Here is a 57,671-nt window from a genome sequence, read left to right on the forward strand (position 1 = left end):
TTACTAAGCGCAAGACTTGCAATACCACAGGCATCATTTGATCCATTATCGATATCGGCTGCTGTGATAGTGGCTGCACCTGAAGCATCCAGTTGAACCGTAATATCCTGTGCAATAGCTGCCGGAGCTACATTGTCTTCTACAGTTACAGTTGCCGTAGCTGTTGAAACATTATTATTGTTGTCTGTAACGGTAAGTGTGACTGTATTGGCTCCTATGTTGGTACAGTTGAAGCTGGTTACATCCAGTTCAAGATTGGCAATCCCGCAGGCCTCATTAGATCCGTTGTCGATATCGGCAGGTGTAATAGTAGCCGCACCTGAAGCATCGAGTTGAACAGTGATATCCTGTGCAATAGCTGCCGGAGCTACATTATCTTCTACAGTTACAGTTGCCGTAGCTGTTGAAACATTATTATTGTTGTCTGTAACGGTAAGTGTGACTGTATTGGCTCCTATGTTGGTACAGTCGAAGCTGGTTATATCCAGTTCACGATTGGCAATCCCGCAGGCGTCATTAGATCCGTTGTCGATATCGGCTGCTGTGATAGTGGCCGCACCTGATGCATCCAGTTGAACCGTAATATCCTGTGCAATAGCTGCCGGAACCACATTATCTTCTACAGTTACTACCAGGTCGTAAGAACTTGTTTCCCCATTTGTATCAGTTACTGTAAGTGTTACTGGATTATCCCCCAAATCTTCACAGGTGAAACTGTCTTTTGATAAATTGAAAGACTCCAGACCACAATCTGCGGTACTTCCATCATCAACATCTGCGGTTGAAATAGTAGCATTTCCTTCAGTGTCCAATTGAACACTAATATCTTTACCTGCTGCCACTGGAGGTACACATTCCTGATAAGTAATCCTCAGTAAGGAAGCATTTGTATCAAAGGTTTTAATCTGGGCACTTTCATTAAAATATTGTGAATACAGTCCTATTTGGAAATAATCCTCAGACAATAAATTCTGGACGTGTGAGGAGGCATCAAGTACTACATATGGATATTGTCCTGCATCAGAATAAACGGCATTACCAAGATATCCACCATTGACCATAGAATAAAAGGATTGTGAATTATTAGAATAAGGTCCCGGGCTACTTGATAGGTTGATATTGGTTGTTATTCCACCCATATATCCTCCGGAAACATTGGCGCTAAACTCCACACTGTTTATAATACCCGTATCCGGGATAGTATTTGTATTATAATTTATCCACCCACGGTAATAATCCCGGTAACTTCTAGTAACTGTTTTTGAATAATAAGAATACCAGCCATAACGGCAGTCATTTGAGGTAACTTGGGAGTAATACGCATAATTTAGAGCAACTCTCGCTGCTGTATTGTTATATGCATAATAATTGTCATCAACATTAGTAGAGCTGGATCCACAATAAGAATTTCTACTTACCCGGGTGTATCTATATTTATTGATCATGTAACCAGAAGAAGCACCATTTAGAACTATGGTTGGATCAACTATTACAGGAAAATTTCTCTCCTGCAGCCATTCCTGTGAAATTCTCGTATTTATCTGGTACTTATTACTGCTAAGTTGGATGAGATCAAAACCTGAAGTCCGCTCATCAGTAGTAACTGCACGGTTATTTGCTTCATATATATCCGGAAATGGCACTTCAAGATAGATTTCCTTGTTTGCTTTCAATATGACCAGGCCTTTTAGTTCTTCATCAAAATCTATTGACCAGTTTTCCGGCAGTACCACTTCTTCAGAAAAAAGCAGGTATTCTGCATCTTCCGGAATGAGAGGTTTTTCTTCTAATATGATGTTGTGCTTCAATTTATCAGCCTGAACCACATATTCATTATGCACATCAGGAAGAACATTTTTATAAACAATTTTATTTTGACTTACCTGGAGGTCGGGACTTTTAAATTTTTCGGATTTTATTAATTCACCACCTACACCAGACCAGTTCATGCGGAGGTTTTCTCCCAATAATAGCTTTCCTTCTTCCGTTACAATTTTTACCCCTTTCTGGGAAATATCAGCCGGAAACCAGGACTTTAGATTATTTGTCTGGTTGGTATAAGCATAGGAGTTACCCTCTGCAGGTACTATTTTGGTGTTTATATCTTCCCATTCATTGTCACCATTAATATAATGTACAGACTTAGGGGACAAAACGGCATCAATTGTTTTTCCATCTTTGCGTAAGTAATGCTTTGTGGTGCGGTCGCGTTTAGAAAGAATTTCACTTGCGGGATCAACTGAAAAAGGGTTAATTACTGAAAGTTCAGAACTTAAGTTTGGAGGTTCGTTTAGAGCAAGTTCAAACCCTGCCTCTTTAATTTCTGGTGTTTCACCAAGTTCTTTGGGAGAAATACTGAGGCTGTTCTCTTTTACTTCTATTGCTGAATTTTTCTCCTGACTTTGATAAAGGGGAGGTGTTTTGGAATTATCTTTTTTTGTGCAACTAATGAATAATAAGATTGTGCTGAGAAAGATAAAATGAGTAATGCTTTTCATGCCATTCGGTGTTGGTTAGGTAATAAGTTTTTTGGGAGACTTAATAGAAGCTAAAAATATCTTTAATAAGAGTGAGGGAAAATACCTCATTTGCAGTATTTTGGCTCTTTTGAATTGCTGTTAATCCTCTTTTTTAGCCAATTATCGAAAACCTCTGCTCACCTGGTGATAAAGTCACCAATTTCTTTTTCTAATCTTAAAGAATTGATAATTTGAAAATAATTGTATAGTTTTTTAATTATGAAGCATAAGAAAATAGCTGAATTTTGGAGGAAAAATTATTCTCCCCGTGTAGAAAAATATGAGGAGTTCCCACTTTCGAATTACTTCAGAAAAATGGCCGCAATCTTTGCCCCAGGGGAGTCTTATTTCTACATTTTGAATATGAATGACTTACAGCTGGATTACCTTTCGCCAGAAGTTACCAACTTTTACAAAGGTGAAACTGAAGATATTTGTATGGAGAGGCTACTCAAAAATGCAGACCCGGATGATATACCTGTTCTTGAGAGAAAAGAAGCAGTGATTAAAGATTTTATTGTAAATTTTGTAGATCAGGAGAAAATCCTGAATTATAAAGTCTCCTATTCCTATAATTTAATTGATGATTATGGGAGATATCGAACTATGTTGATGCAGGCTACCTTCATATCACTTTCTGAAGGTGGTATTCCCAGACATGTCTTAAGTGTTCATTCTGATATTTCCCATATAAGTCCCAAAGCAACCGAAAATGTCTCCTTTATAGATCTTACCGGCTCTAATTCTTACTTTAATGTTGATACCCGGCATGGAGAATTTAAGACTCTTTACGCATTAGGCCCTGAAGATGTTCCGCCATATTCTAAAAGAGAAAAGGAAATTATAAAATTGTTATCTCAGGGAATGGAGTCGGGGGAGATTGCTGAAAAATTACATATTTCCACCAACACAGTTGCAACTCACCGAAGAAATATTTTACGTAAAGGAAAATTCAAAAATACAGCCCATCTGGTAGGAGAGTATTTTAAGTGTGGTTTTTCTTAATTTTTTTCTCTCATTACCATGATTTAAGGATAAAACCTCTCCGAGTTCCTATACTTTCTTTTCGCCGGTAATTCTACCTCAACTACAGTCGGAGGATAGCAGGTACTTATAATCAACCTTACGGAGCGGGATATTCCTCAAAATAAAATTCTGAATCTTAGTTTTCCGGCAGTACATTATTTAACGTTTTCTTTAAGACTATAATATAATCCAACCTTAGTTTAATGAATTAAACTGGCGGAAGCGGAATACCTCCACCGTACCGCCTTTTATTTACGACTAATATTTACTGTAATGACTGTTGAGGAATTCAGAGATTTGCCAGACCACACCCAGGAGCGAATATTATTCAACGAGGCGAGACTTGTCAATTTCAGGATTGAAAATGGCAGCATTATTTCTCTTTATTCAATGTACTCTTTCTTTATGGAATTGCAGCTGGACATGAGGAAGGACCATTGTAAAAAGATCTTCATGGGTAAGAACAAATCAAGAAGTTTTTAGGCCAGCCTAAAAACCCTCTCTTTGGTATACGTAAAAGATATTTTAGGTGTGAGGTTGCAAAAAGGTATTCCTTTAGCACTCCGCTTCCATTTCCTCCCTCTTATTACAAGTATGCCAACTGGTTTTGATACCGGAGCCACAGCTTGGGTCCTTCCTCGTCCTGTTTGGGGAACCTGTCGTACAAATTAGGATGTTCAAAAATGTGTTCTAAATGAATAGATCGGACTAAAATTCCGACGTCATACGATTGCCGGGATTTTTTGTTAATTATAGTTTGGAGAGGATGTTTATAAGAAAAAAACTTTGGGTTTCTAAAAATCAATCTGTGCACCCGATTTTAACTGCACTAACCGCTTATCTTCAACCGAAGAATAGTCATTTCCCACCAGAGCTGCAACGGCTTAAAATTTAGCTGCTAACAGTAATTCCAAATTGCATGGCTTCAATTCTGCCAATGTAGAAAAAAGGGTAGAGGATCTTTCGGAAGCTTTTGGGATGCCTATTTAACACAATTATTTCTGCTATTGGTTTCAAGTGGGAATCCTTGACTTTAGCCGCCTTTAAACATGGTATAATCCTGGCAATAGAAGAATAAAAAGTAAAATATTAGATTTGAGAAAAATTTTAAGTCGGTTCTGGTATAAATATTGCGTCCACAAAATAAATTTAAATAAGTCATGGGAAGACCTGCCACTAAACCAACAGATCTTAGAGATGGTTATTATATTGAAGTCAAAAATAAAAATCAAAAAACTGGTATAAAGATCCGAAGAGATACCAGAAGCCAGTTGCAACTGGCCATTGATGAATATAAGGGAATTAAGGAAGTGGTCATACTTGGAAAACAAGAAAATGGCAAAATGAAAGATGTTCCGGAACTTAAGAAAGCACAATAGAACTTTCTATAGCAAATCATGAAATTTTTTTAAGGATAGTATCTCTACCAGCTCCTTTATTTCTCCTCCTGAACCTCGAAATATCTCATCATACCTCTGATGATTCCAGCGTTGACATTTAGACTCTGCAAATGTCGAATGAGGTGTTTTTCTATGCACTTTTTCCACTGGTTTTGTCATCTTAAAATAAAAAACCCGGTAAACACCAAATCCTGTGCGAGTGAACATCTAAGGATATAAACGACGTTAAGGAGTTGCATTTATATTTATATATTTTTCGGTGGACCTTCGTCCACCGCCCGCGTGCGCTAAAGCTTTAGCGGAGGCGCAAGCTATCCGAAGATTAAAGACATTGTTGTCCGGAAAAAGAATCTAGACCGCTCCGCTTCTAGAATCTAGAACCAAGACTTTTTTATAAGATACTGAAATTCAATGTTGTGAAAATTTCTTTTCATTGGTAGAATATTTTGAAAATTCAAAGAACTAAAAACCACCCTCTCAGACTGATAGATAAGAATCTCTTATCAGCATTAGCGGGCTTTTTCAGAGGTTTCTTCTTTTTTCATCGGACAACAATGGATTAAAGATAGAAATTTCTATTTGTAAAACGTATTCAAATAAAAAGCCCTCCTTCGTCCCGAGTGCTCGGGACTTTGGAGGGCGTAGGTGGAGTCGGAGGGGTTGGCTGCGCCTTCCCTTAATGAATCCAGTCCTGCAATTACAACTGCCCATCCCTGCGGTCTGGGTGCTTTAAAACACAAAATCCTGCTCGAGTGAACTCGGCAGGATTTATAAGTTTTAAATCACAACGCAGTTGTGAATGATCGTGGAGTCGGAGGGAACGACCAAAAATTAATTATTGCAGCATTTACAGTACCTCTCAAAGATCGTATTTTTTTGGTCACCGATTTGGTCTCGCTTTAACAAAAAATTTAATATTTTATTCTTTTCTCTAAACCGAAATAAAATCCTTAAACTTTTTTTGATACCAATTAAGTACAAGAAAAAAATTAATGAGGATAAACTTGACCAAAATACGAATTGATGGTTATCGAGTCCCCTCTGCCCTAATTTAACCACCGGACGAACCTCCATGTCTGGAGTATTAAAAACCCTGTAATTTGTTTATTTACAGGTGTTTTTTTAGGTTTAGTTCTGGAGAGAAATGCATGACAATTTCTTCTATAACTGCCGCTTAAAAACGCAATCTTGTATAAAAAAGTAAATACCTCGGTACCGAAGTAAAGACTGAGTATGTACTTGAATAGTTATTGATATTCTCAAAAATAAAATTCTGATTATTCAAAATATTCTGAATTTGCCCACCGAACATCCAATTTTTATTTGAAGGTTGATACTCAATTTGAATTTTGTTGGTGTTGAAGAACTCCGAATCCACGAAATCCCCTGTTTGAGTAAAGGAGGCTTGCAATTTTTTAAAGTTGAACAGGGTGGTTATTTCAAAATGAAACCTAGAATTCCTTACTTCCTCGATACCAATTTGACTTCTATAAGATGACAATTGGGCTAAAAAATTTAAATTAAAGGAATTATTGAAATATGTCGTACCGGTGGCATCGTAGGTATTTACTGTGCTCGTGGTGACAATATCCGAGTTATTGATTTCTGTTGGATTTTTTGTTGATTGAAGTCCATAACCGAGTTTGAAGGAAGTTTTAAGAGGATCTACATAGGTTGTAATCCCCGTCTGAAATAGAAAAAGTTCACGCCCTGGCACAATTTTTCTTTGCGTAAAAATAAAATCTTCAGTAACGACATCTGCAAATGAAAATTCATTCCTAAATCTTATATAGGAAAATCTATTAGAAAACAATATTCGCTTTTTTACATTGGAGAACGTGTGAGAAAGAAAGAATTGGTGATTCCTTAACAATTCTACCTTCTTTGCTCCTAAGTTGAGGCTTCGATAGCTTTTTAAAAAGTAATTATCATTAAAGTATATTAATCTGGGAATTTCTGTAGCGTATGAATAACTTAAGCGGTAAGTACCTGTTTTTGTCTTTGCCCAACGTAAACTAGCTTCCGGGTTTGGTAGAATAAATGTTTCGGAAAATCTGTCTTGCTCATACTTCATGACTTTCGTATTAACATCGGCAATAAAAAATAAATTCTTAAGAAGCTCCTGTTTAAACTTTAATTGGAAATAAGACATGATATATTCAGCCATGTTATTTCCCGATAAGATATCCAGGCGGTCATATCCTTCAGGTAAAACGGCTCTTCCTTTACTTTGGATGTTTTCTGCTAAGTGTTCAACTCCTCCTATCAACGAATATGCGGTTTTATTCTTTTTAAAAACAAATGATGCGTTTAATCCCTGATAATCCAAGGAAGAGTTGTTTCCCGTCACTACCTCTGTGTTCTCAACATCTACAGTTTTCAACGGTATGGATATTGGCCTTACATGAAAATCCTCTTGTAAGTTTTTGCTCCCTAAATAAATATCAAAGAGAAAGGCTCCACTTCTGATCTTTTGAGAATACTGAATCTTAGCTTCCAATTTTTTCTCTGAACTCTCTACCAGCTGATTAATGCTTAATTTATTATATACCAGCCTATTTAAGTTTTGTCCACGGTCCTTCGCAACTGAAGCCTCAAAGTTAATTTTGGAATTATGTGAAGGAGTAAAATTAATTTCTAGATCATTTGTCAAATTTCGGTCATTTATGGTAAAACTATTTTTTTCCGTGAAAGTCAGGTTTTCTGGTTCCACAAATAGAGTATGTATAGTGGAATAATCTTTTTTTAATATATCTGAATAGAAATAAAGAGCATTTTTAACCATCAATGAGTTGGAAAATTTTCTGTTGATCAATAAACTGTTCCCAAAAGAAGTGTTTAAGTTGTAGAACTCTTCTTCTAATGGTACTGTAGCTCCCTCTAGGTAAACAACTGGCGAAATGTCAATATGATAATCCCGATCAAAATCATTAAACTCACTTACATTGATCGTTTCTCCCGATAATTGTCCTTTAGCATTTTTACCCGTGTTGTTTCCAAAACCTAAATTGAGAAACTTCACTTTAGGACTTATTAAGCCTGCATTTATATCGGCTCGGAAACGGTTTTCTATTCCGGCTCCCAACTCTGCTCTTCCGAAAAGAATGGATTTCTTTGAGTCTTTCAGCTTTAGATTCAATGCAACCTTTTCAGAGTCTAGAAATTGTTTTAAAACTTCATTTTCGTCATAATTGCTTAAAATCTCAATTTTGTCGATGACAGAAACATCAAGATTTTGGGAGATCACTTTATAACGATTATCAGCTAAATCATCACCTTCGATCAATATTTTTTGTATGGGTTTGCCCATAGCTTTTATATTGCCATTTTGATCTACCTCTATTCCAGGCAACTTTTTCAACATATCCTCCACCGTTTTTTCACTTCCGTCTTGAAATGCAGAGACCCTAAAGGAAATAGTATCCCTGTTGATTTCAATCTTTTCCTCTGCTTCTAAGACGACAGTGGAAAGTTGTTCTATATTTTGCTCCAGAGAAAAATCTTGTTTATAAACCGAATGTGAGTCCTCAAGTGGTATGACAATTGTTTTCCGTTTATAACCCAGGCTGTTCACTTCTATGGAAATATTTCTTTTGTTTTCTGTTTTTACAATAACTTCATACTTTCCGTCCTGATCGCTGTAGGCGTAACCAAGAATTTTTTCACCGTCTGAAGCTACCACCGATGCTCCGGCTATTGGCTCCTGTTCTACCTCTGTAGAAATATTTCCGGAAATTGTTACAGATTGTCCTCGTAGAGAAAAAACAACAAAACTAAACAACCACAAAAAAAGAAATTCACGTTTTCCCAAAGAGTTACATATCTTTTGGAATAATGAAAGCTTCGATATACGTATCAGACAAATCCTGCTTAAGTCCGGAAGAATTTCCCTTTATTCCTGCGCCTTCTGATACCATTCTTCCTCCAATAATAGCTTCTTTATAAGCTTCAATGGTAGCATTTCTGTAGGTTCTAAAATCCAACCATTTTTTATCTTGGGGCTTGTCTATAGGCGTCATTAAATGCCCAAAGTTACTTGGGTAATTCAATGATTTAAAATACCAGTAAATCTCTTTTTGGGTATCATATGCTTCAAGTATTAACCCTGGTAAACCTTGTAACTTCCACGGGCCAAATGGCAGAGGAACCTCTGTAGTGAACCAAGCGGTATAGTCCCTACCTCTAAATGAACCTGTAGCTTTTTTTGCCATATAATTTCCTATTAATTTTGTATTCTCATGGATCGTCCAGTCAATACTTGGAATATCTTCCTTTACATAGGTAAACCCGATATCTCTGGAGAGTAGTTGGTCTTTCTCCAGATCATGGTAATAACGAAAACCTTCCTTATTTGTCACAAAGTTTCCATAAGTTTTTGCGCCATTTCCATGATCATACATTTCCATTCTATTTTGAGCTCCCCCTTCTAAGGAATCTTGACGAGTAACATAAAGCGAATTTTTAGAGTTAAATAATAAAATGGCATTGTAATCTGCACCTACCGGGCCTCCCATTCCCATACTTTGTAATTCGCCATACCTTACAATACCAGTATGAGATTGAGCATAACCTGATAGCGTTGTAAGTAATGTGGTCAGTATAATTAAAATCTTCATATATAATTTAAAATCAATTTTTTTTAAAAAAAAGAAGAGATAGAGTTTCTACCTCTTCTTTTCCTTTGTTAGAAAATTTAGTCGCATGAATCTTGATACTGTTGTACAAGATCGGCGGCATAATCACAATTTACTGTCCCTTCATAATCTGTACGACCATCACCGTCGCAATCATACCTAACTGTACAATTTGAATCTAAGAAATGCTCTTCAGCAGAGAATTCTCCTAAAGATTCTGGTGATCCGAAGGAAGTTAAACCGGAAAATAGCATAAAAGTAATTTGTTCATAATAAAATGATTTAAATTAATAATCTCAAATATATAATCTCAAATTTTTTGATCTCGACTAAAACACCGTACAATTTGTACGGGTATTCGTTTGATTATCTAGATAATTTGATTTTGACTATGCCACCGGAAAATTCAGACCCAAACCTTGCTGAGGGAGTTGTCATTACTTCCACCTTATCAATGTTCTTCAGGCTTAGGGCCTGAAGAATGGAATAGAGGATTCTAAACCATTTTTATAGACTTTAGTGCTCAGGCTGTTATTAATCAACAGCCCATTTTACTCGTCTTAACTAGAGTGGGCACATCATTTAAAGCTTCCGTCGGTTCAGCATTTTTTAGATAATTTGAAGAACGAACTTTGTAAGTTGTTTTATTAACTTCGGTTATCATACTCTTGTCACCTAAGACCATTACCTCTTCCAATTGTTTTTCATCTTCTTCGTCAAGAGAAATGGTTATTGATTCAGTTTGTGCTTTTTTCTCACTCTTCTTGGTTTTTGCTTTGAGGCCGAAAAAGGTGACCTTGAGATAAACCAGAGAGTCTTTCATTTCCTTTTGAACTGGAAGTAACCGTTGGAATTGGTCACAGCAGAGGATAATCTTTTTTCAGTGTCATTGAGTAATTCCACAACAGCCGCTTCTAAAATTTTCCTTTTACTTAAAACCGTTATGTTTAGATCGGAATTGTTCGATGGCTTCTACTGAGAAAACCCCCAATTGACATATCAAAAACAAAACGGCAAAGAGAATGGATTGCAGGGGAAGATTACGGCACGAGCCCCCTGGTGATAGAGCTAAGAGAAAAGAATGGAAATAGGTTTTTAAACTTGGAGGTCCAAAAGATCTAAAAAATTGGGTTTTGAATTACTGAATTTGATCCGGAATGACAAATTAAAATCCGCTAAAGAAGTAAGTTCTTTCGGGAGGAGGGTGTGCTTCAACAACCGTAATTTGGCTTTGTCCGGTTGATGAATGGATCCATGCCTGTTCGAGGTCAGCCGTTTATGAAATACGGAATGAGCATTAGCACATGCATTATAAATTGTGAAAAGTCTGTAAGGCTGAAAATTACAAAACTCCTGAAGGAATATGGAGAATTTTCTTGTTTAGGCAATTCGGAGACCTATGATCAATCTTTTGATTTTATCCTAAAAACCACTCCGGATGTCATCCTTATAGATCTTAATGAACGAATAAATTTTTGTCATTCTCCCGTGCAACTTATCCGGGAACTATATCAATATCTTGATTACTCTCCCTTTTTAATTGCCATTTCTGACTCCAGGGATAAAGCATATGAAGCAATTAAGTTAGGTTGTTCTGATTACCTGCTCACTCCTATGACAGATTTGGACCTCAGAAAAAGTTTATTTAGGATTAAAAAAAGGGTTAGAAATTCTAGTGAAGGCAAAATTTGCCTAAGGTCATATTCAGATTATCAGTTTCTGGACCTGAACGAAATTCTTTTTCTTAAGGCGGATGGTAACACCACTGATTTTATAATGTTAGAGAAAAAGAAGATTACTGCCTTTAAGCCAATTAAAAATTTTGAATCTATTCTACCGAGGAATTTCTTGAGAGTACATAAAAGTTACATCATAAATACTGATTTACTTCTGCGCATAAATTTTGCAAAATTAAGATTGACTTTACCTGAAGAACATGTTATTCCTTTTTCAAGAGCTCATAAAAGTCAACTGACTTTGTTAAAGGAAACCTTTTTTAGTCTTGAGGCGGTTTAGATAAAACCGCACCGTTAATCCTCAAAATAATACCGTTTGAGCCTGATTGAGGCCAGTTCAGGAGTTAGCCCCTATTGCCGGGTAAGAAGACCTCATTAACACCATACATTTGAACTGTTAACAGAGCTTTAAGAGCTGACAAGAATTCCTCTTTCAGCTACTCGAATTCGAATTTTTTCATTGTGAACAAAAATGGTCAGGTCTACCTGATTATGAAATTTTTATTAATCGAAATCAAATGTAAAAAATGAAAAAAATCAAATTCCTATTGTTCAGTCTTCCTTTATTAACTTTTCTTGCTTCTTGTGAACCTGAAGAAATACCAACTGAAATTTCCATCCAAGAAGTTACACCTAGTGAAATTTATGCTGATTCGGGTGAAGAAGGAGCTCCTATTGATGACAAAAAGGATTAATGATTAGATCCTTTTGAAAAGGCCCTATACGGGCCTTTTTCTTTTATATTTGTTTTTAAATCTTTTTAAAATTAAAAGTTATATTCTCCTTTTTTCCGCTTTTCTTTTGCTCCACCTCTCAAGCTGTACTGAGAGAAAGTCTTCCTATAATACGGATATAAAACAGGAGTTGGCGAAATCTGAAAAGTTAAAGGAGAAAATTTTTTCTGATCCTTCCAAGAGTGATTCTGTACTGAACGAAATCTTGTCGCTTAGTCAAGACTCTATTAAATCCAAAGTTTTATATGATATTTCCTATAATTTTTATTCTAAAAGGGATTCTCTGAATTTTCGGTTGTGGAATAAAATAACCCTCCACCATTCCCTAAACTCCGGAGACACTGCGCGTGTTGCAGAAAGTTATTGGGACCTTGCAAATTTTTTTTATAAAGAAAAGATCCTGGACAGTTCGTACTATTACTATAATGTGGCCTTTGATTTATATGAGCAAGTAAATGATGACTACCACGCTGCGAGAATGTTGATTAATCTGGCCACTATTCAAAAGGATATAAAGGATTACCAGACCAGTGAGATTACTGCGATTCGGGCGTTGTCCAAATTACGCCCGTTGAAAAAGAAATATCAGCTGTACTTGACCTATAATATATTAGGAATAACAAACAATCATCTTGAGCAATATAATGAAGCCTTAAACTTTCACGAAAAAGCTTTACAAGTAGCTGAGGATTTGGGTGATGGAACGTTAAAAGCGCTGACTTTGAATAATATCGGAGTTGTCTATAAAAACCTGGAGCAATATCCTGAAGCAATTAGAAGCTATAAAGCAGCTCAAGGAGTAGACAGTCTACAAAAAAAATATCCGGAACTTCATGCAATGTTAATAGATAATCTGGCATATGCTCGATTTATGAGCAAGGACTATGTAAATGTTGAAAAGGACCTTCTTAGGTCTCTTGCCTTAAGAAAAGAAATTGATCATTTCTCCGGTATTGCCACGAGTTATCTTCATTTGGGAGATTACTACTTAAATTTTTCGGATACTTCAAGGGCATATCAGAACTATGTTGAGAGCAGGGAAATTGCTATTGACAAGAAATTGAATGAGGAATTTCTTGAGTCAACTTTAGCTTTAGCCAAAATAGGGGGAGGAAGATCGCAGGAGTTTTATAATGATTACATTGAGAAATCAACCGAATTTTTGCAGGAAGAAAGAGCGGTAAAGAACCGATTTGCTAAGATTCGCTTTCAGACTGATGAGCTGATTGCGGAAACCAAGCGCCTTACACAACAAAGGGTTTGGATTACAGTGGTTTCTGTACTGGTAATTATGTTCTTGTTGCTACTCTATTATTTGAGGGTACAACAGACTAAAAATAGGGCATTAGTTTATGAGCGGGAACAAAGGATCGCCAATGAAGAAATATATAAGTTAATGCTAAAGCAGCAGTCGAAGTTAGAAGAAGGCAGGCAACAGGAAAGGGAAAGAATTTCTTCAGACTTGCATGACGGTGTGCTGGGCAGGCTATATGGTACGCGTTTAAGTTTAGAATTTCTCAATATAGAAATGTCCCAGGAAGAATTGAATAAATTCAGCGCTCTTACAACTGAACTTCAAAAAATCGAGAAAGAGGTCCGGGAAATTTCACACGATTTAGTTTCAGAAAATTTTTTCAAGGATTCAAGTTTTGTTAATTTAATGGAAAACCTCCTGGAGGAAAGAAATAAGCTTGGGATTACAACTTTTAATTTTCAAAATTCTCCGGGCATCAGATGGGAAGACTTGAATGAAGAGGTGAAGTTAGACTTATACCGGATTGTCCAGGAAGGGACACAGAACATCGTAAAGCATTCCGGCGCAAAAGAAGCCTGGATTGCCCTTTGGGAGGAAGACTCTAAAATAATGTTGATCATTAGAGACAATGGGAGTGGGTTTTCTAAGGGTGAGGAGAAAAATGGTATAGGTTTAAAAAATACTAGGTCAAGAATTAAAAAATGGAATGGAGAACTTTTTATAACTGCTTCACCAGGACAAGGAACAGAGATAAGAATCGAGTTACTGATTGAAAATGGAGTATAAAATGAAAGCTTTTAATGTAGTTATTGTCGACGATCACCCTTTAATAACTGATTCTTATAAGACAGCTATAGAAAAGATATTTTCTTCCGGAGATATTATAACTAACGTCACCATTCATAACAATCTGGATTCTGCTTTAGACGATTTCAAAAACTCCACTGTCTTTTCTGAAGCAGATCTAATTTTTTTGGATATCCAATTACCCCCCTCTAAAGATGACAAAGTATTTTCAGGTGAAGATTTAGGCGTTAAGATCAGGAAGAATGAGCTTTCTGCCAAAATAGTAATTTCTACCTCTTTAAATGATAATTTCAGAATCCATGGATTATTAAAGAGTATTAATCCTGAAGGTTTCCTGATAAAGAACGATATCAATAAAACTGAGTTGTTAATTGCCATTGACAAGGTTATACATACACCTCCTTACTACAGCCATACGGTTCTTCAGTTAATGCGTGATCAAGTAAGTTCGGATATTGTTTTGGATGCAAATGACAGGAAGATATTATTCGAGCTTTCCATAGGCACAAAACTTAAGGATTGCAAAAGGTAATCCCATTGTCCTTAAGCGGAATCGAAAAGAAGCGGCGCAATCTTAAAATTCTTTTCGGCGTTGAAGAAGAAGGGGATCGTTCCCTTGTACTTAAGGCCAGAGAAAAGGGTTTTCTGTAAGAAGCTTAAGGACTTTTTTCACCTGGAATTTCCAGATTTTGAGGCTAGAGATGAGTCTCTTAATTTAAATATATTCCTGAATATCATATTTCTAAGTGCAAGTCATGCGCAGCAGTCTTCAACGTGTATTTTGTATTGCATTTCGACTGCTTAATCTGTGATCTTCCATACCTGGATATAATTTCATGAAAAACACTTACTATAAGTAAGGGTTTTTCGTTTCCTCAGCAACTATTCTGACATACTTTTGGGCTCAAATATCATATGCTAAAATCCATAAGAAGATGAATAAAAAATGGAAGTTTAAAATAGAAGAAGAAACCCACGACTGGGATAAACAATTAATAACAGGAGCAGAAGTTAGACAAGTTGGGCCGGGAATTCCTGATAACATGGATCTTTTTTTGAAGCGGCAGGGACGGCCCGGCCAGCTTGTAAAGAATGATGATAAAATAGACTTGGACGAAAAGGGAATAGAAAAGTTTTATTCTCAGGAATCAAGTTCGGAAGCTGGAATTTATGGCTCTATTATTTGAGGATGATTACGAACTACTGAAGAGTTCGGGTTTGGTCATAGAAGAGGATGAAGCTAAAAGGTTTTTAGTAATCAAGAATTATCCTGTTCAGCCGGATTTGTATCTCGTCGGGGGGCAGCCAATCACTGAGCTTGAGGTTCTATTAATTATCCCTCCGAATTACAATACGAGTGGGGGAGATATGTTTTGGACTTATCCCCGTATTTCAAGAGCTAATGGAATGATCATTCCTAATTATGGAGGTGATCCGCGAATTCACGCCGGAAAATCTTTTGACAGATGGTCGAGACATTTCAAACCCGGATCCTGGAGGCCGAAAATTGACAATGTCCAGAAGATTCTCAGTAGAGTAGAATGGGCTCTGAGGAACCCTCAGGTAACCGGATAGATATGGATCGAATAGCTTTATTAGGATCTCATCAAAACCAGCTTACTTCATGGCTATCATCCCATCCGGAGGGTCACGAACGCGGAGCAATCATTTTTTTTAGGAGGTTAGGACGGAAGGTAGTCGGACTTCCGCATTCCGAGAGGTTCGTTTCTTTTGATATAGAACTTATGGATGACGATTGGATCCTGGATAGTTCGGAAGTTCACTTGCGCATTAACATGCGCAAACTACCTGAAATGTACTTCAGATGTGAAACAGAAAATTTAGTATTAGGTTTTGTTCATAGTCACCCGAGTGGTGTATTGCATTTTTCCCGAAAGGACGACATTAATGAAGAAAATCTTATCCATGGACTGGCCGGGTGTAATGGAATTCATTCGATTCTTGTTTCAATCATTTACTGCGATGGTACCTGGAGAGGGAGAATAAGGACAGGGAAAGAACCGAATGAGGCTAAGCCGGTGCGACATATTTCAGTTCTCAGCGATAAGCTCGAACTGCACCACATAACGGAATCAAAAGATTCTCCAGAATCTTTATTGCGCCAGGAAGCAGCCTTTGGAAAGCCTTTCAACGCTAAAATGGGCTCACTTCGGGCTGCTGTTGTGGGTCTCGGAGGTACGGGTTCCCCGGTAGCTACTATGCTGGCGAGGTGTGGTATAGGAGAGTTGGTCCTAATAGACGGTGATGATTTTGAAGAAACGAATATGAATCGCGTACGGGGCTATAAATCTTCGGATGTGGGACATAAGAAAGCTGAGTCATTGAAGAAATTCATTGATGATCTTGGATTGGGAATAAAGGTGATTGCTTTTCCGGAATTTGTAGGGGATTCTGGGGAAGCGATCGATTCCCTTTCCAGTGCTGACGTAGTTTTCGGGTGCACAGATGATGTTGCAGGAAGGGATTTGCTGAACCATTGTATATATTATTATGGTCTTATCTTGATAGATTCCGGCCTTACCGGGTTTATACAGGAGGGAGAAGATGGAACCCCTCACTTGCGAGATCACAGGGGGAGAGTGAGCTGTATTTTGCCTGAAATAGGCGCATGTCTAAGGTGTCAAGGGATTGTAACCGATATGAAGCTAAAATATGAACAGGCAATAAAAGACCGGCCGGAATTGGCAGACCTTTATCCGGAAACTTTAAAAAGGGAGCATTACCTGATTGGAGGTGGGAATTCTGCTCCGGGAGTCGGTCCATTTACTTCCATGACTGCTGATAATGCCTTGGCTACTTTTATGAATTTAATAAAACCTTACCGAAGGCTTCCGAGCGATCTAAGACAGGACAACATTTGGGTAGATTTTGTTCATATGAGTATTCATAGTAATGAGCCTGCGGAAAATCCTGATTGTATTTACTGCAGGAAAAAGTTCCTAACCTTAAAAGAGGAAAACTACCGATTGGATATGGCAAAACTCGGTAAAATCTCAAATGTTTAAAGGTTTATTTAAAAAATTAAGGTGTGTATTTGGAAGAAACTCTTCACGGAGAAATGATGCAAAACCGCCTCATTTTGGCAGCGTAGTAGTAAGCACAAAAGCACCCGCGAACGATGAAATTGAAGAACGAGTATTAATTCAGGTAAAATACCAAGGTAAACCCTACTGGTGTCTCTTTAAATGTCCTTGTGGTTGCAGAAGAGTTATTAGTCTTTCCTTGCAGGAAAATCACGAACCTCACTGGGAATTAAAAGTTACGGAATCCGGGATACCGAGTTTATCTCCATCTGTTTGGCAAACCGTTGGATGTTTGAGTCACTTCTGGATTGAAGAAGGATTTGTTAGATGGTGTACTAATACCGGACAGAAGCCTTGGATTGCAGAACCTGAATATTACTCAAAGCCTCGAAAAAATTTGTAACAGGCAAAAGAAAATACTTCTTTTAAATTTTAGAAATAATAGTTTTCCATGGGAGTTAAAAGATTTTAGTAGCGCACTGAATGGAAGTTATTCAGGAGTTTTAATGGAGGTCATTTTTTTTGGGGTGAAGAGTCAAATACCTATTTGGGAGGTTCAGTTTCTCTTATATTATACCAAAACCTTTTCTCCTAGTGCGATTTAAAAAAATCTTAGTAGGCTCTCAACCTCACTCAACCTATAAGGTGCGACTAATCAAAAATTTTTTGGATAGTTAGGGAAATTATCAAATAATTTGAATATATGATACTTCTTCCAACTAATACGACACAGTAAATAATTTCGGATTTATTTATCCGTTAATTTCCGAAGAGTTATTTTAATTAATAATTCCTGAATCGTTTATCCTTAGCACACTCAATGAATTTTATTAGCCATATACAGTTCTTTCTTCGTCCTAATAATAACCTAACTTTTACCTTATGAAATTTTTTTACAGCTTATTGTTTGTAGCATTACCTGCAATTTCCTATTGTCAAACTTATACAGATTTAGGCGACTCTGGTTCAACTAGCTTGAGTTACCAAAGCCCCATTCAAAAGTACATTTCAGATTTCGACGAGAAGGAAAAATTTAATGATAATATGTTGGATATTTTCTTTGCAAGGAAGGTGGGAAAAGCCTTTACAGGAACAAACGATTTATTTCTTCAAAAATTCTTTGCTAATTTCAATACAACTGAAGAATCTGTCAGTGTGGGATTTAATTTTGATGACAGATGGGGAAATCCGTTACGCCAATTAGATTGGGTGTATACAGGAGGATTTAAACTTCAGGGAAGTAAGACTTCTTCCATTTTTTATAAAAGTAGTAATGAGGGTGATAGTTTTAAAGGTAATAACATAGGTGCCTTTTTTAAAGTAAGTTTTATTGGCAATGGCACCTTAAACTACAAGAGTAGCGAGAAAAAACAACGAAGTTTGGCTATAGACAAATACAGAGAATTAATTTATCCAAAATATGAAAAAAAGGTTCAAACTTATAATAATTTCGAATATGCGAATATTAAGGAATATAATCAATCTCTCTCAAAATTTGATCAAGAAATAACATCGATTAAGGATCAATTGAAGAAAAAACATAGAGAAATTTATCAGGAAATTGCAGAGGATGAGATAAAATATATCCAAGAAAACAATATGTACAGATTCATATACGATTGGTGGGCTTCTGGAGATCTTTATCTTCCCTTTGGAGATAAGGAATATTTAGTGACTCCTATAGTAAACAATGAACCAACTTCTAGAAAATTGTATAATTTCGAAATGAATTTTTCATTAAATGGATTTATAGGATGGTCAGCAGGTGTTTCTTTATTTGGCAAATTAAATTACCGAGCCGGAGGGACTAACAATATATTATTAGATGAACTGACCAAAAAAACATTTCAAACGGGAATCATTGATGAAAATAATAATGTAATAATAAGCCGTCCAATACAGGCATATGAAGCAGATTATAATTATTTTATACGACAATCCATAAAACCGGAATTAATATTCTTTGTTGAATTGGGAGATTTTGGTTCCCTTGGTTTTAGTCCTGCAATAGAATATAATTTTGGTTCTCCTTATAAAGCAACAAATTGGAAATTAGGTATCCCTTTTAGTTTAAAGGATAAGGAGGGAAAGCCAAGTGTGAATTTTGAGGTCCAATGGCAAGAAAGAAGTGGTTTTTCTGCAACACATCATTATGTAGGTATAACAACCAGCTTCCTCTTTGGAAGTCTACTATGAAGAGTATAATATGAAATTTAATTTCCTCTAGGCCTAATTTAAAAATTCAATATTATTATTCGACTGCACAACAATTGAGCAGCCTATAGGGGGAATTCCTATTAGCTGAACCGTCTCTAATATTAAAATTCTCTATATAAAACCAAGGGGGAGAATAGCAAGAGGATGACACGCTGCGCGATGTCATACGTTCTTCCCCCCTTTGTTGATAAGGCTTTGCATATTTTACTTTTAAAGATTATTACTAATTTTGCGGCAAATGCTTTGGGAACCCTTGTCAATAGGGGATCATTTGCGGCAACCATTACTAATTTTCCTTAGACCTGCCTCACAAAATAGTATTAGTTCGGTAGATTTGGGCTTGCAGCACTTCGCTGTGCTTCGTTCGCTTTACCTTTGATTTTAATCTGTGTCATTCACGATGAAAACTTTTGGCACCCATTTTAAAAGCTGTAGGGCTACTTTTTTTACTGTCCGGTCTGTCCTCCCGAAGGATAAGTCTACTTCAAAAAAATATTCTACTCCTCTTTCTGTTTTTCAGAAATAGATTTCATTTTTTCTTTTTTTGCCAGCTTGATCTTTAGCGCCTGCATGTCATCACTTATTTTTCTGTCCACAATTTTCGCATAATGTTGGGTTGTCCTCAGATCTTTATGCCCGAGCATCTTACTCACGGATTCAATTGGAACTCCATTAGTTAGTGTTATGGTAGTGGCAAAGGTATGGCGGGTTAGGTGAGTGGTGAGCAGTTTATTAATACCGCACATCATGGCAATTTCCTTTAAGAAGGCATTCGATTTCTGATTGCTGAGAACTGGGAGGATGCAATCTCTCTTTCGTACCTCCGGGTGGTCCTGATATCGTTCAATGATTTCTTCGGCAACAGGTAATAGAGGAATGCTACTCAAAGATTTTGTTTTCGTTCTTTTAATGCGAATCCATTTACCACCGTCTATACCTTTGGTAATATCGGCGCTGCTCAGTTTTTTAACATCAGAATATGCCAGTCCGGTGTAACAACTAAAAACAAACATGTCTCGCACCAGTTTTAACCGATCCATGTGAAGATCCTTATTGATCAGTTTCTGTACTTCTTCTTCATTAAGAAATTCCCTTTCCACCGTTTCAAACTGAACTTTATAATTGTAGAATGGATCCCGGTCCATCCATTGATTGGCTAAAGCAATTCGAATAATCTTTTTGAAGTTGTTGACGTACTTCAAAGCAGAGTTATGATTGCATTCTCTTTTGGTTTTCAAGAAATACTCAAACTTCGAAATGAACTGATAGCTGATATCATTCAAAGGATAATCGTTGGCCTTATATTCTTCCTCAATGAATTGCTCAACATGATTAAAACACGTCCAGTATCTTTTAGCAGTGCTCTTAGAAATATTCTTTCCTGAAAGCCGGTCCATTTGCTCATTATGCTCCTTAAATACCTTCAGGGTCATTTTTGGTTTCGGCTTATTTTCCCCTTTAAATTCTTCAAGAATACTTTTTAGAGTTATCTCCAAATCTTTTTCGACGAGGCCCTGGTGTATTTTCCTGATTTTATTCCTGAGGACATTAATATAATCATTGAGTTCAGTAGCTTCCGTGCTTTTCCCTAAAGCTCTTTCAGATTTCGAACTCCATTTCCCGAAGTCAATTTTTCGGCTAATACTAATGTCAGATCGCTTGTTATTCACTGTAATCCGCATATAAACATCACCGTCTGAGGTCTTCTTACTTCTACTTTTTCTAACGAAGAATGTGAGCTGATACTGAGTGTGCATTTTTTTGGTCTTTAAATTCGGTTTTAAAGTACTAAAAAAGCATATACGATTTAAAACTTTAATAGTTTGTAAGGAATTGGTATACAGGGATTTTATCCGTTTCTAGTGTGCAATTTTTGAAGAAAAAATTGGTCACCGAATTGCACACTGTTAATGTGCAATTATTCGATATTAAACGAATTTAAGAAAAATGAAAAACCCCGTAAATCCTAGGATTTCGGGGTTTTTGATTGAGTTTGGTACTCATAAAGTGGAGTCGGAGGGGTTCGAACCCTCGTCCAAACAAGCAATTCAGAAGCTTTCTACACGTTTAGTTTTCGCTTGTTTTTCGATGCAAAGCCGGCCGAAAACCACCAACTTTACACTTATCCTCAATTAGATTTCGAAACTGCATCAAGGCCCTGCAGTCTCTATATTTACTTTATCGGTGCCTCTAATGTGAATGCCGTAAATCAAGGCCTTCACGAGACATCTTGGCTCCCTACCTTGTAGGGACTAGAGTAATCCTACTATAATTCAGATTATGCTGCCAAGGCGTAGTTATTCTCGCCGTTTAAAAAGTGTGAAAAATGAGATTTACGAGCTATTTCCCAGCGCTCGACGTGCTTACAACTCAATTAGACTCGCTGTCAAAACCAAGTCGACCCCAATATGTAAAGAACTTCTGCAATATTATTGCATTTTTCATGCCAATCATTGATGGCACAAAGCTAAGAATTTATATCAATTAACAATTAACAATTACCAATGAACAATAAACAATAAACAATTAACCAATAACTGAAAACCTTGGCGCGGATTCACAATACGTGACCATCCCTTTTTGCAATATGGAATATTCAATATTCCTTGAAAAAGTTTTGATTACTGGCTCTTGTAGCAAAGCGGTCTTAAGTCTGTTTTTAAAATTCTTATCTTTGAAATTATCCAAACAATTTCAAAAGCCATTCCAAAAATGATAAAATTTGCCCTCATCAAAGAGCGAAAGACGCCGCCCGATCGACGTGTAGTATTTTCTCCTGAAAAGCTTAAAGAAGCTGTAGAAAAATTTCCGGAGGCCCGGTTCCAGGTGGAAAGTTCAGGCATCAGGATCTTTACAGATGAGGAGTACAGGCAGGCAGGTTTTGAGGTTTCCGAAGATATTTCAGGTTGTGATGTGATGCTTGGCGTAAAAGAAGTTCCGCTGCCTTATTTAATTCCGGATAAAAAGTACTTCTTTTTCTCTCATACTATTAAAAAGCAGCCTTACAATAGAGATTTACTGCGGGAGATCCTCAAGAACAATATCGAACTATACGACCATGAGGTGATCATTAATGAAACTGGCGGCCGACTCATTGGCTTCGGAAGGTATGCCGGCCTGGTGGGCGCGTATAACGGCTTCCGGGGAATAGGTCTCAAAAATGGCATTTTTGAGCTCCCTAAAGCTGAAAGCCTGCCCGATCTCAATGCCATGTTGGCAGAACTTGACAAAGTTTCAATTCCGCCGCTCAAGATCGTGCTCACCGGAAGCGGAAAAGTTGCCTATGGCGCCAGAGAGATCCTGGATCACCTGCAAGTAGAAAATGTAGGGGTAGAAGAGTTCCTTGAGAATGATTTCGAAAGGCCGGTCTACTGTCACGTCGATGTGCTTGACTATAATAAACGCAAGGACGGCAGCAAGGGTTCCAATTCTGAGTTTTACAAGCATCCGGAGCTCTATGAGTCCGATTTCAGACGCTTTACCCGTGCAGCCGATTTCTTTATTGCGGGTCATTTTTACGGGGAGGGTGCCCCAGTGTTTTTTACTGCTGAAGATGCAAAGTCGCCTGATTTCAGGATCAAATATATAGCAGATATTTCCTGCGATATCGCCGGACCTGTTGCCAGTACTATACGTCCATCCACCATAGCCGAACCTTTTTACGGTTATGAGCCGCAGGAAAAGCGGGAGGTTGATTTTAGAGAAAAAGAGTCAATACTGGTGATGGCCGTAGATAATCTCCCCTGCGAATTGCCTAAAGATGCAAGTGAGGGCTTTGGAGAAATGTTTTTGGAAAATGTATTGCCGGCTTTTTTTAATGGAGACAGGAATGGAATTCTGGAGCGGGCACGTATGACCAAAAATGGAAAACTTACGGCTCGTTTTGAATATTTAAGTGATTATGTAAAAGGAGAAGAAATAGGAATATGAAAACATTACTTATGAATTTTATGATCCTGCTGTTTACTGCGGTTCCGGTAGAAGCACAGCTATCGGTAATGAGCTATAATATCAAATATGCCAATGAGAATGATGGCGAAAACAGCTGGTCACAGAGAAAAGATCATCTTGCCGGTCAGCTTAAATTCTACGAGCCCGATATATTTGGTGTTCAGGAGGCTTTGCATAGTCAGCTGGAATTCTTAAAAGATGAGCTCACAGGCTATGAATACTTCGGAAAAGCTCGTGATGACGGGGCTCAAAAAGGGGAGTTTAGCGCAATATTTTTTAAGACTGAAAAATTTAAACTTCTCGAGCAGGGAACCTTCTGGCTTTCCTCTACACCCGATAAACCCGGAAAGGGTTGGGATGCAGATTATCCGCGGGTATGTACCTATGGCAGATTTGCAGAAAAGGAAACCGATAAGGAATTTTGGGTTTTCAATACCCATTTTGATCATGTTGGCAAAGAAGCCAGGAAAGAAAGCACACAGCTCATCCATCAAAAAATTGTAGAATTGAACAGGGAAGGAGATCCGGTGATATTAATGGGTGATCTAAACCTGGAGCCCGATACCCCTGAAATTGAATTTCTCGCAGCTCATTACCGAGACTCTAAAGAGGAAGCTGGCCTGGTATTCGGACCCGAAGGAACCTTTAATGCCTACGACTTTCATTCTCCCGTGTCCCGCCGCATCGACTATATATTTACTACTAATATTAAGGTGTTGAAGTATGCAGTTCTCAGCGATTCAAAAGACCTGAAATATCCTTCAGATCATCTGCCGGTGCTTGTGCAGCTGGAGTTGCCATAAAGCTTCAAATGATAACATGAAAAAAGCCACGCAATTGCGTGGCTTTATATATTAAACCGATCCTGATCTTAGGTAGGATTAATTGGTTCATTCGGTCCGGCTCCCGCAGGTCCATTCCTGTCTGAGTCTCTTGACGAATCTCCCTTGTTAGGATTTCGACCTTCATTGCCCCCGGGTTTTGGAGGATTAGGCCTACCGGGATTATTTCCTGTAGTACCTCCCGGTGTGTTGGGAGTACTTGCATTTCCGGCTCCGGTTCCTTTAGGTGGGAAATTCTTCCCGGTGTTGCGAACATCGGGATTGTCCCGGTTTGGATCCCGGGCTTCAGAAGCTTCTTTTCGGAATTTCTGAATGATATCCCTAAAGTGCTCCCCGGCTGCTTCCCTGCCACCAAGTCCGTAGCTCAGGGCTACAGCTACTGCTATGGCACCAAGAATTAACCCGAAGGCAAGTTCCACAATTTCATTTGCGATTCCCATGGTGCGTAAAGCAATGGCAATGAATAGCGCAAGCGAAGCCCATCTAATTACTCCGGCAATAAAATGGTTCTTGCTGGAGCGGGTCATGGTATTGTATATTAATAAGGAGATGTAATTACCTACAGCAAGGATCACGAGACCAAATAAGATCTGACCTGTTATTTCGAGGATCTGATGCAAAATTTCGGTTAATCTTGAGAGTCCGAGGATCTCTACCGCGGTTATAATTCCGAAGAAGACAAGGAAGAAATAGATAAGATTAGCTACCAGTTTGGACAGGGATTGTCCGGCTCCTATCATATTGTCGATCTGGATCTTTTCGGCAGTGCGGTCAAGCCCCATACTTTTGAACAGGTCTTCCAGGAAATTGGCAAGATATTTACCTCCCCAAACAAAAACAATTATGATAAGAGCGGCAATAACTATTTCTCCGATAAGTTCGGTGAATCCGTAAAGGATATCATTGGCCGGTTCAGAAATTGCATCCAGGCGCAAAGTGTTGAATGCCTGAATAAGAAAGGGAATAAATATGATAATGAACACAAGTTTGCGCAGAATGTTAACCAACCGGTCTGTGTCTTTAAAGCCTGTTTTGTCTACCATGCGGTCAATTAGTCCGCCACCGATATGCACCAGGTTTGCAACAAATTTTGCCAGCACATATCCAATAAATCCTATAAGCAGGGCTCCTATTAAATTAGGTATGAATAGCAGGAATTCATTGAGCATGTTTTCAAGGGGTGCCAGGACTTCGCTAATCCCCAGTACCTCCAGGGCGATCAACAGAACGATGATCATGATCAAATAATAGAAAATATTACCGACAAAGACATTGGTGTCGTCAATATTATCCCCTCCAAAAATTCGTTCATCCCAGGAGGTTCTTCGCAGCAGTTTTACTACCATGGCTTTGATCGCTTTGGCAATAAGCCAGCCTATTAACAGTACCAGCAGAGCGCCTAAGAGATTAGGTAGAAAATAGGCAATACGATCCCCTATGTTTTCCAATTGTGTTTCCATAATTTATTGTTTTTTTAAGATAGTTAGTACTTGAAGGTAGGTTAAAAAGGGCTTATGCCACAGATACTTAACATGAGTTTAAAAAAATTTTCAGGTTGTTGTTAATATTTTTTTAGATAAAAACGTTCAGGGAAAAATTGCTGATATGAGGAGTAGCAAGGGCTGAAAGAAAATGCCGGATTTCAGAAAAAATCTCAATTTTTTTTTCAACAGTCCTTAGTTAATAAGAAAGCATTGTCCGCTCTTTTTTTACTCAGGAATTAAAATAACTTTACTCCTCTTTCAAGTTAAAACAAAAACAAACGGCCATGGTTGAAGAATTATTTAGCACCCAGACTTATACCTACGATGAGGTACTGCAAGCATGTTTAAAATATTTTAAAAATGACGAGCTCGCAGCCACTACCTGGATAAATAAGTATGCAGTAAAAGACAAAAACGGAAAATTTTTAGAATTAACCCCAGATGATATGCACAAGCGTATGGCGAAGGAATTTGCCCGTATGGAGGCAAAATATGCCGATCGTGCAGTGGGGAAAGAAAACCTGTCCGAGTACGGAAAGTCACGGGAATTTTTGAGTGAAGAGAGAATTTTTCAACTTTTTAAAGATTTCAAATACAGCATTCCTCAGGGTAGTGTCATGGCGGCCCTTGGGAATGATCAAATGATAGCATCACTTTCGAATTGTGTGGTTGTGCCTCCGGTTTATGATTCCTATGGCGGAATTCTTCATACAGACCAGCAGCTGGTTCAATTGTTCAAGAGACGTTGTGGAGTAGGAGTGGACCTTTCCGGTCTTCGCCCTAAGAATGCTCAGGTTTCCAACGCTGCGGGAACCACTACAGGAGCAGTTTCCTTTATGGAGCGTTTTTCAAACACCACAAGAGAAGTAGCGCAAAACGGACGTCGTGGAGCTTTAATGCTAACAATTGATGTTTCCCACCCCGATGTGGAAGACTTCATAACCATTAAGCAAGACCTTAAAAAAGTAACCGGTGCTAATATTTCCCTGAGACTTACAGATGAATTCATGCAGGCCGTTACAGAGGATTCCGATTTTACATTGCGTTGGCCAATTGACAGCCCCAATCCAAAGTACACCAAAAAAGTCCGTGCTAAAGAATTGTGGAATACAATAATCAAATGTGCACATAACACAGCCGAACCCGGATTGATCTTCTGGGATAAGCAGCACACTTATTCGACTTCTTCTTTCTACCCCGGATTCAAAAATAGTTCTACGAACCCATGTTCGGAGATCGCCATGCAGGGAGGAGATTCCTGCCGTTTGATCGCAGTAAACCTTTACAATTTCGTTGACAATCCATTTACTGAAAATGCTTCTTTCAACCATGACAAATTCTATAAAGTGATCTATGAAACTCAGCGTTTGATGGATGACCTTGTAGACCTTGAACTTGAAGCGGTTGAAAAGATCCTTGCAAAGATCGATCAGGATGAGGAGCCAGATTTCATTAAGAAGAATGAGATTGATACCTGGAAGTTACTTGCCGAAAATGGTAAAAATGGTAGACGTACAGGTCTTGGCTTTACTGCTCTTGCCGATGCAGTTGCAGCACTGGGAGTAAAATTCGATACAGATGAAGCGCTTGAGGTGGTCGATAAGATCATGCAAACAAAATTAAGAGGGGAGTTTGACAGTAGTGTGGACATGGCGATCACAAGAGAGCCATTCAAGGTGTTTGACCCTGCTATTGAGGAGCAATCAGATTTTGTTCAAATGATGAAGAAAGAGTTTCCTGAACTTTACAGCCGCATGATGCAGCATGGAAGAAGAAATATATCTATCAGTACCGTAGCCCCAACCGGTAGTTTGAGTATGCTGGCCCAAACCTCTTCGGGAATAGAGCCTGTGTTCATGCTCTCCTATAAGAGGAGAAGAAAAGTCAATGCTTCCACTTCTAAGGCAAAAGTTGCTTTCGTAGATGATACCGGAGATGCTTTTGAAGAATTTACGGTGTATCACCCAAAGGTGAAGACGTGGATGGATGCAACAGGAAAAGAAGCCATTGAGCAGAGTCCTTACGCAGGTGCGACAGCTTCAGAGATCAACTGGCAAAAGCGTGTGGAAATGCAGGCCCTGGTTCAAAAATATACTACACATTCCATTAGTTCTACAATTAACCTTGCTTCAGATGTGAGTCAGGAGAAAGTAAGCGATATCTATATTGAGTCATGGAAGAAAGGACTTAAAGGAATTACAGTTTACCGTGATGGTTCCCGTAGCGGAATTCTTGTTTCTTCAGATGACAAAGGGAAGAAGGAAACCATCAAAGATGATGTTTTTGCTGAAACTTATGCTCCAAAACGACCTAAGAAGCTGGAGTCAAAGATCATCCGTTTTAACAACGAAAGAGAAAAATGGCTTGCTGTAGTTGGCGTTTTGAATAATCGCCCGTATGAGATCTTCACAGGAAAAATGGAAGATGTTTTCAACCTGCCAACATGGGTTGAAAAAGGTTGGGTTATCAAGAACAGGGATGAAGATGGCAAATCAAGGTATGATTTCCAATTCTGTGACAAACATGGATACAAAGTAACTATTGAAGGTCTTTCAAGGTCCTTTAACGAGGAATACTGGAATTACGCGAAACTGATCTCTGGTGTTCTTCGCCACGGAATGCCTATTCCTTATGTGGTAGATCTTATCGAAAACCTGAACCTGCTTGACGAAAGCATCAACACCTGGAAAGCAGGAGTTGTTCGCGCCCTGAAGCAGTTTGTGCCAGATGGCACTCCGGCTGCCGATAAAAAATGTGAGGAGTGTGGCGATCCTGAAGGAATACATTTCTCGGAAGGATGCCTGGTTTGTAAGAGCTGTGGCTACTCTAAATGTGGTTAAAAATTAATTTTGTCCCCCGGTAGATTGGAAACCCCGCTTCTGAAAAGAGCGGGGTTTTTGTTTGAGTTGACTTGACCCTGTAAGCGGCTTAGAGCCCTGACAGTGGTTCTCCTTGGACCGTAAATCAGACAGATCAACCCTGTCAGCTGCTTAAGCTCTACAGTGGTTAACTTTGGAACGTAAATAAGACAGATCAACCCTGTCAGCGGCTTAGAGCCCTGACAGCGGTTTGGAGGAGACGTTCAAGTCTATGCCGAACCTGCAAGGTCTTTTTTTGACTTTGTGGTTTTTTTTAGCCACCGATGCACGGAACCCTGTCAGCTGCTTATGCTCATTACAGTGGTTAACTTTGGATCGTAAATCAGACAGATCAACCCTGTCAGCGGTTATAACCCTGACAGCGGTTCTTTTTAGCCGAAAGTAACGCATAACCTCGCTGCGTAAGGTCAGCGACCTTGCGCATGCCTAAAGTAAGAAAGAAGTAAAAAGTTCCTGAAGTCTCTGACTTCAGGTTACAATTATTGAACTTGACAGTAGCTACTTATCAAAAGGCGTTACAAGGTCGGGAGACGTTGTTAAGCATCCTGCTTCTAGACGGACTGTGGTTAGCTCAAAGTCGTGAGACTTTGTGCAGCGTTTTTCAAATCTTTTAGGGATTTAGAACCCTGACAGTGGTTTTTACCACGAATAAACAATAGTTTTCTGATGATGTGGATGAGCTATCTTTTTATATCAATTATTGAAGTTAGGTTTTCGGTAATTAAATTTTAAAAATTTAAATCATATTTATGGTGTATATTTATAAAAACTATTTATATGGGAACTTTCACCTCATCGTTGCCTCAGGATCTTCTGGATAAATTAAGTTCTGAAGCAAAAAAACGTGGAGTGGCAAAGAACAGCCTTATCGAAAAAGCTTTGCGAATTTACCTGGATCAATTGAACCGGGCAGATTATGCACGTTCCTACTCTAAAGCAGGTAAAGACGAAGAGATCATGGCTATAGCAGAAGAAGGCATGGAAACTTACTTGCAGGACCTCAAAAATCTTGAGGAGTGAAGCAGGGCGAAATCTGGGATGTGTACCTTGATCCTGTCTCAGGAAGTGAGCAGGAAGGAAGAAGGCCATGTGTTATAATAAGCGGAAATCTTCTTAATCAGCATCTTCAGGTTGTAATCATTTGTCCTTTAACAACCAAGATCAAGAGGTACAAGGGAAATTTACTGCTAAATCCTGATTCGGAGAATGGGCTAGAGCAAGAATCTGAAGTTCTCACTTTTCATGTCCGGTCTGTTTCAAAAGAGCGTCTGGATAGGAGAATTGGAAAGATAAATTCTCAACAGGTAGATTATATTAAAGGAACTTTGGACGATATTTTAAGGTATTAACAATTAACAGAATTGAACCCCGCTTCTGAAAGTAAGCGGGATTTTTGTTTTGAGTTGGCTTAACCCTATCAGCGGCTTAGAGCCCTGACAGCGGTTTGGAGGAGATGTGGAAGTCTATGTCGAACCTGCAAAGTCTTTTTATGACCTTGTGGTTTTTTTTAGCCACCGATGCACATATAATTTTTGGACCCTGTCAGCTGCTTATGCTCATTACAGTGGTTCACCTTGGAGTAAATCAGACAGATCAACCCTGTCAGCGGTTACAAACCCTGACAGCGGTTTGGGGGAGATGTTGAAGTCTATGCCGAATCTCGTATGTTTGGCCATCAAGCTTTAGCCACCGATGCACGGATATTTTTTTACAGCCCTGTCAGCGGCTTAAAGCCCTGATAGTGGTTCTTTTTTAGCCGAAAGTAACGCATAACCTCGCTGCTTAAGGTCAGAGACCTTGCGCATGTCTAAAGTAAGAAAGAAGTAAAAGGATCCTGAAGTCTCTGACTTCAGGTTACAATTATTGAACTTGACAGTAGCTACTTATCAAAAGGGGTTACAACGTCAGGAGACGTTGTTGAGCATCCAGCTTCTACACGGGCTGTGTTTAGCTCAAAGTCGTGAGACTTTGTGCAGCGGTTAAGAGGGTTCTTTTCTGGTGGTTGATTTGTCTGCGAACCCTTTAAGGGTTTCAAACCCTGAAAGGGTTCTTCAAAATAAAAGACCTACAAGGTTTGGGAAACCTTGCAGGTCTAAGCTGTTTCGATGGCGCGGATTTGCAATCCATGCCGAGGTCAAAACTTAAAAAGAATTGATCGTCTTTTTTATTGCTGTTAAATTGCTTAGCAGCCTCTCCAGATACTGTATATCCAGCATATTTGCGCCATCGCTCTTGGCATTTGCAGGATCGAAATGGGTTTCGATGAAAATTCCATCGGCTCCTGTGGCAATTCCGGCCCGGGCGATGGTCTCGATCATATCAGGTCTTCCGCCGGTGACTCCGCTGCTTTGATTTGGCTGTTGAAGAGAATGAGTAACGTCCAGAACAGTAGGTGCAAACTGGCGCATGGTAGGAATTCCGCGGAAATCCACGATCATATCCTGATAGCCAAACATGGTTCCCCTATCGGTTACCATTACCTGTTCGTTATTACAATCCGTCACTTTGGTCACTGCATGTTTCATGCTTTCGGGGCTCATAAACTGACCTTTTTTGAGGTTGACTACCTTTCCTGTTTCGGCTGCAGCGACCACCAGGTCTGTTTGCCGTACCAGGAAAGCCGGAATTTGCAGTACATCAACATATTCCGCAGCCTTAGTGGCATCCTCTCTCTCATGAATGTCTGTCACGGTAGGTATCTCAAAAGTTTCAGAAACCTTCCGAAGTATTTTGAGGGCTTTTTCATCACCTATTCCGGTGAAGCTGTCAATCCGGCTACGGTTGGCTTTTTTAAATGAACCTTTAAAAATATATGGGATCTCCAGCTTATCGGTGATCTTTAAAACAGTTTCGGCAATACGTAAGGCCATGTCTTCTCCTTCAATGGCGCAGGGGCCTGCGAGTAAGAAAAAATTTCCTGAGGCCGCATGTTTTATCTGTGGTATCTTATTGAGTTGCATAAAATAAATTTACTGCAAAGATACCTTTTTTGAAACTTTATTAGGGGAAGGCTTTTTTTAGCTATTGATCATTTTCCTTGTTTTCTGGATGTTCTGGGTCTTCCTCCTCGATCCCCATGGGAGGTTGTATTTCATAACCCATTGCCCTGATGATCCTGTTATTATCATAATAGAAATGAACCTCACTTACTTTGGAATCCTTAAACTTTTGGGCAACATGGTAGGGAAAGCTGATGGTCTCCCCATTTGGATATCTAAGGGTGTTATTACCCCAGTGGAGGATCCAGTTGCCTTTTCTGGGACCCTCGGGTACTGATACAGCCAACCACGCACCGTCCTTGGAAAGAATGGGAGTAGCAGTCTCCCTGCCTTTTTTCCAGTAGTTGATTGTTTGCTCCAGGCTCAAGCTATCATAACTGCCAAGATTATAAAAGTGGGCTCCATCGTGTACGTTTTTCCTTAATGTCTCCCAATTTCCGGTTTCATATGCCCTCACGGTTTCCTGTGCTGTTTCCATGGCTTCTTCCTTATTGTCAAACTCAAGGCTTACATTTCCGTCTACCTGTGCCAATCCGGGGTGCCAACATAAAAGGATTCCGATCATTACAATTAACACCTTCCAACATTTTGCTTTCTTTTCTTCTGCTCTTTCCATGACTATATATTTAAGGTGATATTCATTTGATAATGAATTACTTAAAGTTACTTAAAGAGATTGGGAAAAGAAAAGTTAGCATCATAAAATATGATGAGTCTCAGTTTTAATCAAAAAATCAGACTTATGGGAGAGAACTAAAACACCGGGGCAAGGCCGGGAATGCTTATAAATTAATTAAGAAATTGATAGTCAAAACATTAGCATGAAAATAAAATTATCCATAATTCGAAAAAGCGCTGTTTTTTATGGAAAAAATAAATGTACCTTTGCAGCCTTTAAAAATCAGGCGTTTATATGACAGCTATTAAAAATATCGCGATTATCGCACACGTTGACCACGGGAAAACTACTTTGGTAGATAAGATCATGTATCATTGTCACCTCTTCCGGGAAAACGAAAATACCGGGGACTTGATTCTGGACAGTAATGACCAGGAACGGGAACGTGGGATCACCATTACCTCAAAGAACGTATCGGTTAAATACAAGGATACAAAGATCAACATTATCGATACTCCGGGTCACGCCGACTTTGGAGGAGAGGTGGAAAGGGTATTGAATATGGCCGATGGCGTACTTCTATTAGTTGATGCCTTTGAAGGACCTATGCCACAAACACGTTTTGTTCTTCAAAAGGCAATTAATCTTGGACTTAAACCTTGTGTGGTAATTAACAAGGTTGATAAACCAAATTGTACTCCCGAAGAAGTTCACGAAAAGGTTTTTGACCTTATGTTTGAACTTGGTGCCGAAGAATGGCAGCTTGATTTTCCTTCTGTTTATGGTTCTGCTTTAAACAATTGGATGAGTACAGATCCAAATGTGCAAACAGACAGTATTGAGCCTTTGCTTGATATGGTTATAGAGCATATTCCTTCTCCAAAAGTAGAGACCGGAAGCCCTCAAATGTTGATCACTTCTCTGGATTTTTCTTCCTTTACGGGAAGGATTGCAATTGGCCGTCTTCAGCGAGGAACTTTAAAAGAAGGCATGCAGGTGTCTCTGGTTAAACGTGACGGATCAATAAAAAAGACGAAGATAAAAGAGCTTTTTACTTTTGAAGGACTTGGTCGTGCAAAGGTAAAGGAAGTAGTAGCCGGTGACATTTGTGCACTGGTGGGGCTTGAAGGTTTCGAGATTGGTGACACTGTTGCCGATATTGAAACTCCTGAAGGATTAAGAACAATTGCCATTGATGAGCCAACAATGAGCATGTTGTTCACTATAAATGATTCTCCTTTTTTCGGTAAAGACGGAAAATTCGTTACCTCAAGACATATTAAGGAGCGTCTTATGAGAGAGCTGGAAAGAAACCTGGCTCTTCGAGTAGAAGAAACTAACAGTGCAGATAAATTCCTGGTTTATGGCCGTGGGATCATGCACCTTTCTGTTTTGATCGAAACGATGAGAAGGGAAGGTTATGAACTGCAGATAGGTCAGCCACAGGTGATCATTCGTGAAATTGACGGTGTGAAATGTGAGCCGGTGGAAGAGTTGACAATTGACCTGCCGGAAGTTGTTTCAGGAAAGGCAGTTGAAATGGTGACGGTTCGAAAAGGAGAGCTTCTTAGCATGGAAACAAAAGGGGAGCGAATGACCATTCAGTTCCTTATACCTTCCCGCGGAATTATAGGTTTGAGAAATCAGCTGTTAACTGCTACTGCAGGGGAGGCAATCATGGCGCACCGCTTTAAGGAATACCAGCCTTTGAAAGGTGGAATTCCTGAAAGACAGAACGGATCCCTGATATCAATGGAAAAAGGAAAAGCTATTCCATATTCTATTGACAAGTTACAGGACAGGGGACGTTTCTTCGTTGAGCCGGGAGAGGATATATATGAAGGTCAGGTGATTGGCGAAAACTCCCGCCAGGATGATATGGTAGTGAATATCACCAAAACCAAGAAGTTATCTAACGTACGCTCCTCGGGAGCAGATGACAAGGCGAAGATCGTTCCGGCAATTAAATTCTCTCTGGAAGAGGCGCTGGAATATATTCAGAAGGATGAATATGTAGAGGTAACTCCTAAACACATTCGTCTAAGAAAGATCTACCTTACCGAAAATGACCGTAAGAGGAATAAGATCATTTAATTGAATAATAATTTATTATAAGAGCTGTCAAAAATTGTATTTTTGGCAGCTCTTATTTTTTAAACTATTGGGGTTTGTATCCCATCCTGAATCTTAAATTTAAAATTAGAATTATGGAAATTCTCGGAATATCATATATTGAATGGTTTGGATATCTCGCATCCTTTTTTGTGCTGCTGTCTTTCCTGATGCGAAATATTACGACCTTAAGATATGTCAACACATTAGGTTGTATGTTCTTTGTGATCTACGGCGTACTGCTGAATTCCTGGCCAATTATAATCACCAATGCGGCAATTATTCTGGTCAATATCTATTATCTGTTCGTCAATTGGAAAAAATCCGGAAGCCAGACTTAGGAAGTACGAAGGCAGAAGTACGATTTTAGAAGTACGAATGTAGAATTACCAGGTACTAATTTAGAAATACGAATTACTATTGCCTCCCAAAAATGGCATTTTTGGGAGGTTTTTTTTGCTGTTAATTTTATACCTCTTTGCGAACACATGCAGTTAGCGAAGCAATCTCCTGATGAGTAGCAGTCTTACCCTTTTTCCTAAAAATAAAGAGCATAACTTTAAAATTGGCAGATTGCTTCAGTCGCCTCCCGGCTTCTACCATTGACGTTTTTCTTTAGAAATTTATTTTCTCCCTTCGGTCGTTAAAAATTCGCTTTTTTCATAATTGTTCATTTTTTTGCTTGTCCAAAAAAACGAACCAAAAAAAGGACACTTTTTTGATAGGTGTTTCCGATTTTGCTCCCGCAAATCGGAACCGTTCTCCCCGGCTAAATTTTCTCCAAGGCTTCAAAAATTTTTAACGCCGGGGAAGCACTACACTTACAAAAAAGATACTCTGAAGGGAATATTGTATTATACAAGGAACAGACGTCATTTCCTACGCTAGAAATTTTTTTCAGAGGTCTCGCAATAACGGTAATAAAACAAGAGAGAAGACTGATGGTCAGGGAAGAAAAAAATCCTTCAGGATGACAATTGTTTAAAAGTTGGAATTTGGTGCTTGAGATTTGGTGCTTGGTTATACCGTTTTTTGAATTACTTCAAATACTTTTTGTCCGTCGCACTTTAAGGTTTTGGATGGGTATTTTAGAAGCAGGGCGTAATCATGGGTAGCCATAAGAATTGTCTTTCCGTTTTTACTGATCTGTTGCAATACCTCCATGATCTCTACAGAAGTCTGCGGATCAAGATTTCCGGTTGGCTCATCGGCAAGGATGAGTTCGGGATCGTTTAATAATGCCCGCGCAATGGCAATACGTTGTTGTTCTCCTCCCGAAAGCTGATAGGGATTCTTAAATCCTTTGGTGCCCATTCCGACTTTTTTCAATACTTCTTCGATCTTGGCGTCCATAGCTGCCTTGTCTTTCCAGCCGGTTGCCCTGAGGACGAAAAGCAGGTTCTCATTGACATTGCGGTCGTTGAGAAGTTTAAAATCCTGGAACACCACACCGAGCTTCCGGCGTAGAAAGGGGATGTCTTTTTCTCTTAAAGTCCGTAGATCGTATTCTACAATATGGCCTTCTCCTTCGGTTAGCGGAAGATCTCCGTAGAGGGTTTTCATAAAGCTACTCTTCCCGGTTCCAGTTTTACCAATGAGGTAAACAAATTCTCCTTTTTCAATCTCAATATTAACGTCAGAAAGAATTAATGTCTCCCTTTGATAAATGGCAGCATCTTTTAGGTGAAGAACAATGTCGGACATGTAAATTTTAAGTTTTGAGAGGTAAAAGTAAGAAAGAGAACGTAATTATTATGATTCGTGTTGCATTTCTTCTACCGAATTTTTCAGTAGAAAATTTTAGGTTTCATTTAACGCCTGTATATAATTTATCCTGCAGGATGCGCGTTATTACCAAAGAGTTTCTTATATCTTTGAATCATCAACAAACAATACCTACGAATGAAACAATACAAAACCTGCTTATTTGTTGGTTTCTTTTTTCTGTTCTTTTCCGGATTCTCTCAACAATCTGCCATTCAGACCAATGAACTGGCCGATTATCACCGGGCATTGGAACTTTACAACAATCAGCAATATCTTGCCGCTCAGACTTTATTTGATGAAGTAAAGGACAAAGTGGATGACGAAAGAATCCAGGCGAATTCTGCCTATTATATAGCAAATGCTGCAATTCGTCTCAATCAACCCGGAGCAGATAAGCTCATGGAAGATTTTGTGCAACGTTATCCTACCAGTACAAAAACAAATGCCGCCTTCCTGGATGTGGCCGATTATTACTTTGAGACGGGAAAGTATTCCCTGGCGCGTAAGTGGTATGATACTGTAGACCAGAGAAACCTGAGCAAAGCCGAAAAAGAAAGATTTAATTTCAATAATGGTTATGCTTACTTCCGTGCAAATCAACCCGAAGAAGCTAAAGAATACTTCAATAAAGTAACAGATTCGAAAAAGTACGGTTCGCAGGCGAAATATTACCTGGGCTTTATGGCTTATGAAGGGGATGATTATGAGCAGGCAAATGCACTTTTTGAGGAGGTACAGGACAACCAGCGCTATGAAGAAGACCTTTCCTATTTCCAGGCCGATATGAACTTCAAGCAGGGAAATTTTGAGAAGGCCATTGAATTAGGACTGGAACAATTACCTCGGGCAGATCGTCGGGATAAGTCTGAACTCAATAAGATCATTGGAGAAAGCTATTTTAATCTTGGTCAGTACGAAAAAGCCATTCCTTATTTAAAGGAATATCAGGGGCAAAGAGGGAAGTGGAACAATACCGACTATTATCAGTTGGGTTACGCCTATTTTCAGCAGGGAGATTATGAGGCTGCAATTTCAGAATTCAATAAGATCATTGACGGGACCAATGCAGTGGCTCAAAACGCCTACTACCATTTGGCGCAGTCATATCTAAAGACAGATAAAAAACAGCAGGCGCTGAATGCATTTAAAAATGCCAGTGAAATGGATTTCAATGAGGAGATCAAAGCCGATGCAGCACTTAATTATGCAAAACTGAGCTATGAGATTGGAAATAACTATGCGAGTACACCACAGGTTTTATTAAATTACCTGGAGGCTTACCCGAATTCTCCTGCAAAAGAAGAGATCAACGGGTTACTTATCAATTCCTTTATAACCTCCAAAAATTATGAAGAAGCGATGCGACTGCTTAAAGGCAACCGCAACTTCCAGAATAATGTAGTTTACCAGCAGGTAGCCCTTTACAGGGGAATAGAATTATTTAATGAAGGGAATTACCGGGAGGCAAATGAATATTTTGACATGGCTCTTAGTGAAAGACGAGATCCAAAGATCACTGCCCTGGCCACTTTCTGGAAAGCCGAAAGTGATTTTAATCTTCGTAATTACAGGGATGCGCTGTTAGGATACCGTGAATTTAGCGGCATGAGTGGAGCCAGAGGCGTTTCGGAAATGGAGAACCTGGATTACAACATTGGCTATGCGTATTTCAAACAAAAGGATTATGGTCGTGCCATTGAATTTTTTAAACGTTATGCAAATGATTCCGGTAAAGATCGTTCAAGAAGGAACGATGCGTACGTGAGACTTGGTGACAGTCATTTTGTTAACAGCAGCTACTGGCCTGCCATGGAAGCTTATAATGCGGCCATTGAACTCAATGGTTCCCAAAATGATTACGCCTCCTTTCAAAAAGCCATAAGCTACGGATTTGTACAGCGTAACGATACTAAAATTTCTGAACTCAATGAATTCCTTCGGAAGTTTCCACGTTCTTCATACAGAGATGACGCAGCCTATGAACTGGGAAATACCTATGTAGCTATGAACAACACCTCTAAGGGTATGGAAGCTTATAACCGGCTTATAAGAGATGTGCCCGGAAGCCCATTTGTGCCCCAGGCCTTATTAAAACAGGGATTGATCTACTATAACAATGATCAGGGAAATCAGGCTCTTGATAAGCTGAAAAAAGTGGTAGCCGATTATCCAAATTCTGCTGAAGCTGTGCAGGCCGTAAGTACTGCCAGATTGATCTATGTGGATCTGGGAAGGACAGATGAATATGCCAACTGGGTGAAGAACCTGGATTTTGTTGAAGTAACTGATGCCGATCTTGATAATACCACTTTTGAAGCTGCAGAAAAGCAGTATAAGGAAAATAATACTTCAGCAGCTATTACTGCCTTAGAGAAATACCTTAATTCTTTTCCCAACGGGATACATGCGGTACAGGCGAACTTTTACCTGGGGCAGTTGTATTTTAGGGAAGGAAATAAGCAGAAAAGTATTCCGCATTACAAGTATGTGATTGGCAGATCCTCTTCGGAATATCTGGAGCAGGCATTGGCGCGACTTTCTGAAGTATATCTAGAAAACAGGAATTATTTTGAGGCCATTCCGTTGCTTAAGCGTCTGGAGGTAGAGGCATCGTACCCTCAAAATACCATTTTTGCCCAGTCAAACCTCATGAAGTCATACCTGGAAGGGGAAAAATATACTGAAGCAGTAACCTATGCAGAGAAGGTGCTTGCCAATCCCGATGCCGAGATGAGTGCCAAAAATGATGCCCAGGTGATCATTGCCAGAGCAGCGATGCGCACAGGAAATGAGGACCGTGCCAAACGTGCCTATGCCGAAGTACAAAAAACTGCAAAGGGAGAATTAGCTGCCGAAGCCCTGTATTACGACGCTTATTTCAAACATAAGGCGGGTAACTATCAGGCTTCAAATGATGCAGTACAAAGATTAGCTAAAGACTATTCGGGTTATAAACTATACGGAGCAAAAGGTCTTGTACTTATGGCTAAAAACTTTTACCAGCTGGGAGATGCTTATCAGGCTACCTACATCCTTGACAATGTGATCAAAAATTTCACGCAGTTCCCCGATGTGGTGCAGGAAGCGAAACAGGAACTCAGCCGAATTAAAGCCCAGGAAGCAAAAACCAATGCTTCTGTAGAAACAAACAATTAAAGATACATAATAGCCTTCCCATGAAAATCAATTCATTAAGTGTATTTATTCTATGTTTATTTTTTACAGCTTTTTCATTTGCCCAGGATCTGGGCAGTGAAACTGTAGAAGTAGTAAAACCCTATACTCCCAGTGTTAGTGACGCTCCCAAGATCAAGGAAACTCCAAAGATCACAGACTCTGTGAACCTGGAGAAAAGACCTGTGCAGTACAGTATTTTTTCTTTTCCGGTAGCCTCAACCTTTTCGCCTGCAAAAGGAAGAGCAACTACAGTGGAACGTCAAAGGCCACCAAAACTTTTTGATAATTATATCACCCTTGGATTTGGAACCTACACCAGTGCCCTGGCGGAGTTTTACAGTAATTTTGAAGTGAATCGGACAGATAACTTCGGAATATTCCTTAACCACAATTCGGCCCAGGGAGGGATCGACGGAGTGATCTATGATGATCATTATTATGATACCGATCTAAAACTGAATTATTCCTCCCGTAACAGGGATCTTATCTGGAATATTGATTTTGGAGCAGAACACCAGCAATACAACTGGTACGGGTTGGAACCCACACTTGCTTCCGAAATTCCGGATTTTGAGCCCCAGCATAATTTTTATAGCGTTTACACCGGGGGAGAAGTAAACTGGGACAAATCTTTTTTCGACAGGGCCGAAGCCAGGTACCGGTTTTTTGGAGATGATCAGGGTTCAGCAGAGCACAGGATAAGAGTAAAACCTACTTTGGAATTACCCATAGGAGGAGAGCTATTTAAAACTGATCTTATTTTTGATTATGTCAACGGAAGCTTTGATCGCAATTATTTTGAGGAGGAGAATATAAATTATAGTATAATGAATGCCGGCTTGCAATCAAGTTTACTCGTTTTAAGAGATGACCTTACACTTAATCTAGGAGCAGCTATCTTTTACAGCTACGATTCAGAAAATAGTGACGGCGGAGTATATGTTTATCCCCAGGTCACTGCCAGTTACCGAATGGCCGGAGATTACTTTATAGGATATGCAGGTTTGGAAGGAGAGCTAAGGCAAAACAGCTATTATGAATTAGCTCAACAAAATCCTTTTGTGTCACCAACTCTTGACATCAAACCAACAGACAGGCAGTATGATGCCTATGTGGGAGCAAAAGGCAAGCTTTCAAACAGTATAGGTTACAATGTGAGAACAAACTATACGGCTGAAGATTTTAAACCTTTATTCAGGGCCAATCCTAATACCCGGGAAGGCGAAGATTATATGTATGGAAATTCATTTGATGTGGTGTATGATATAGTGAATACGATCTCAGCGTTTGGAGAACTGAATTTTGATGTACGCCGAAATCTCAATTTAAGGCTTAATGCATCCTATTTCGTCTATGATACAGATGAGCAGCAGGAAGCCTGGAATCTTCCCGAATATGAAGCCAATGCTATGATGGATTGGCAAATTACCCCAAAATGGTCAGCAGGGGCCAATCTTTTCCTCGTAGGAGAACGTAAAGAGGCAGTTATGGGTTACAATGAAGCAGGAGAAGGAGAATACACGGTTTCCGGTATTTCTGATCTGGACGCCTATCTTGATCTGAATGCTAAACTCGGCTATAGATTCAATGACAGGCTTTCCATTTTCGCAAGAGGACACAATCTCCTGGGAGATAACTATGAAAAATGGCGAAATTATCCGGTCCTGGGGCTTCAGGTAATGGCTGGAGCGACCTATAAGTTTGACTTTGGAAGATAAATTTAGTTTTTTTTTGAAAACCGGCTTTTGGCCGGTTTTCTTGTTTTGGGCCGGTTCGGCAAAGGTTAATTCATCCTTAACAATTACATAACATTGAAATAAAAAAGGATTATTAGAGAAGTATGTAATATTGCAGCTCGAAAAAATTGATAAGAAAACCGTATTTTTTCGCAGATTTTAAAAATTATCACTGATTTTTTTATTTTAAAAATGGCAAAAAGTAAAAAGTTTACCCGCACAAAAAGGAACAGGCCTTATTTAAATGTCCTGGATTTTATGGTACAGGAAAAGACCTTCCTCGCCATTGTTATTATAGGTCTGGTACTGGCCGGAATTTTGAGCGGATACGGGCAGGCAGGAATGTGGCTCGGCTTCTTTTTCGCTGCTTACGCGACTGTAGCGAATGACAGTATACAATCCCTGGGGACTTTTATTGAAAGTAATAAAGAGAGAAAATGGTGGGTGATGTGGATCTTCATTGGAACCATATTTCTCGCGGTAGTTACCTTCAGCTGGATCTATTTCGATGGGGATGTGACCTATCAACGCCTTCTGAAACCTGACGGGACCACAAAATATCCCCACCCCGAGAACTTTAGCTTTTTCCAGATCATTGCTCCTTTAGTTCTTCTCATTCTTACCAGGTTAAGAATGCCGGTATCCACTACATTTTTAATTTTAAGTGTTTTTAGTGCCGATACCTCGGGAATTACTTCGGTAGTATTTAAGTCCTGGACGGGTTATATTATGGCCTTTGTACTTTCTTTTCTTGTATGGTATCTCTCCTATAATACGATCAAGAAATATTTTAAAAGCCGTAAGTTTAATAAAAGCTGGAGCGTAGTACAGTGGATTGTGAGTGGTACTCTTTGGGGAGTATGGGTGATGCAGGATGGAGCTAATATCGCTGTTTTCCTTCCCCGTCAACTTGATCTTTTTCAATTTCTTGTGTTTTCTCTAACTATTTTTGCAGGTTTGGGACTCTTATTTTACCTAAGAGGAGATAAGATCCAGCAGGTGGTGAGTGAAAAGGCAAGGATCTCAGATGTCAGGGCTGCAACTCTTGTAGATGCTACCTATGTAATTCTGTTGATCTATAAATTATTCATTAGTACAGTGCCTATGTCAACAACCTGGGTATTCCTGGGGGTTATTGGAGGTAGAGAAATTGCCGTGAGTCTTGCACGTACTAAAAAAGGTAAAAAGCATCGTAAGAAAGCGGGTAGAATGATCTTTAAAGACTTCTCCTATGCAATGATCGGATTGTTCATTTCCATCGCCCTTGCTGCAGGAGCCAATGCCGATATCCGTGAAACAATAGGTGATGCCATCATAGGGTGGTTTTCATAAACAGTAAGTACAATAATTAAGAAATGCGCTCCGGTTTGGAGCGCATTTTCTATTTTTACCCAAATTTAAAATAATGAAGACAAAAATTTTCTTTTTGCTCCTTGCCTGCGGAATATTCTTCGCCTGTGACAATAAAGAATCGGCAGATTTACTTGTGATAAATGCCAAAGTGTATACTGTAGATGATGATTTTTCTACGGCAGAAGCATTTGCAGTAAAGGATGGCCGCTTTGTAGCTGTAGGTACTATGGCAGAACTTCAGGAAAGATTTGAAGCTGATTCAACTATAGATGCCGGCGGAAAGGCGGTAGTTCCGGGTCTTATTGATGCGCATGCACATTTTTACAGAATGGGTTTGCAGCAGCGAAGGGTAGATCTTATGGGCACCAAAAGTTTTGATGAGGTGGTTTCACGTATTGTGGATTTCCAGAAAGAAAATAATGATGATTTTATCACCGGAAGAGGATGGGATCAGAATGATTGGGAGGTAAAGGAATTTCCGGTGAAGGATACTTTAGATAAACTCTTCCCTGATACCCCTGTCGCTATTACCAGGGTTGACGGGCATGCCCTGCTTGTTAATCAGGCTGCTCTAGATATTGCCGGAATTACTGTAGATACTCCGGCTGAAGGTGGAGAAATAGAAGTAAAAGACGGCAAATTGACCGGTATCCTTATAGACAATCCTATGGATCTCGTACTTAGTGCTGTCCCCGAACCTACACGTGAAGAACAAATTCAGGCGCTACTGGATGCTCAAAAGATTGTCTTTGGATATGGACTCACAACTATTAACGACGCCGGACTTGATCGCAGCACGATCGAATTGATCGACAGTCTGCAGCAAAATGGGGATCTTGAGGTGCGGCTTTATGCCATGATCAGTAACACCAAAGAGAACCTGGATTATTACCTTAATCGAAGTCCTTATAAGACAGATAAACTTAACGTTCGCTCTGTAAAATTTTATGGTGACGGGGCTCTGGGTTCCCGGGGAGCCGCTTTAAAAGATCCTTACGCCGACAGGCATGGACATTATGGTGCATTACTTTCACCAATTAAAGAATTCCGTGAAACTGCTGCGAGAATAGCTGCATCAGATTATCAAATGAATACCCACGCCATTGGAGATTCCGCTAATGTGCTTGTTCTAAGAACTTATGATTCCCTGATTGGGAAAGGGGAGGATCGTCGTTGGAAAGTAGAGCATTCTCAGGTTATTGGACAGGAGGATTTCAAATATTTTAGCAGGAACATCATTCCTTCAGTGCAGCCTACCCACGCTACAAGTGATATGTACTGGGCAGGAGATCGTTTAGGCGAAGAGAGGGAAAAAGGTGCCTATGCCTTTAAACAATTACTGGATGAAGCCGGAGTAATTGCCTTGGGAACAGATTTTCCTATTGAAGAAGTAAATCCTTTTATGACATTTTACGCTGCGGTCGCAAGAAAGGATCTTGAGAATTATCCTGAAGGCGGATATATGCCCGAGCAAGCCTTATCAAGAGAAGAAACTCTTAGGGGAATGACAATCTGGGCCGCCTACAGTAACTTTGAAGAAAAGGAGAAGGGTAGTATAGAAAACGGCAAGTTCGCCGATTTCGTGATCCTGGAGCAGGATATCATGGAAATCCCTGAATCAGAACTCCCTAACATGAAAGCAAATGCGACTTATTTAGGAGGGAAAAAAGTGTTCAGTGATGTAAGAAAGTAAGAAGTTAGAAGTACGAAATTAGCAGTGCTTAACCTGATGAATTTATATACAAAAACCCTTTAAAGATAAACTTTAGAGGGTTTTGTAATCTAATAAAACCTTAAACCTTAAACCTTGAACCTTAAACCTTGAACCAGTAGGCAATATTCAAAGTCCCGGCAGGGGAGATATATTGGTATTCCTGCTTTTTAAGGTGGGAAAATATGAATTGATCATAAAGCAAACAACCTGCAACGTGTAACAACTTTGAATCTTGAACCATTGTTGTCCGGAAAAAGAATCTAGACCGCTCCGCTTTTAGAATCTAGAACCAAGACTTTTGAATAAGATACTGAAATTCAATGTTGTGAAAATATATTTTCATTGGTAGAATATTTAAAATTTAAAGAACTAAATCACCCCCTTAGATTGATAGATAAAATCTCTGATCAGCATTAGCGGGCTTTTTCAGAGGTTCCTTCTTTTTTCATCGGACAACAATGACTTTGAATCTTGAACTTTGAACCTTGAATAAATAAATCCGTTAGGATTTATTTCCCTCCATTTGCCTTTAGATCGAGTTTACACTGATCGTCAAAGTCGAGGATTTGCTGGCCGTTCTCAAGAAAACTGAATGGAGAAGTACCGAATTCTATTTCGGCATTCATAAGGCAACCTTCCACATCGCAGTGTGCTTTTTTCTTGGAATCACTGTCCTCATGAGGGGATTGTGCCGGGGTGCCATTATTGACAAGGCCGAATAGATGTCCAAATTCGTGATGTAAGGCAGTCGTCTGAATTTCTCCTCTGGTTCCGGAATTCGACATATCCCGGATCTCTTTATCAAAAATGACCATAGAAGTATTGCGGTAAGCCTTACCAATAACACGACGTTGTTCATCGCTGTCTGTGCTTTTTTCGTCTGCAAAGAAAATAAAGGTGCCAAGTTTCTCCCCGTTGGAAAAGACAGTTCTTTCAGATTTTTCTAGCTCAACTATTTCTTCTATCGCATAGGTTCCCATATTTGGGGAAGGGATCGCCCTGGTAATTATGGAAATGCCATTGGGTTTATTGATGTATTTGTTCAGGAAAGTTTTAAGGCTGCCAATTGCTTCAGAAGTTGGTTCAAATCCCGTGACATACACTACTTCAACTTGAAGAGAGGTGAATTTTTCGTCACTAAGATAATCCCTGGCCGATGCTCCAAGTACAAGATCATTTCTATGGGATGTAGGGATTTTTTCAGCCTCATCGACCGAACAGCCTGCGAAGAAAATTAAAACAATGAGCCAGCCACAAAATCTATTTACAGAAGATAACGCCATTAATCTTATTTTAAAGTAAGTTTTGCAAGGTAATCGTAATGAGCACCTTCAAAAATTTGCTCACATTTAAAACCATTCTTTCCTGCTGCTAAATATAAGGAATCAAAATCAAGATACAACCACTGAAAAGTATCTGAGGTTTCCCCTTTGTAGCTTAGACTAAATGTAAGTTCGCCATAGTATCCTTCTGAAGTATCTATCCAAATTCCCCCGTCTTCATCTGCGTCAAAAAGGTAAATCAGGTCTGAAGAATCAATCAAAACCTGCCCGTTTGTGTTCAGCAGATTTTTAAACTGCTGAAAAAAAGCATCCAGAAACCGCATTTTACCAACTATACCGGTACCATTCATTAACAGCAGAATGGTGTCGAATTTTTCGCCGGAAAGCTCTTCGAAGGCAATGTTTCTGGCATCAATGACCCCTCTTTTTTTACAGATATCAATTGCTCCGGCTGAAGTGTCTATAGCAGTCACCTTTAGTCCCCGTTCCTCCTGAAGGTAAAGGGAATGACTCCCTGCTCCGCAGCCTACATCGAGAACTCTCCCCCGGCAGGATTGAAGTGCTTTTTGCTCAAGTTCCGGCATTTCCTCATAGCTTCTAAAGAGGTAAGGCACGGGAATGACATCATCATCAAAGTCGGCAGAATGTACAATAATGTCCTCTTCATCACTAGATTCGTAGTATGCAGTAATGGCTTTTCCGAAGATATCGGGCTGGTTTTTTAACTTGTTCACGTCCTGGTTCTGTTTATCTTTGCGGCATGCAGGAAGAGATAGATGGGCTCCCGCAGCGGGCCAAAGATAAACATAAGGAGAATAAGAAATTTTTCTCCCGGCTGAAAAAGAAACCTCCAAAGCAGCTGGATCTTCAAATGCAGCAATTGCACGAGGAGGAATTCAGTCGCACTGACTGTCTCACCTGTGCCAACTGCTGTAAAACTACAGGACCACTCTTTACCAATAAAGACATTGAGCGCATTTCCAAACACCTGCGCCAAAAGCCCCAACAGTTCATCGATCAATACCTGCGGATCGATGAGGACAATGATTACGTCCTCCAGGAAGTACCCTGCGCCTTTCTGGCACCCGATAATTATTGTCTCATCTACGACGTAAGGCCCAAAGCCTGCAGCGAATTCCCGCATACAAACAGGAAAGATTTCCATAAAATCTCCAACCTCACCATGAAGAACGTTGCCATTTGTCCGGCAGCGTATAATATTGTGGAGGAGATGAAACGACTTGCAGGTTTTAAAGGAGTCTAGAATCTAGAATCTAGAATCTAGACTCTCTACTCACCGTAAAGTATATACTTATTCCTCACACCCTCAAATTCCTGCAAGCCTTCCTTCCAGGTGCTTCTAATTTCCTTTGCACTCTGGCCTGATTCAATTTGCTGCTGCAGTTTTTTGGTACCGGCGAGATTGGTGAAGAAAGTGTTGAAAAATTCCCCTTTTTGAGAGGTGTTGTTATAAGCCTCTATTAGCCACTCAAGGTTGAGCTGATCGAGGTGCTCATGTTCAGACAGGTCTCTTCCGTAGCAGGTTTTTCCAAGGTGCTTCGGATTTTTAGCCCCTTCATTAGATTGTGGCACATAGGAATAATCGAATTTTTCTCCAGGGAGAAATGGAGAGCCAAAGACCTGGAACTGCTTATTCGTTCCACGACCGGCATTCACATTAGTTCCTTCGAAGAAACAAAGACTTGGATAAAGATTGATCGATTGGGAATTGGGCAGGTTTGGAGAAGGTTTTACGGGGAGTTCATACTGTATTTCGCGGTTGTAATTTTCCATTTCAATTACTTCCAGATCTGCCTGAATTCCGTTTTTCAACCATTTCTCGCCGTTGATCATTTTAGCGTATTCCCCAATGGTGAGTCCATGTACAACCGGAACAGGATGCATTCCCACAAAACTCTGGTGCTGAGGTTCGAGAATTGGACCGTCGATGTAATGTGCGTTGGGATTTGGCCGGTCAAATACCAAAACTTTTATCCCATTTTCGGCAGCTGCTTCCATGACGTAATGTAAGGTGGAAATATATGTATAGAAGCGGGCACCGACATCCTGCAGGTCAAAAATGAGAATGTCCAGATCTTTCAATTGTGCTGCAGTTGGTTTTTTGTTGTTGCCGTAAAGAGAGATCACCGGAAGCCCCGTACGTGGATCTTTGCCGTCTTCGACAGCTTCTCCGGCATCGGCAGTGCCACGGAAACCATGTTCGGGGGCAAAGACTTTTTGAAGGTCTACGTTAAGAGAAAGAAGCGTATCCACCAGGTGGATATGACCTGCTTCAGTAGGAATAATACTGGTTTGATTTCCCACCAGTCCCACTTTCTTACCTTCCAAAAAGCTTATAAAATAATCGGTTCTTTCTGCGCCGAGTCTGAGATTATCGGTTGCTTCAGCAGTGCCGGATTTTCTGTTTCCTTCAGCAGGAATATTAGCTGTCCTTTGGGAGTTGTTTCCGCAGGCAGTTACACTGATAAGTAGGAATAAAAATGTACTTTTGAAAAATCTTAAACTCATAGCTGCTCTTGAATTTGGAATTCTTTATTGCTAAACGTCTTATTAGTGCCAAGCAGCACAAAAGTAGCATATCGGCACCTATAATTAAAATAGCAATTGTAGCCATTTCCATTGGAGTGATCATGATGCTGGTAGCTTTTGCTACCGGTATTGGATTGCAGCAAAAGATAAGGGAGAAAATGTCGGCTTTTACAGGGCATGTTACCATTTCCAGCTATGACAACAACAATTCACAGGTTTCCCTTATGCCTGTTTCCATTAATCAGGATTTTTATCCGGAATTCGATTCAGTAGACGGTATTGAGCATGTACAGGCTACTGCCTACCTTGGCGGGGTTATAAGAACAGAGACCGATTTTGAAGGAATCATTGTTAAAGGAATCGGCACCGATTATAATTGGGATTATTTTGAAGAATTTTTGGTGGAGGGGGAGCTGCCCGATGTTTCCGGAAGCCTTAATGATGAGGTTCTTATTTCAAAATATACTGCGAAAAGAATGGGATTGGAAGTAGGGGACAAGGTGCCTACTTATTTTCTGCGGGATGAGACCAGCAGAACTCCGTTAATCCGTGGTTTTGTTGTCAAAGGGATCTATAATTCCGGATTTCTGGATTTTGATGAACTCTATATGCTGGCAGATATTCGTCACGTTCAGCGTATCAATCGCTGGGAAAAAGATCAGGTGGGGAATTTTGAGGTCTTTCTGAAAGATTTCAGCAAGGTAGAGGAGAAAGGACAGGAGATCTATGAAAACACTGGTTCTTTCCTGGATACCCGTACCATAAAGCAGCAGTATTATTCTATTTTTGAATGGTTATCCTTATTCGATTTCAATATTGCCTTAATTATTGGGATCATGATCCTGGTGGCGGGAATAAATATGATTACCGCCTTACTGGTTTTGATCCTCGAACGAACTCAGATGATAGGAATTCTGAAGGCGCTGGGAAGCAGCGACTGGAGTATTAGGAAAATCTTTCTCTATAACGCCGGATATCTTATTCTCCTCGGACTATTTTGGGGTAATCTCATAGGCCTCGGACTCCTTTTTGCCCAAAAATACCTGAAACTCATTCCTCTTAATCCTGAAACTTATTATGTGACTGAAGCACCCGTATACATTGGCTGGGAATACATTCTGGGAGTGAACCTCGGCACCCTGTTGTTGTGTATGCTGATGCTGCTTATCCCGTCATACATTATCACGCGAATTTCTCCCGTGAGAGCAATGAAGTTCGATTAAGAAGAGGTCTCAAAAATGCCATTTTTGGCACCCCTTTTGAACCCTTTTAAAAGCTGCTTTTTTTCTTACCTTTGCAGCCGAAAAATTGAGATATGGAATACGCTGAAAATATATTAGGTACCATTGGAAATACACCTCTTGTCAGGATAAATAAACTGACGGAAGGGATCGACGCCCTGGTGCTTGCCAAATACGAAACCTTTAATCCGGGGAACTCGGTAAAGGATCGAATGGCTGTCAAAATGATCGAAGATGCCGAAGCTGCAGGTTTATTAAAGCCGGGTGGAACTATAATTGAAGGAACTTCGGGAAACACCGGAATGGGACTTGCACTGGCTGCGATTGTAAAAGGTTACCGGATGATATGCGTAATGGCCGATAAACAATCCAAGGAGAAAATTGACATTTTACGCGCCGTAGGCAGTGAGGTGGTGGTATGTCCTACAGATGTAGCGCCAGACGACCCCCAGTCATACTATTCTACCTCAAAAAGGCTTTCCGAAGAAACGCCCAATTCATGGTACGTTAACCAGTACGATAATCTTTCCAATACAAAAGCGCATTATGAAAGTACAGGTCCAGAAATCTGGAGACAAACTGATGGTAAAGTGACTCACTTTGTAGTGGGAGTTGGAACGGGAGGAACTATTTCGGGCGTTGGAAAATACCTGAAGGAACAGAATCCCAATGTGAAAGTTTGGGGGATAGATACTTATGGTTCTGTCTTTAAAAAGTATCACGAAACCGGAATTTTTGATGAGAAGGAGATATATCCTTACGTGACCGAAGGTATTGGCGAGGATATTCTGCCTAAGAATGTAGATTTTGGAATTATCGACGGATTTACGAAGGTGACCGATAAAGATGCGGCCGTTTATACTCAGAGGCTGGCAAAAGAAGAAGGGATGTTTCTGGGGAATAGTGCAGGAGCTGCGATCAAAGGATTACTTCAGCTAAAGGAACATTTCAAAAAGGATGATGTGGTCGTGATATTATTCCATGATCACGGCAGCCGTTACGTTGGGAAAATGTTCAACGACGACTGGATGCGGAAGATGGGATATATAGAGTAAGAGACTAGAATCTAGAAACTAGAGACTAGACGAATGGATAAAAAAAGCTGCCTTCGGGGCGGCTTTTTTCATTCCTCCATGCGGGGTTTAGGTGTAGGGTCAGTTCTTTGGACCAGCCAAAATATCAATGCCCCTGAAAAATAGAGCAGCATATCTACAACATCTGCAGTATATCTTGTGGTGACTTCCGGCAGGTAGATCTCGAAGTATACAGAATAAAGAGCGGCAAGAGAAAAGGCCGAAAAAAGTGAAATTCTGAGTTCCTTCTGTTTTGTCATCCACCGAATAATGAAAAGGCAAATACTTAATACCACGGGAATGCAGAGCAGATCATTCAGATAGGAAGAAAAGAATACGGGCAGCTGTACCGGAAGATTCAGCAAGAATAGATTGAGCAGAAATATGCCCGTGCATACGCCGAATAAGATCTTAACTTTTGTCATACCAGAAAAAGAGCAGTAATAAATGCCAGGGCACCACCAATGATCATAACCGCCAACCATACATGAAAGCCGACCTTCTTAAGACCTGCCATTAACTTGCTTTCTTTTTTTTCAGGTTGATCCCCGTGCTTTTCTGTTGATCTGTCACCTGGTGCGGGTTGTTGAGTATCCATTTTCATTCCTTTGGCAATAAGATAAAATTTTTACTCCAAATCCTGATTATGTGCTGTTCGGTTTAACCGGGAATTAAGAATTATTCTTCCCAGCCCCAGGGAGCTGCAGGTGTTTTTACAGGTTGTGTTAAGTCGAATTCGACGCTAAAAAACCGGTCTGTTCCTAATCTTCTCAGGTTGTAGGTGAAGCCGGTATCTGTTAATGTGATCCACCACACATTAGAAGCTGCCAATGGCAAGAGATCGGCTGTTTGCTGGTCGGCCGGGAAAACCTGTAAATGAGGCTGTCCATGATTAGATGCAGTGCCGCCATACATTGTAACTTCATCTTCGCTTCCGTCTTTATGTCGGTGGTCATGCTTTAGTTCCAGTTTTCCATTGGTCTTTGAAAGGACCCAGGTGCGGGAACGGTCATCTCCAACAAAAAAAGGAATCTTGATTTGGTTCTCTGCACAGGATCGTACATGCATCACCAGCTTTTTGTTTCTGAAGTCATCATTTTCGGGAGCTGCAACTACTTTTCCTTCATAGGCTTGCCCACAATGCTGTTCAAGTTTTTCCCAAAATTCTGCCAGGGGATTCTGGTTCTGTGCTATGATATTTAAGCTTGAAAAGAGGAGGCTAAGAGAAATTATAATCTTCATTTTTAATGATTTTAGGTAAATATAGGAAAGTGGATGGGTAGAGCTGCCGCAGAAAAATATATTTTAGCTTTTTAAAATAGTCATTATGAGAGGATTCTTATTGTCTTGCCTGTTGTTTACCCTGCTTTTTGGATGTAAAGAAAAAGAAGCAGAGAATATTGTAATAGTTGAAGAAGATCCATTGAGGTATCTTGCTCTGGGGGATTCATATACTATTGGCGAAAGTGTGGAACCCGAAATGCGATGGCCGGTTCAGCTTACTGAAAAGCTGCGGCTCGGAGGTTTTGAAATCGAAGACCCAAGGATCATTGCCACAACCGGATGGACTACCGGGGATTTACTCAGGGCAATGGATGAGCGGCTTAATAACGAAAAATTTGATCTTGTCTCTGTGCTCATTGGGGTTAACAATCAGTACCAGGGAAAAAGTATCGAAGATTATGAAGAAGATCTCCACGAAATTTTTAAAAGAGCAATCGGGCATTCGAAAAAAGGTGCTGCCGGTGTGTTTGCTCTGAGTATTCCCGATTACGGTGTGACGCCATTTGGAGCTTCCAGGGAGGAAGAGATAGGTAAGGAGCTGGATGAATTTAATGAGGTGTTTAATGATGTCGCAGGGCAGTACAATATTAAGTTTTTTGACATTACTCCAATTTCACGCAGGGCAAGGGAAGAACCCGAATTGATAGCAGAAGATGATCTTCACCCGAGTGGCGACATGTACCGGCAATGGGTGGACCTGATCTATCCGAAAGTTGTAGAGATAATAAATACTGAAATTTAACTTATTTTGTAAGTCTTTTCCTGCTTAATAAATTACTGTCCCTCAAAAAGATATGTCTAAAATGCATATTTTTAATTTATGCGGGAAGATTACCTACACTACTTGTGGAAATTTCAGAAAATAGAACATTGGAGGCTCCAAACCTCTGATGGTTTACCTGTTAAAGTTGTTTCTCCCGGAACTCACAATCTCTTCTCGGGTCCCGATTTTTTTAATGCACGGCTGCTTATCGGTGGTCAGCAATGGGCGGGGAATCTGGAGATACATCTTCGTTCCTCAGACTGGTATTTGCACGGGCACGAAACTGATCCTGCATACGACAATGTGATCCTGCATGTGGTTTGGGAGCACGATGTAGAGGTTTTTAGAAAAGACAATTCTTCCCTGCCTGTAGTAGAAATAAAACATCTGGTACAAAATGGTGCCCTTGACGCATATAATGAATTGTGTTCAGGTTCTTCTAACAGGTGGATCAATTGTGAAGATGATCTTCCTCAAATTGAGGAATTTCTTTTAGAGAACTGGCTGGAGCGGCTGTATCTGGAAAGACTGGAACAAAAAACGGCGCTCATAAATACCCTTTTAGAGAAGTCGGCAGGAGACTGGGAAGCAGTTCTTTTTCAGCTGCTCGCCAGGAACTTTGGGCTTAACGTCAATGGAGAGGCTTTTATGGGTATAGCAAGGTCCATTCCTTTTGGAGTAATTCGCAAAACCCGGGGAAATTTACTGCAGCTTGAATCTTTGCTACTGGGGCAGGGAGGATTTTTAAAAGGGGATCATGAAGAGCCTTATTATCGAAAGCTGCAGGAAGAATATGCCTATCTTAAACGTAAATTTGCATTATCGGGCGAGGGAATCCTGCCGTCAAAATATTTCCGGCTTAGACCTGATAATTTTCCGGAGATAAGATTGGTCCAGCTCGCAGCAGTCTATCATAAAAACGAAAATTTGTTTTCTTCTCTTGAGAAGATTTCAGAAGCTCAGGATATTTATCAGCTTTTCCAGATCCAATTGAACGAATTTTGGAGTAGTCATTATACTTTTTCCTCCGGTCATCGTCCCAGGAAAAAGAATTTTAGCAGAAAATTCCTTGACCTGTTGATCATTAATACTGTGGTGCCTGTGAAATTCTCATGGCTAAAAAGTAAGGGCAAAGCAATTGATGGCCTTTTTGAGATCATGGAAAGCATTGCACCCGAAGAGAATCAGATCATTAAAAAATTCAGAACTCTGCGTCCCGAAAATTTAAATAACGCGCTGCAGTCCCAGGGATTTTTACAATTGAAGAAAGAGTACTGTGATAAAAATGCCTGTCTTCAATGTGCTGTGGGATTAAAGATCCTTCAGAAAGAACCACAAATTTAATATCTTTACGGCATGCAAAAATGGGTGAACCAAATTAGAAATTATTTTGAGAGGCATGGTTTTTATGTCTCGTCGCGCTTTGCCGATAAGTTGGGAATGAGAGCGAAAAACGTTCGTCTCTTTTTTATTTATCTGTCGTTTGCAACTTTTGGGATAGGCTTCGCAATTTATCTTACTCTTGCTTTCCTCCTGAAATTCAAAGATATGATCTATTCCAAGCGCACCTCTGTTTTTGATTTATAGAGAAGTAGCTTAAAACAGAACTTCCTTAGATTAACGTTTTATTTGCTTTTTAACTCCAGATAATTTGAAAACGTTAATATTTTTAGCATCTTGCTTCGCCGAAAATTCCATTTAATATTATTTTAAAATGTTTATATGAGAAAGTCTTTGCTTTCATTCTTTTTTTCTGTTTTTATTCTAACTGCCTATGCACAGGATCTAAAGGTAGACGCTAACATTCAAAATCCCTCAAAGGAGATCAATGATGGATTTGTTGAACTGAGTGTTCAGGGCGGAACCCCGCCTTATGAATACAGGTGGTCCAGCCAGGAAACTCCTCTTGATTCTCCCCGAGCAGAGGGACTGGTGGAAGGAGTTGAGTATTCTGTAGTTGTTAAAGATGCAACGGGAGCCGAGGTGGAGAAAACCTACAAAGTACCGGCACAGGCTATCACAGAACATTTTAACGGGACTTTTGCTCCTATTGTTGCCAGTATGGGAAGTATTCTCTTTTGGGATCCTTTCTCTGCTATTGGCATCTATGATCCTGTAGTTTATGCCGACTTTCGAAGAGTTCCTGCTCCCGAATGGGAAGCAAATGTTGACGGGAAATTTATTCTTTCTGAATGGCTCTTGCCCGAAGGAACAGAGGTGGAAGAAGGAGATGCGATAGCTATGGTTTCCAAAGATGGAGAGAATATTACTGCCTACGCCAATGCTTCAGGTACTTTAAGATACCTGGTGCAGGAAGGGGGAATGATCTATAATTCAGAGAATAAAGAGCACGTTATAGAACAGGGAGCACAGTACCTTGCCGCAATTGATTATGAAAATCCTGTGGCTCTTACACATCCAAACGGGGACCTGCAACAAAAAGATATTCCGTTCATCGTGATCTGGCTTGTCCTTGGAGCTTTGTTCTTTACATTGCGGATGGGCTTTATAAATATTAGAGGTTTTAAACATGCTTTACAACTGGCTAAAGGAAAATATGATGACCCTAATGCCCCGGGACAGGTAACGCATTTCCAGGCGCTTGCTACTGCGGTTTCCGGAACAGTTGGTCTGGGAAATATCGCCGGGGTGGCCGTGGCTGTTTCCCTGGGAGGGGCAGGTGCTACTTTTTGGATGATCATTGCCGGTTTACTTGGAATGTCTTCTAAATTCGTGGAATGTACCCTTGGGGTGAAGTATAGATTTATTAATAGTGAAGGCCGAGTATTTGGTGGGCCTATGAATTACCTGCGCTATGGTCTTGAAAAAAGAGGACAAAAGGGATTAGGGAAATTCCTGGCTGTTTTCTTTGCTATTCTAGCAATTGGAGCCTCTTTTGGGGGTGGAAATATGTTCCAGGCCAACCAGTCTTTTGTAATTCTTGCAGGTGAATTTCCGGTACTTGTTGGGAATGGGTTCCTCTTTGGGATAGTGGTAGCTATCCTGGTAGGAATTGTAATTATTGGAGGAATTTCCAGTATTGCTAAGGTAACCGGGAAAATTGTGCCTGTGATGGCCGGAATTTATATACTTGGAGCGCTTGTAGTAATTGGAGTGAATATCGAAAATATAGGTCCTGCTTTCTCAGCAATTTGGGACGGAGCTTTAAGCCCGAGTGCACTAAAAGGTGGAGTGATAGGGGTTTTGATCGTTGGATTCCAGAGAGCAGCTTTCTCGAATGAAGCGGGGGTTGGATCGGCAGCTATTGCACACAGTGCGGCGAAAACCCATCATCCGCCTTCCGAAGGTTTTGTCGCTTTGCTTGAACCTTTCATAGATACGGTAGTAGTGTGTACCCTTACTGCTCTGGTACTTATTTTCACAGGGATGCATGAAGTTGAAGGAGTTGGAGGAGTTGAACTTACTTCCAGTGCCTTTGGAAGTGTGATCTCCTGGTTCCCCTATGTACTTGCAACTGCAGTTTTCCTTTTCGCATTTTCAACCATGATCTCCTGGTCATACTACGGGATGCGAGCCTGGACCTACCTCTTCGGAAAAAGTAAAAAGACTGAAGTTGTCTATAAATCACTATTCCTTTTCTTTGTAGTAGTTGGTGCCTCTGTAAGTTTAGGAGCTGTATTGGATTTCTCCGATATGATGATCCTGGCGATGTCCTTCCCTAACATTATTGGTCTTTACATCATGAGTGGAGAAGTGAAGAAGGATCTCGACGAGTACAGCAGAAAGTTAAAAGCCGGTGAGCTTTTTCGTAAGCCCGAAAAGGAGCGCGTGAAGAAAGCTTCTTAAGCTTCTGGACATAGCATGAAAAACCTGAGGTCCAATTTTGTTTTCACAAGAAGTCAACAGAATGGGATCTTTATTTTGGTGGCGATCATTATCGTGCTCCAGCTGATATATTTCTTTATTTCTTTCTCTTCGGAAGCTTCACCCAATCCACGCGAGGAGGAGATAGTGGAGCAAATGCAGAGATCAATAGATTCTTTGAAATTACTGGCAGCGCAGAAGGATTCTGTGCCTCTTGTACCTTTCAATCCCAATTTTATTTCTGATTATAAAGGTTATATGCTCGGCATGAGTGTGACTGAAATTGACAGGTTACATGAATTCCGGAAGCGGGATCTATGGGTCAATTCGGCTGAAGAATTTCAGGCTGTAACGGGAGTCTCCGATTCATTGCTGAAGATTCTCGCTCCATCTTTCAAATTTCCGGACTTCAGAAGAAATACTTCCGAAGATAATAAGGTGTCAAAAAAGGTATTTTCAACACCTCTTATAAAAGCCGATCTCAACGCTGCCACAGAAGATGATCTCCGGAAGGTCAATGGCATTGGGGAAAAACTTTCCGCCAGGATCGTAAGCTACAGAAATAGTCTGGGAGGCTTCAGGGGTAATGCACAGCTTAAAGATGTTTATGGTTTATCACCTGAAGTCATATTAAGACTACTCGAAAATTTTGAGGTGAAAAATTCCGCAGGAGAGAGGAGCGATATTAATTCGGCTACTGTCTTACAACTAGTGGACTTACCTTACCTCAATTATGAACAGGCACGGGCCATTGTGAAATTCAGGGAGGAAGCAGGGGAGATTAAAAGTTTTGAAGAACTGCGGCAGATTAAGAATTTTCCCGTTGATAAATTAGACAGAATTGAGCTATATTTGACGATCGACGGGAAAAATTGAGTTTTTCGCACCCCCTTTAATTTTAAGGTCAAAAAAAAACAACATTCAGAAATTATTTTTATGAATAGCAGATATTTTACAGAAGAGCACGAATTATTCAGAAAAAGCTTCCGGGAATTTTTACAGAAGGAAGTGGTGCCACATATTGATAAATGGGAAAAAACGGGAACTATTGAACGTTTCATCTGGGAAAAATTCGGGGAAATGGGATATTTTGGACTCAACTATCCTGAACAATATGGAGGTCTTGATCTGGATATTTTCTACACCGTAATTTTTCTAGAGGAATTGCAGAAGATCAATAGTGGTGGATTCGCAGCGGCTATGTGGGCTCATGCTTACCTTGCCATGACCCATGTTGCAAAGGAAGGAGATGAAGCAATTAAAGAAAAATACCTGACCGCCAGTATAAGCGGAGAAAAAATTGGTTGTCTTTGTATTTCTGAACCTTCGGGAGGTAGTGATGTGGCAGGAATGCGTACCACTGCAGTTAAGAAAGGGGACAAATACGTGATCAATGGATCAAAGACATTCATTACTAATGGAGTCTACTCTGACTATTTAGTAGTGGCTGCCAAGACCAATCCCGAGCTGAAGGCTAAAGGGATGAGTATTTTTATTGTAGATCGTGATACTCCCGGAATATCGGCTACCAAGTTAGACAAGCTGGGCTGGAGGGCATCAGATACTGCCGAGATCGCGTTTGACAATGTGGAAATTCCTGTCTCTAATCTTATGGGAGAAGAAGGAAAGGGATTTCCTTATATCATG

At 39.9% G+C, this 57,671-nt stretch carries 46 protein-coding genes, 1 other RNA gene and 1 pseudogene (1 of these 48 cut by a window edge); 32 read left to right on the plus strand and 16 right to left on the minus strand.

Annotated elements, in window-relative coordinates:
• Positions 1-2,498 (minus strand): annotated as a pseudogene (locus G564_RS20520) (hypothetical protein); the annotation flags it as partial.
• A 240-nt stretch (positions 2,499-2,738) separates the two neighbouring features.
• On the opposite strand from G564_RS20520, the gene G564_RS19495 reads away from it, so the two are divergent.
• From G564_RS19495 to G564_RS0115670, 3 genes are all read left to right on the plus strand, one after another.
• Entirely contained in the window at positions 2,739-3,524 is a 786-nt protein-coding gene (locus G564_RS19495; RefSeq protein ID WP_051205549.1) for a response regulator transcription factor, read from the plus strand.
• Positions 3,525-3,818: 294 nt separating this feature from the next.
• Positions 3,819-4,028, plus strand: coding sequence for a hypothetical protein (locus G564_RS0115665; protein WP_029038486.1), 210 nt, complete (start codon positions 3,819-3,821; stop codon positions 4,026-4,028).
• A 677-nt stretch (positions 4,029-4,705) separates the two neighbouring features.
• Positions 4,706-4,924 carry a hypothetical protein gene (locus G564_RS0115670; RefSeq protein WP_029038487.1) on the plus strand — a complete coding sequence of 73 codons (219 nt, stop codon included), beginning with the start codon at positions 4,706-4,708 and terminating at the stop codon, positions 4,922-4,924.
• A gap of 1,195 nt (positions 4,925-6,119) precedes the next feature.
• Here G564_RS0115670 and G564_RS0115680 read toward each other — a convergent pair.
• The 3 genes from G564_RS0115680 to G564_RS0115690 all read right to left on the minus strand — a co-directional run bounded on the left by G564_RS0115680 (position 6,120) and on the right by G564_RS0115690 (position 10,402).
• Entirely contained in the window at positions 6,120-8,756 is a 2,637-nt protein-coding gene (locus tag G564_RS0115680; protein WP_169578143.1) for a carboxypeptidase-like regulatory domain-containing protein, read from the minus strand.
• 4 nt (positions 8,757-8,760) lie between these two features.
• On the minus strand, positions 8,761-9,561 hold the full coding sequence (locus tag G564_RS0115685) for a GLPGLI family protein (RefSeq protein WP_029038489.1): 801 nt from the start codon (positions 9,559-9,561) through the stop codon (positions 8,761-8,763).
• 556 nt (positions 9,562-10,117) lie between these two features.
• A complete protein-coding gene (locus G564_RS0115690) occupies positions 10,118-10,402 on the minus strand; it encodes a hypothetical protein (protein ID WP_029038490.1) in 285 nt (94 codons plus the stop codon).
• A 665-nt stretch (positions 10,403-11,067) separates the two neighbouring features.
• Between G564_RS0115690 and G564_RS0115695 the strand changes: the two genes are divergently transcribed.
• The 9 genes from G564_RS0115695 (at position 11,068) to G564_RS0115735 (ending at position 19,351) form a co-directional block, all read left to right on the plus strand.
• On the plus strand, positions 11,068-11,595 hold the full coding sequence (locus G564_RS0115695; protein ID WP_169578144.1) for a LytR/AlgR family response regulator transcription factor: 528 nt from the start codon (positions 11,068-11,070) through the stop codon (positions 11,593-11,595).
• Positions 11,596-11,842: 247 nt separating this feature from the next.
• Positions 11,843-12,010, plus strand: a complete 168-nt coding sequence (locus tag G564_RS20400) for a hypothetical protein (protein WP_156879271.1) — start codon at positions 11,843-11,845, stop codon at positions 12,008-12,010.
• 334 nt (positions 12,011-12,344) lie between these two features.
• Positions 12,345-14,090: a tetratricopeptide repeat-containing sensor histidine kinase gene (locus G564_RS0115705; RefSeq protein WP_156879272.1), complete on the plus strand. Its 1,746-nt coding sequence runs from the start codon at positions 12,345-12,347 to the stop codon at positions 14,088-14,090.
• 1 nt (position 14,091) lies between these two features.
• Positions 14,092-14,643, plus strand: coding sequence for a response regulator (locus G564_RS19500; protein ID WP_169578145.1), 552 nt, complete (start codon positions 14,092-14,094; stop codon positions 14,641-14,643).
• Positions 14,644-15,046: 403 nt separating this feature from the next.
• Complete coding sequence (locus tag G564_RS0115715) at positions 15,047-15,298, plus strand: multiubiquitin domain-containing protein (RefSeq protein ID WP_037374163.1); 252 nt, start codon at positions 15,047-15,049, stop codon at positions 15,296-15,298.
• A complete protein-coding gene (locus G564_RS0115720) occupies positions 15,282-15,686 on the plus strand; it encodes an E2/UBC family protein (RefSeq protein WP_029038494.1) in 405 nt (134 codons plus the stop codon). Before G564_RS0115715 ends, G564_RS0115720 begins: the two co-directional genes overlap by 17 nt.
• Before the next feature lie 2 nt (positions 15,687-15,688).
• Positions 15,689-17,137 (plus strand): HesA/MoeB/ThiF family protein, encoded by a 1,449-nt coding sequence (locus G564_RS0115725; protein ID WP_211224633.1) that lies wholly within the window; start codon positions 15,689-15,691, stop codon positions 17,135-17,137.
• A complete protein-coding gene (locus G564_RS20525) occupies positions 17,130-17,558 on the plus strand; it encodes a DUF6527 family protein (RefSeq protein ID WP_169578146.1) in 429 nt (142 codons plus the stop codon). The genes G564_RS0115725 and G564_RS20525 overlap by 8 nt, the downstream gene beginning before the upstream one ends.
• Positions 17,559-18,037: 479 nt before the next feature.
• Positions 18,038-19,351 carry a hypothetical protein gene (locus G564_RS0115735; protein WP_029038497.1) on the plus strand — a complete coding sequence of 438 codons (1,314 nt, stop codon included), beginning with the start codon at positions 18,038-18,040 and terminating at the stop codon, positions 19,349-19,351.
• A 518-nt stretch (positions 19,352-19,869) separates the two neighbouring features.
• Here G564_RS0115735 and G564_RS0115745 read toward each other — a convergent pair.
• Positions 19,870-21,129 carry a site-specific integrase gene (locus G564_RS0115745; RefSeq protein WP_029038499.1) on the minus strand — a complete coding sequence of 420 codons (1,260 nt, stop codon included), beginning with the start codon at positions 21,127-21,129 and terminating at the stop codon, positions 19,870-19,872.
• Between the two features lie 248 nt (positions 21,130-21,377).
• Positions 21,378-21,777, minus strand: a transfer-messenger RNA (tmRNA) gene (gene ssrA / locus G564_RS20215).
• A 307-nt stretch (positions 21,778-22,084) separates the two neighbouring features.
• On the opposite strand from ssrA, the gene G564_RS0115750 reads away from it, so the two are divergent.
• Both G564_RS0115750 and G564_RS0115755 read left to right on the plus strand, forming a co-directional pair.
• Complete coding sequence (locus G564_RS0115750) at positions 22,085-23,302, plus strand: NAD(P)-dependent oxidoreductase (protein ID WP_211224634.1); 1,218 nt, start codon at positions 22,085-22,087, stop codon at positions 23,300-23,302.
• A complete protein-coding gene (locus G564_RS0115755; RefSeq protein WP_029038501.1) occupies positions 23,299-24,126 on the plus strand; it encodes an endonuclease/exonuclease/phosphatase family protein in 828 nt (275 codons plus the stop codon). The genes G564_RS0115750 and G564_RS0115755 overlap by 4 nt, the downstream gene beginning before the upstream one ends.
• A gap of 68 nt (positions 24,127-24,194) precedes the next feature.
• Here the strand turns inward: G564_RS0115755 and G564_RS19505 are convergent, their stop codons facing one another.
• Positions 24,195-25,625 carry a mechanosensitive ion channel gene (locus tag G564_RS19505; RefSeq protein WP_084625667.1) on the minus strand — a complete coding sequence of 477 codons (1,431 nt, stop codon included), beginning with the start codon at positions 25,623-25,625 and terminating at the stop codon, positions 24,195-24,197.
• A 308-nt stretch (positions 25,626-25,933) separates the two neighbouring features.
• Between G564_RS19505 and G564_RS0115765 the strand changes: the two genes are divergently transcribed.
• From G564_RS0115765 to G564_RS0115775, 3 genes are all read left to right on the plus strand, one after another.
• Positions 25,934-28,489, plus strand: a complete 2,556-nt coding sequence (locus tag G564_RS0115765; protein ID WP_029038502.1) for an adenosylcobalamin-dependent ribonucleoside-diphosphate reductase — start codon at positions 25,934-25,936, stop codon at positions 28,487-28,489.
• Positions 28,490-29,305: 816 nt separating this feature from the next.
• Positions 29,306-29,548 (plus strand): ribbon-helix-helix domain-containing protein, encoded by a 243-nt coding sequence (locus tag G564_RS0115770; protein ID WP_029038503.1) that lies wholly within the window; start codon positions 29,306-29,308, stop codon positions 29,546-29,548.
• Entirely contained in the window at positions 29,545-29,877 is a 333-nt protein-coding gene (locus G564_RS0115775; RefSeq protein WP_029038504.1) for a type II toxin-antitoxin system PemK/MazF family toxin, read from the plus strand. Before G564_RS0115770 ends, G564_RS0115775 begins: the two co-directional genes overlap by 4 nt.
• 792 nt (positions 29,878-30,669) lie before the next feature.
• Here G564_RS0115775 and kdsA read toward each other — a convergent pair.
• Both kdsA and G564_RS0115785 read right to left on the minus strand, forming a co-directional pair.
• Positions 30,670-31,488: a 3-deoxy-8-phosphooctulonate synthase gene (kdsA, locus tag G564_RS0115780; protein ID WP_029038505.1), complete on the minus strand. Its 819-nt coding sequence runs from the start codon at positions 31,486-31,488 to the stop codon at positions 30,670-30,672.
• A gap of 61 nt (positions 31,489-31,549) precedes the next feature.
• Complete coding sequence (locus G564_RS0115785) at positions 31,550-32,143, minus strand: nuclear transport factor 2-like protein (RefSeq protein WP_029038506.1); 594 nt, start codon at positions 32,141-32,143, stop codon at positions 31,550-31,552.
• 297 nt (positions 32,144-32,440) lie between these two features.
• Between G564_RS0115785 and typA the strand changes: the two genes are divergently transcribed.
• Positions 32,441-34,240 (plus strand): translational GTPase TypA, encoded by a 1,800-nt coding sequence (gene typA / locus G564_RS0115790; protein ID WP_029038507.1) that lies wholly within the window; start codon positions 32,441-32,443, stop codon positions 34,238-34,240.
• 113 nt (positions 34,241-34,353) lie between these two features.
• Positions 34,354-34,599 carry a PQ-loop repeat-containing protein gene (locus G564_RS0115795; RefSeq protein ID WP_037374191.1) on the plus strand — a complete coding sequence of 82 codons (246 nt, stop codon included), beginning with the start codon at positions 34,354-34,356 and terminating at the stop codon, positions 34,597-34,599.
• Positions 34,600-35,278: 679 nt separating this feature from the next.
• Here the strand turns inward: G564_RS0115795 and G564_RS0115810 are convergent.
• Positions 35,279-35,962: a cell division ATP-binding protein FtsE gene (locus G564_RS0115810; protein WP_029038509.1), complete on the minus strand. Its 684-nt coding sequence runs from the start codon at positions 35,960-35,962 to the stop codon at positions 35,279-35,281.
• Positions 35,963-36,160: 198 nt separating this feature from the next.
• Here G564_RS0115810 and G564_RS0115815 point away from each other — a divergent pair, with 198 nt between their 5' ends.
• The 4 genes from G564_RS0115815 (at position 36,161) to G564_RS0115830 (ending at position 43,984) form a co-directional block, all read left to right on the plus strand.
• Positions 36,161-39,181 (plus strand): tetratricopeptide repeat protein, encoded by a 3,021-nt coding sequence (locus tag G564_RS0115815; RefSeq protein WP_029038510.1) that lies wholly within the window; start codon positions 36,161-36,163, stop codon positions 39,179-39,181.
• 20 nt (positions 39,182-39,201) lie between these two features.
• Positions 39,202-40,920, plus strand: a complete 1,719-nt coding sequence (locus G564_RS0115820; RefSeq protein WP_029038511.1) for a TonB-dependent receptor — start codon at positions 39,202-39,204, stop codon at positions 40,918-40,920.
• Positions 40,921-41,130: 210 nt separating this feature from the next.
• Positions 41,131-42,270, plus strand: a complete 1,140-nt coding sequence (locus G564_RS0115825) for a hypothetical protein (protein ID WP_029038512.1) — start codon at positions 41,131-41,133, stop codon at positions 42,268-42,270.
• 73 nt (positions 42,271-42,343) lie between these two features.
• Positions 42,344-43,984 carry an amidohydrolase gene (locus G564_RS0115830; RefSeq protein ID WP_029038513.1) on the plus strand — a complete coding sequence of 547 codons (1,641 nt, stop codon included), beginning with the start codon at positions 42,344-42,346 and terminating at the stop codon, positions 43,982-43,984.
• A 530-nt stretch (positions 43,985-44,514) separates the two neighbouring features.
• Here the strand turns inward: G564_RS0115830 and G564_RS0115840 are convergent.
• Both G564_RS0115840 and G564_RS0115845 read right to left on the minus strand, forming a co-directional pair.
• Positions 44,515-45,288, minus strand: a complete 774-nt coding sequence (locus G564_RS0115840) for a hypothetical protein (RefSeq protein WP_029038514.1) — start codon at positions 45,286-45,288, stop codon at positions 44,515-44,517.
• Positions 45,289-45,293: 5 nt separating this feature from the next.
• Entirely contained in the window at positions 45,294-46,022 is a 729-nt protein-coding gene (locus G564_RS0115845; protein WP_029038515.1) for a class I SAM-dependent methyltransferase, read from the minus strand.
• A gap of 26 nt (positions 46,023-46,048) precedes the next feature.
• Here G564_RS0115845 and G564_RS0115850 point away from each other — a divergent pair, with 26 nt between their 5' ends.
• Positions 46,049-46,552, plus strand: a complete 504-nt coding sequence (locus G564_RS0115850; RefSeq protein WP_029038516.1) for a YkgJ family cysteine cluster protein — start codon at positions 46,049-46,051, stop codon at positions 46,550-46,552.
• A gap of 26 nt (positions 46,553-46,578) precedes the next feature.
• Here the strand turns inward: G564_RS0115850 and G564_RS0115855 are convergent, their stop codons facing one another.
• Positions 46,579-47,817, minus strand: coding sequence for an exo-beta-N-acetylmuramidase NamZ family protein (locus G564_RS0115855; protein ID WP_029038517.1), 1,239 nt, complete (start codon positions 47,815-47,817; stop codon positions 46,579-46,581).
• Between the two features lie 8 nt (positions 47,818-47,825).
• On the opposite strand from G564_RS0115855, the gene G564_RS0115860 reads away from it, so the two are divergent.
• Together G564_RS0115860 and G564_RS0115865 are read left to right on the plus strand one after the other, a co-directional pair.
• Complete coding sequence (locus G564_RS0115860; protein ID WP_029038518.1) at positions 47,826-49,061, plus strand: ABC transporter permease; 1,236 nt, start codon at positions 47,826-47,828, stop codon at positions 49,059-49,061.
• Positions 49,062-49,153: 92 nt separating this feature from the next.
• Positions 49,154-50,134 carry a PLP-dependent cysteine synthase family protein gene (locus tag G564_RS0115865; protein ID WP_029038519.1) on the plus strand — a complete coding sequence of 327 codons (981 nt, stop codon included), beginning with the start codon at positions 49,154-49,156 and terminating at the stop codon, positions 50,132-50,134.
• Between the two features lie 68 nt (positions 50,135-50,202).
• Here G564_RS0115865 and G564_RS20405 read toward each other — a convergent pair whose 3' ends face one another.
• The 3 genes from G564_RS20405 to G564_RS0115880 form a co-directional block, all read right to left on the minus strand.
• Positions 50,203-50,412: a hypothetical protein gene (locus tag G564_RS20405; RefSeq protein WP_156879273.1), complete on the minus strand. Its 210-nt coding sequence runs from the start codon at positions 50,410-50,412 to the stop codon at positions 50,203-50,205.
• A 161-nt stretch (positions 50,413-50,573) separates the two neighbouring features.
• The gene (locus G564_RS0115875) at positions 50,574-50,756 is read right to left on the minus strand and encodes a hypothetical protein (protein ID WP_029038521.1); all 183 of its coding nucleotides are present in this window, start codon (positions 50,754-50,756) and stop codon (positions 50,574-50,576) included.
• Between the two features lie 74 nt (positions 50,757-50,830).
• The gene (locus G564_RS0115880; RefSeq protein WP_029038522.1) at positions 50,831-51,394 is read right to left on the minus strand and encodes a hypothetical protein; all 564 of its coding nucleotides are present in this window, start codon (positions 51,392-51,394) and stop codon (positions 50,831-50,833) included.
• 85 nt (positions 51,395-51,479) lie between these two features.
• Between G564_RS0115880 and G564_RS0115885 the strand changes: the two genes are divergently transcribed.
• The 6 genes from G564_RS0115885 to G564_RS0115910 all read left to right on the plus strand — a co-directional run.
• Complete coding sequence (locus G564_RS0115885) at positions 51,480-52,178, plus strand: SGNH/GDSL hydrolase family protein (RefSeq protein WP_029038523.1); 699 nt, start codon at positions 51,480-51,482, stop codon at positions 52,176-52,178.
• A 78-nt stretch (positions 52,179-52,256) separates the two neighbouring features.
• Positions 52,257-53,543, plus strand: a complete 1,287-nt coding sequence (locus G564_RS0115890) for a DUF2851 family protein (RefSeq protein WP_029038524.1) — start codon at positions 52,257-52,259, stop codon at positions 53,541-53,543.
• 12 nt (positions 53,544-53,555) lie between these two features.
• Positions 53,556-53,786 carry a PspC family transcriptional regulator gene (locus tag G564_RS0115895; RefSeq protein WP_029038525.1) on the plus strand — a complete coding sequence of 77 codons (231 nt, stop codon included), beginning with the start codon at positions 53,556-53,558 and terminating at the stop codon, positions 53,784-53,786.
• A 135-nt stretch (positions 53,787-53,921) separates the two neighbouring features.
• A complete protein-coding gene (locus G564_RS0115900; RefSeq protein ID WP_029038526.1) occupies positions 53,922-56,006 on the plus strand; it encodes an amino acid carrier protein in 2,085 nt (694 codons plus the stop codon).
• 15 nt (positions 56,007-56,021) lie between these two features.
• Positions 56,022-56,900, plus strand: a complete 879-nt coding sequence (locus G564_RS0115905; RefSeq protein WP_029038527.1) for a ComEA family DNA-binding protein — start codon at positions 56,022-56,024, stop codon at positions 56,898-56,900.
• Between the two features lie 60 nt (positions 56,901-56,960).
• Positions 56,961-57,671, plus strand: partial view of an acyl-CoA dehydrogenase family protein gene (locus G564_RS0115910; RefSeq protein WP_029038528.1) — the 5' portion only. The gene runs 459 nt beyond the window's last position; 711 of the gene's 1,170 nt are visible here — the first part of the coding sequence; it begins with the start codon at positions 56,961-56,963; its stop codon lies beyond the right edge, outside the window.

Source organism: Salinimicrobium xinjiangense DSM 19287, assembly GCF_000423585.1.
GTDB classification, from domain to species: domain Bacteria; phylum Bacteroidota; class Bacteroidia; order Flavobacteriales; family Flavobacteriaceae; genus Salinimicrobium; species Salinimicrobium xinjiangense.

Excerpts from the sequence above, each read along its gene's own strand:
- G564_RS19495 (WP_051205549.1), top strand. The coding sequence starts at position 2,739 with ATGAAGCATAAGAAAATAGCTGAATTTTGGAGGAAAAATTATTCTCCC.
- G564_RS0115665 (WP_029038486.1), top strand. The coding sequence starts at position 3,819 with ATGACTGTTGAGGAATTCAGAGATTTGCCAGACCACACCCAGGAGCGA.
- G564_RS0115670 (WP_029038487.1), top strand. The coding sequence starts at position 4,706 with ATGGGAAGACCTGCCACTAAACCAACAGATCTTAGAGATGGTTATTAT.
- G564_RS0115685 (WP_029038489.1), bottom strand. The coding sequence starts at position 9,561 with ATGAAGATTTTAATTATACTGACCACATTACTTACAACGCTATCAGGT.
- G564_RS0115690 (WP_029038490.1), bottom strand. The coding sequence starts at position 10,402 with ATGAAAGACTCTCTGGTTTATCTCAAGGTCACCTTTTTCGGCCTCAAA.
- G564_RS20400 (WP_156879271.1), top strand. The coding sequence starts at position 11,843 with ATGAAAAAAATCAAATTCCTATTGTTCAGTCTTCCTTTATTAACTTTT.
- G564_RS19500 (WP_169578145.1), top strand. The coding sequence starts at position 14,092 with ATGAAAGCTTTTAATGTAGTTATTGTCGACGATCACCCTTTAATAACT.
- G564_RS0115715 (WP_037374163.1), top strand. The coding sequence starts at position 15,047 with ATGAATAAAAAATGGAAGTTTAAAATAGAAGAAGAAACCCACGACTGG.
- G564_RS0115720 (WP_029038494.1), top strand. The coding sequence starts at position 15,282 with ATGGCTCTATTATTTGAGGATGATTACGAACTACTGAAGAGTTCGGGT.
- G564_RS0115725 (WP_211224633.1), top strand. The coding sequence starts at position 15,689 with ATGGATCGAATAGCTTTATTAGGATCTCATCAAAACCAGCTTACTTCA.
- G564_RS20525 (WP_169578146.1), top strand. The coding sequence starts at position 17,130 with ATGTTTAAAGGTTTATTTAAAAAATTAAGGTGTGTATTTGGAAGAAAC.
- G564_RS0115735 (WP_029038497.1), top strand. The coding sequence starts at position 18,038 with ATGAAATTTTTTTACAGCTTATTGTTTGTAGCATTACCTGCAATTTCC.
- G564_RS0115745 (WP_029038499.1), bottom strand. The coding sequence starts at position 21,129 with ATGCACACTCAGTATCAGCTCACATTCTTCGTTAGAAAAAGTAGAAGT.
- G564_RS0115750 (WP_211224634.1), top strand. The coding sequence starts at position 22,085 with ATGATAAAATTTGCCCTCATCAAAGAGCGAAAGACGCCGCCCGATCGA.
- G564_RS0115755 (WP_029038501.1), top strand. The coding sequence starts at position 23,299 with ATGAAAACATTACTTATGAATTTTATGATCCTGCTGTTTACTGCGGTT.
- G564_RS19505 (WP_084625667.1), bottom strand. The coding sequence starts at position 25,625 with ATGGAAACACAATTGGAAAACATAGGGGATCGTATTGCCTATTTTCTA.
- G564_RS0115765 (WP_029038502.1), top strand. The coding sequence starts at position 25,934 with ATGGTTGAAGAATTATTTAGCACCCAGACTTATACCTACGATGAGGTA.
- G564_RS0115770 (WP_029038503.1), top strand. The coding sequence starts at position 29,306 with ATGGGAACTTTCACCTCATCGTTGCCTCAGGATCTTCTGGATAAATTA.
- kdsA (WP_029038505.1), bottom strand. The coding sequence starts at position 31,488 with ATGCAACTCAATAAGATACCACAGATAAAACATGCGGCCTCAGGAAAT.
- G564_RS0115785 (WP_029038506.1), bottom strand. The coding sequence starts at position 32,143 with ATGGAAAGAGCAGAAGAAAAGAAAGCAAAATGTTGGAAGGTGTTAATT.
- typA (WP_029038507.1), top strand. The coding sequence starts at position 32,441 with ATGACAGCTATTAAAAATATCGCGATTATCGCACACGTTGACCACGGG.
- G564_RS0115795 (WP_037374191.1), top strand. The coding sequence starts at position 34,354 with ATGGAAATTCTCGGAATATCATATATTGAATGGTTTGGATATCTCGCA.
- G564_RS0115810 (WP_029038509.1), bottom strand. The coding sequence starts at position 35,962 with ATGTCCGACATTGTTCTTCACCTAAAAGATGCTGCCATTTATCAAAGG.
- G564_RS0115815 (WP_029038510.1), top strand. The coding sequence starts at position 36,161 with ATGAAACAATACAAAACCTGCTTATTTGTTGGTTTCTTTTTTCTGTTC.
- G564_RS0115820 (WP_029038511.1), top strand. The coding sequence starts at position 39,202 with ATGAAAATCAATTCATTAAGTGTATTTATTCTATGTTTATTTTTTACA.
- G564_RS0115825 (WP_029038512.1), top strand. The coding sequence starts at position 41,131 with ATGGCAAAAAGTAAAAAGTTTACCCGCACAAAAAGGAACAGGCCTTAT.
- G564_RS0115830 (WP_029038513.1), top strand. The coding sequence starts at position 42,344 with ATGAAGACAAAAATTTTCTTTTTGCTCCTTGCCTGCGGAATATTCTTC.
- G564_RS0115840 (WP_029038514.1), bottom strand. The coding sequence starts at position 45,288 with ATGGCGTTATCTTCTGTAAATAGATTTTGTGGCTGGCTCATTGTTTTA.
- G564_RS0115850 (WP_029038516.1), top strand. The coding sequence starts at position 46,049 with ATGCAGGAAGAGATAGATGGGCTCCCGCAGCGGGCCAAAGATAAACAT.
- G564_RS0115855 (WP_029038517.1), bottom strand. The coding sequence starts at position 47,817 with ATGAGTTTAAGATTTTTCAAAAGTACATTTTTATTCCTACTTATCAGT.
- G564_RS0115865 (WP_029038519.1), top strand. The coding sequence starts at position 49,154 with ATGGAATACGCTGAAAATATATTAGGTACCATTGGAAATACACCTCTT.
- G564_RS20405 (WP_156879273.1), bottom strand. The coding sequence starts at position 50,412 with ATGACAAAACAGAAGGAACTCAGAATTTCACTTTTTTCGGCCTTTTCT.
- G564_RS0115875 (WP_029038521.1), bottom strand. The coding sequence starts at position 50,756 with ATGAAAATGGATACTCAACAACCCGCACCAGGTGACAGATCAACAGAA.
- G564_RS0115880 (WP_029038522.1), bottom strand. The coding sequence starts at position 51,394 with ATGAAGATTATAATTTCTCTTAGCCTCCTCTTTTCAAGCTTAAATATC.
- G564_RS0115885 (WP_029038523.1), top strand. The coding sequence starts at position 51,480 with ATGAGAGGATTCTTATTGTCTTGCCTGTTGTTTACCCTGCTTTTTGGA.
- G564_RS0115890 (WP_029038524.1), top strand. The coding sequence starts at position 52,257 with ATGCGGGAAGATTACCTACACTACTTGTGGAAATTTCAGAAAATAGAA.
- G564_RS0115895 (WP_029038525.1), top strand. The coding sequence starts at position 53,556 with ATGCAAAAATGGGTGAACCAAATTAGAAATTATTTTGAGAGGCATGGT.
- G564_RS0115900 (WP_029038526.1), top strand. The coding sequence starts at position 53,922 with ATGAGAAAGTCTTTGCTTTCATTCTTTTTTTCTGTTTTTATTCTAACT.
- G564_RS0115905 (WP_029038527.1), top strand. The coding sequence starts at position 56,022 with ATGAAAAACCTGAGGTCCAATTTTGTTTTCACAAGAAGTCAACAGAAT.